Genomic DNA, 57,671 nt, shown 5'->3' with positions numbered 1-57,671 from the left:
GCTGAACTGATACGGATGGCCGTTGATGGTGACCCATCAACGGCCCCCTCAGACGCCGGGCGCTCGGCATGAATGGAGCATTCATGCCGCTGGTATGAGCGCCGGTCCCTCCCTCTCTCTACCCCCTGGCGCCCGGCCGCCCTCTCTGCCAACACAGTCGGCCGAGACACCTGCCCCGGGAAGGGAGACAGCCATGGCCCTGCGCGTCGCGGTCCAGATGGACCCGATCGAGAGCATCGACATCAATGCCGACAGCACCTTCGCCCTGATGCTGGAGGCGCAGGCACGCGGCCACCGGCTCTGGCACTACCATGTCCGCAACCTCGCCCTGCATGGCGGGCGGGTGACGGCGCTCGGCGAGCCGGTGACGGTCGAGCGGAAGCATGGGGCGCACTGGTCCTTCGGCCCGCGCGAGGAGATCGACCTCGGCGGCATGGATGTGGTGCTGATGCGCCAGGACCCGCCCTTCGACATGGCCTACATCACGGCCACCCATATCCTCGAGCACATCCACCCGAAGACGCTGGTGGTGAACGACCCGGCCAGCGTGCGCAACGCGCCGGAGAAGCTCTACGTCACGCATTTCCCCGAGCTGATGCCGGAGACGCTGGTCACCGCCGATCGCGGCCAGATCATGAAATTCCGGGAGAAGCACGGCGACATCATCATCAAGCCGCTCTTCGGCAATGGCGGCGCCGGCGTCTTCCACCTGAAGCCGGGCGATTCCAACCTCAACAGCCTGGTCGAGATGTTCACCGAGCGCTCGCGCGAGCCGCTGGTGATCCAGAAATACGTCCCCGCCGTCCGCCAGGGCGACAAGCGCATCATCCTGGTGGACGGCGTCGCGCTGGGCGCCATCAACCGCGTGCCCGCCGAGGGCGAGGCGCGCAGCAACATGCATGTCGGCGGTCGGCCGGAACGGACCACGCTGACCGAGCGTGAGCAGGAGATCTGCGCCCGGATCGGGCCGGAGCTGAAGCGGCGCGGCATGATCTTCGTCGGCATCGACGTGATCGGCGGCTACCTGACCGAGATCAACGTCACCTCCCCCACCGGGCTGCAGGAGATCGCCCGCTTCGACGGCGTGCATCTGGAAAAGGCGATCTGGGACGCTATCGAGGCGAAGCGGCGGGGCGGCTGACCGGCCGCCGGGCCGTATCCGGGCTGAGGGCTTTCCTCACTCCCGCGGCAGCGCCGCCTCGTATTCGGCGCGGAAGGTGGCGAGCGAGCTCGCCAGCACCGTCGCCGCGCCGTCCACCAGCCCGCAACGACCGCTGCCGGGCAGCATGTGGGAGAGGTTGGCCAGCGCCGCCAGGTCGCCGGGCCGGCCGGCGCCGGTGTCCAGCCGCTCCAGGATGCGCGCCACCTGATGCGTGCCGATCTTGCAGGGCGGGCACTGGCCGCAGGAGTTGTTGGCGAAGAAGGAGACGTATTCCGCCGTCTTGCGCAGGATGCTGGTCCCCTCCCCGACCACGATCATCGCCCCGGTGCCGAGGCGCGAGCCGCGCGCCCGCAGGCTGTCGAAGTCGAGCGCCACGTCGAGATCGGCCGCCATCAGCAGGGTGTTCGAGGGGCCGCCGGTGAAGACCGCCTTGAAGGGCCGCCCCGCCAGCATGCCGCCGCCATGGACGAAGACCAGCTCGCGCAGGCTGGTGCCCATGGGCAGCTCGTGCAGCCCCGGCCGCAGCACGTCGCCCGAGAGGGAATAGAGCTTGGTGCCCACCGCCTCGCCCAGGCCGAGGCCGCGATACCAGTCCGCCCCATGCCGCAGGATGTGCGGCACATGCGCCAGGGTCTCGACATTGTTCACCAGCGTCGGGGCGCCATGCACGCCCTGCTCCGCCGGGAAGGGCGGCTTCAGGCGCGGGAAGGGGAAGCCGCCCTCGACGCTGGCGACGGCGCCGCTCTCCTCGCCGCCGATATAGAGGCCCGAGCTTTCCACCACGCGGAGCGCGAGCGCCTGGCCGGTCGCGGCCGTGACCGCGGCGGCCAGCGGATGCGCCTCCCAGGCCGCCAGCGCGGCGCGGCAGGCCGCCACTGCCGCGGCCTCGCGCGGGTTGACGTAGAGCACGAGCTGCGACGCGTGCACCGCGAGGGCGGCGATCAGGGCGCCCTCGATCACCTGATGCGGCGTCTCCGCCAGCAGGAAGCGGTCCTTGAAGGTGCCGGGCTCGTCCTCATTGCCGTTGCAGAGGACCCAGCGCTCGGGGGCGGGCTGGGCGGCGACGGTCGCCCATTTGCGGTGGGTCGGGAAGCCGGCGCCGCCGAGGCCACGCAGCCCGGCCCGCTCCAGGGTCGGGACGATGCCGGCGGGATCCGCCAGAGCGCGGGCGAGGCCCTCGCCGCCGCCCCCTGCCAGCCAGGCCGCGAGGTCGGCGCCGGTGCGGCAGGCCGGATCGGTGAGCACCCTCATACCGAGCGTAGGAAGGTTTCACCTTCCTGCCCCTCAAACGCCGGGCACCGCTTCCAGCGGCTTGGCTTCGCGGCGTCGTGCGAACAGCACGTCTTCGGCATGACGCGCCATTTGGCGCGCCGCCTTACGGCGCGACCCGCGGCGCCCGTTCGGGCGCTCGGCCCTGTGGGCCGCAGGTCGGAACGTCGTGCGCCAGGTATCACGCGGCATGTCCCAGCAGGCCCTCGGCGGTCACGTTGCCATAGGGCGGGAAGAGCAGCGGCCCCTTGCGGCCGAGGTCGATCCCGGCGGCGAGCAGGTCGCGCCGCCAGCCGGCGAGGTGATTGAGACCGAGGTTGCGCGGCCGCTCGGCCCGGGCATCGGCGGCCGCGGCGGCGCCGGCGCGGCGGCCGAAGGCGACCAGCTCCAGCAGGGCATTGCCCATCATGCGGTTGCGGCCGTGCAGCCCGCCCGTCACCTCCCCCGCCGCCAGCAGCCCCGGCAGGGTGGTGCGCCCCGCCGGGTCGATGACCACGCCGCCATTCTGGTAGTGCAGCGTCGGCCGCACCAGGAAGGGCTCGCGCGCCGGGTCGAAGCCGGCGCGATGCGCGAGATGCGAGAGGGTCAGCAGCCGCTTGCCCAGGATGCCGGGCTGCTCGCGCTCCAGGCTCGGCGTATCCAGGAACAGGCCCGCCCCGCCGTCATGCGCCACGCCCCGCCCCTCCGCCAGCTCGCGCAGCATGGCCGAGGCAACCACGTCGCGCGGCGCCAGTTCGGCGACGAAGCGCTCGCCTCGGCCATTGACCAGCCGCGCCCCGGCGGAGCGGGCCGCCTCGCTGACCAGCGTCCCCTTCAAATGCGGCGGCCAGGCGATGCCGGTCGGATGGAATTGGAAGCTGTCCATCTCGCGGAGCCGGGCACCGGCGCGATAGGCCAGCACCAGCCCATCCGCCGTGGCGCCGTAATGGTTGGAGGTGGGGAAGCCCGCGAGGTGCAGCCGCCCCGCCCCGCCCGTCGCCAGCAGGGTGGCGCCGGACCGCACCAGCACCAGCCGCCCCTGGCCGAGATCCTGCAGCACCGCGCCGCCGCAGCGGCCGCGGTCGTCGGTCAGCAGCTCCAGCGCCGGATGCCGGTCCAGCACGGCGATGCCGGGGGTGAGCAGCACCGCCTCGCGCAGCGCCCGCATCATCTCGAGCCCGGTGAAGTCGCGGTAGGAGAGCAGCCGCGCCGCCGTCGCCCCGCCGGGCGTCTTGCGCAGCAGCGTGCCGCCCATGCGCTGCCGGTCGTCGCCGAGGTCGAAGCCCATGCCCTCGCGGATCAGCCAGCGGATGCAGTCCGGCCCGTCGCCCGCCAGCGCCGCGACCAGCGCCTTGTCGGCGGCGAAATGCCCGGCCCGCAGCGTGTCCTCGAAATGCCGCTGCAGGCTGTCCTCGGCGCCGATCGCGGCCTGGATGCCGCCCTCGGCCATGACGGTGTTGCCGTCGCCCATGCGCAGCTTGGTGGCGAGCAGCACCCGCGCCCCCGCCCGCGCCGCGGTCAGCGCCGCCACGCAGCCGGCGCCGCCGCCGCCGAGCACCAGGACATCGGCATCGAGGATCGGCGCGCCGGCGATGTCGATATCGTCGAGCAGGGAATCCGAGAGCAGCAGCCCGGCCAGCTCCGCCGGGCAGGCGGCGCCGGCGCTCGGCCCGGCCTGCAGCGTGACCATGCCGCCGGGGCGGTGATCGGGGTGGAAGCGCTGCAGCAGCTCCGGCACCGGCAGGTCGCAGCTGCGCTCGGGCGCCGGTGCGGCCGCCGCCCAGGCCATCAGGGCGGTGGCGAAGGGGATGCCGGCGACAGGCTCGGCGCTCATGCCGGCGGCCCGCCCGGCGGCTTGCCTGGTCCGGCCCCGGGCGCATCGGGGTCGATCGCCTGGCCGCCACGCTCGATCTCGTGCAGCCGCCGCATCAGGTCGGCGGGACGCAGGGTCAGGGCGGCGCCCATCCGGCGGGCGAACTGGCCAAGATGCGCCGGGTCGATATGCTCTGGGCAGGCGGCGACGCAGAGATTGCACATGACGCAGTGGTCGAAGAGCTCGGCCGCGGCGAAGACCTGGCCCTCGGCGGCCAGGTTGACCATCCGCTGCACCTCGATGCCCTTCGGGCAGGCGCGGTCGCAGCCGCTGCAATGGCGGCAATGCTTCGCCTCGGGAAAGACGCGGTCGATCTGCTCCGGGATGGACCAGCTGTCGCCGAGCGCGGCGAGGTCGTAGGCATGCGGCCGGCGGGCCGGGAAATGGTCGATGAAGGCGACCTGCATCCCCTCCTCCACCGGCACCTCGCAGGCCAGCGCGGTGCCGGCAATGCGCTCGCCCGGCCGGCGCACCAGCACCCGGCAGGCGCCACAGACCCCCTGGCCCAGGCAGCCGACATTCTCGGTGAGCGGCAGGCCGGCCGCGATCCAGGCCTGCAGCAGGGAGATGCCCGGCCGGGTCACTACCTCGTATCCATCGAGGACCAGCCGCAGGGGCTGGTCACCGGGCTCGCCTTCCATGCTCGCCTCGCCATGCTACGGGCCAGCGCCGGGGGTGCCACGCGGCGGCGGGCCGTGCTCCATCCTGGGGCCCATCTTGGGGCAGGGCCGCATCCGCACCAACGAGGCACTGGGTCCAGGCGTTCACCCGGTCGTTCCCGCCGCTCGGGCCAGGCGGGGCGTCCGACACGGCAGCCGGACAAAGAAAAGGGCCGATGCCGAGGCACCGACCCGAGGTTGTGTAAGGAATGGATGCCGCCAGCATGGCCCAGCCTCCCGCCTGCCGGCTGTGCGCCAGAGCACAGTCCGCACGGGAGGCGCGGTCGTCCGCCGGTTGCAAAGCCCATGGGCCGGGCCGGCTTGCCGGCCCCGCGACGCCTCGCCTATCGTTCCCGGCGGCCGCACCGACGAAACCGATAATCGAATGCGGGCGGCCCCTGCCCCACCCATTGCGGTACGACGGAGCCGGCCTGGCCGCGCCTTCGGCGACCAGGAGACGTCCCCATGCCCCGGCTCGGATTCGGTGCCTTCCTCGCCCCCCATCACCCCATCGGCGAGCACCCGATGCTGCAATTCCGCCGGGACCTCGATCTCGTCGAGCATCTCGACCGGCTCGGCTATGACGAGTTCTGGTGCGGTGAGCACCATTCGAGCGGCTGGGAGATGATCGCCTCGCCGGAGATGTTCCTCGCCGCGGCCGGCGAGCGGACCAAGCGCATCAAGCTGGCGACCGGCGTTGTCTCGCTCCCCTACCACCACCCCTTCAACGTGGCGCAGCGCATGGTGCAGCTCGACCACATGACCGGCGGGCGGGTGATCTTCGGCTCCGGCCCCGGCGCGCTGGCCTCCGACGCGCATACGCTCGGCATCGACCCCATGCTGCTGCGCGACCGGCAGGACGAGGCGATCGGCATCATCCGGCGCCTGTTCCAGGGCGAACGCATCTCCTACCGCGGTGACTGGTTCCAGCTCAACGACGCGGCGCTGCAACTGCTGCCGCTGCAGGAGGAGATGCCCTTCGCCGTCGCCTCGCAGATCAGCCCCTCGGGCATGACGCTCGCCGGCAAGCACGGCATCGGCATCATCTCCATCGGCTCGCTCTCGACCGAGGGGCTGAACGCGCTGCCGACGCAATGGGGCTTCGCCGAACAGGCTGCGCGCAAGCACGGCACCACGGTCGATCGGAAGAACTGGCGCGTCCTGCTGAGCTGGCACATCGCCGAGACGCGCGAGAAGGCGCGGGCCGAGGCGCGCGATGGGCTGATGCGGCACCACAACGAATACATCACCGGCACGCTGCAGCGGCCGGGCGCCAAGCCCTTCACGGATCCGGACGAGGCGGTTGAGAAGACCGCCTACGGGCCCGGCGCGGTCGCCACCATCGGCACGCCGGACGACCTCATCGCCCGCATCAAGGAGGTGCTGGCCCTCAGCGGCGGCTTCGGCACGGTGGTCGGCTTCGTGCATGACTGGGCGAACCCCGAGAACACCTTCCGCAGCTGGGACATGGTGGCCCGCTACGTGGTGCCGGAGATCAACGGCTATCTCGCCGGCCTGCGCCGGTCGCGGGAATTCGTCGCCGCCAACCGCGAGTATTTCGACCGGGCCCGCGAGGCGGTGATGGCCAAGATCACCGAGAACGAGTCGGCCGCCGCGGCGTTGAAGGCGACCAGGTCGCAGTATCTGGCGGCCTCGGCCAGCAACCTGCCGGATTTCGACAAGCAGCGGGGGTGAGGGAGCAGGGCCGGGGCGCTCAGCGCGCCTCGATGCCCTGCACGATGCGTTCCGCCATCTCCTCGAAGAACGGGTTCGAGGACATGCGGATCAGCCCGTCGAGCGGCACCCGCAGCGCGCCGCGCTCGCCACGCGGCGCGATGGTGCCGAAATGCACGCCGAAATCCTCGTCAGCCGGATCGGGCGCCATGCCGTAGAGCGAGTCGCCCTGCGGGAAGGGCAGCGCGACATGCGAGAGGGAATAGACCCCCTCCGGCCAGCGCGCCCGCAGCGGCCGGTCGCGCGTTTCCCTGGCGCCGGGCTCGGTCACCCGCGCCACCATGGCATCCTCGCCCTCGCCGGCATTCGTCACCGCGATAGTGCGGTAGCGCCGGACGGCCGGCGGCAGGATACGCCCGAGCGCCGCCTCGGAGGCGGTGCGGAACAGGATGCCGAGCATGCTGTTGCGGTTGATGTCGAACAGCACCAGCTCGCTGCCATTCGCCGGCAGCAGATCGTAGAGGCTGTTGACCACCGCCGGCGTGCTGACGGTGAAATCCAGCACTGACTGGAAGGTGAGCACCGGCGGCAGCCCCTCCAGCCGCCCCTCCCGCGCGCGGCGGTCGAGCTGCGCCTGCAGCGCCCGCGTCAGCCGCCAGGACTGGCGGGCGCCGTTCACCGGGAAGGAGTTGTACTTGAAGGGGTTGAACTCGGCGACGATGCCGAGCCACGCCGCCTTGGCGAAGGTCGGCAACAGCGCCGGCAGGCTGGCCAGCCCGGCGAAGCGGGCGAATTCCGTGATCCCGACCATCGGCGAGATCAGCACGACCCGATCCGGCCGGCCGAGCCGCGGATCGTCCAGCGCCTCCATCGCCTGCTTCATCGCCAGCGCGCCGCCATTGCTGAAGCCGACGACATGCAGCGGCCCGTCCGGCGCCCGCCGGCGCGCCTCGCGCACCGCGAGATGCGTGGCGGCCATCCAGTCCTCCCAGACCGCATCGCTCAGGCCGGCCGGCACGGTGCCATGGCCGGGCAGCCGGATGCCGACCGCGACGAAGCCGCGCGAGCGGTAGAGCCGGGCCAGGTGCCGCAGGCTGTAGGGCGAATCGGTCAGGCCGTGCAGCATCACCACGGCGCCGCGCGGAGGCCCCTCCGGCTCGAGCAGGTAGGACCGGTTCCAGTCCTGCCGGAAGCGCGGAGGATAGACCGGGCTGCCTTCGAAATAGCGGTTGAGCGGCGTGCGGTCCTCGGGCTCGAGCTGCTCCGTCACCTCGCGCCGCACGCTCTCGAAGAGCGTCGCCTCGGCGGCGAGGTAGCCGTCCCAGTCCATGCCCTCGATCCGCGCCGCCTGCAGGTCGGCGGGCACGAAGCGGTGCCAGACATGCAGCGCCGGGCCGGTCTCGGTCTGCCAGATGCGCAGGCCGAGCAGGCCGATGCCGATGCCGAGCAGCACGAACAGGCACCGGCGCAGCAGCCGTCTCGTGGGGACGCCCCTCAATGGCCTGGCCTCCGGACATCTCGCCCGGCCGATCCGGCGGGAGAGGAGTGGTGGTCGCATGGCGCGAGGATCGACCGGTCCAAGGTTCGATGCGACCCGGATTCTCGCCCGCGACGGCCGGGTCTCCCACGGCCGTCCTCAAAGCTTCACTGTACCGAAACGGCCACGCGGTCCAGGTCGCTGTCGTCACTGCGGCAGGACGAGGCGATGCGGCGGGTCGTTGTCACGGGCATGGGGATCATCTGCCCGCTGGGGGCTGGCCTGGAGGCGGTGTGGGAACGCCTGCTCGCCTCGCGATCCGGCATCGGCGCCGTCACCGCCTTCGACAGCCGGGGCCTGCCGAGCCGGGTCGCCGGCCAGGTGCCAGACGGAGCATTGGCGGGGGCGTTGGCCGGGGCGTTGGCTGGCCCGGACCCGTCCGGCCCGGGCGGGGACGGGCTGGCGCCGCAGGCCGAGGCGAATCGCGTCGGCCATTTCGCCATGGCGGCGGCGCGGGAGGCGATGGCGGATGCGGGCTGGCACTCGAACGGGCCGGAGGCGGAGGCGGCCGGCATCTGCATCGGGTCCGGCTGCGGCCGGCTGAAGGCGCTGCACGAGCATGCCCGGCACCATGGCGGCGAGTGCGCGGAACCGGCCGCGCTGCCCTTCTCACAGGCCGCGATGATCCATGAGCTGGCCTGCGAGCTGGCGCGGCGCTTCGACCTGCGCGGCCCGAGGCGCGCCGTATCCACCGCCTGCTCGAGCGGCGCGCATGCGATCGGCGATGCGGCGCGGATGATCGCGCTCGGCGATGCCGCGGTGATGCTGGCCGGCGGCGCCGAGGCGGCGATCTGCGAACTCGGCATGGCCGGCTTCGCTGCGGCGCGGGCCCTTTCCAGCAGCTTCAACGACCGGCCGGCCGCGGCCTCCCGCCCCTGGGATCGCGGACGGGACGGGTTCGTCATGGCGGAGGGGGCCGCGATGCTCCTGCTCGAGGAGTACGACCATGCGCGACGGCGGGGCGCGCGCATCCATGCCGAGCTCGCCGGCTATGGCATGTCGGGCGACGCGCATCACCCGACCGCCCCGGCCGAGGGCCATGCCGGCGCCTATCGCGCCATGGCGCATGCCCTGCGGCGCGGCGGCCTGACGCCGGCCGAGGTGCAATACGTCAACGCCCATGGCACCTCGACGCCGCTCGGCGACGACCTGGAGATCGAGGCGGTGGAACGGCTCTTCGGGGATGCCGCGGCGGGGCTGGCGATGTCGTCCACCAAATCGGCGACCGGCCACATGCTCGGCGCGGCGGGCGCGGCGGAGGCGATCTTCTCCATCCTCGCCCTGCGCGACGGCGCTGCGCCGCCGACGCTGAACCTCGACGAGCCAAGCCGGCGCACGGTGATCGACCGGGTCGCGCGGACGGCGCAGCGGCGGCCGATCCGCGCCGTCCTCTCCAACAGCTTCGGCTTCGGCGGCACCAATGCCAGCCTGCTGTTCCGGGCGGCGTGACCGGCGACGGCGCCGCCGGTCTGATTGCCGCCGCCCTGTGCTTCCCCTGCCGTCTCAGGAATGGAAGACGTAGTCGCCCTCGGCGAGGGTTCTGCCGGCGGCTGCGGTGGCGGCATCGAGCTTGATGGCGATGACGTCGACGCGGTTGACCTCCTCGGTGCCCGGCGTGGCGTAGACGGCGTAGTATTGCAGGCCGACGACCTTGGCGGAGCTGCCGACGTATTCGAGATGGGCGTCGGGGCCGTAGTTGAGGAACTCGATGATGTCGCCCTGGCCGCCGGAGCCGAGGCCCTTGAAGCCGATGATGGTGTCGCTGCCCTTGTCGGCGGTCCAGGTCGTGTCGTTGGGGGCGAAGCGGAAGACGTCGTGGCCGGTGCCGGCATAGAGCATGTCGTTGCCGCCGCCGCCGACGATGATGTCGCTGCCGGTGCCGCCGACGATGGTGTCGCTGCCGAGGCCGCCTTCCATGTAGTTGTTGCCGGCGCCGCCATAGAGCTTGTCGTTGCCGGTGGCGCCGTAGAGGGTGTCGTTGCCGAGGCCGCCATAGACGGTGTCGTTGCCGCCGAGGCCGTTGATCTTCAGGTTGTCGGCGCGAGTGCTGTAGTTGAGCAGGTCGTTGTTGTTGGTGCCGGTGATGGTGGTGGAGATGGGGGCCATTGTGGCTGCTCCGTCACGTTTCGGTGGAGCAACGTATCTGACTTTATCAACCTCTGCGCAAGTATCAAAAAGCGAGACTTGTGGGATTTTCGAGTGAAGTCCGGCCAGCGCCTCGATGGTTGCGACAGAGCGAGATCCCGGTCGTCTCTTCCGGCGAGACAGCCCTGTCCGCCATGGCCTCGGGGTGCAGCGCGGCGATGGGGAAACGATCAACCTCGGCGGCGATCGCGCGCGATGTCGAGAGCGGGTGGGTTGCCCGCTTGGAGCATGCCGCGCTCCCATGCGTTTACGCGGCATGCTCCAGCCTGTCGTGTTGCGGGCCGCTTCACGCGTTCAGATGAATCCATCTGAACGCGGTCTGCTCTATTCGGCGGCCTGCCGGGCCAGGGCCGGATAGTCGGTATAGCCCTTCGCATCGCCGCCATAGAGCGTCGCCGTGTCCAGCGCGTTCAGGGGCGCGCCGCGGCGCAGCCGCTCGACCAGGTCCGGGTTGGCGATGAAGGGCCGGCCGAAGGCGATCAGATCGGCCCGGTCCTCGCGCAGGGCCGCCTGCGCGAGCGCCAGGTCATAGCCGTTATTCGCCATGTAGGCGCCGCGGAAGGCGCGGCGCAGCGCCGCGAAGTCGAAGGGCAGGTTGTCGCGCGGCCCGCCGGTCGCCCCCTCCACCACATGCAGATAGGCGAGGCCGAAGCGGTTCACCTGCTCCGCCACATGGTCGAAGAGCGCCTGCGGATCGCTGTCGGCGATGTCGTTGGCCGGCGAGACGGGCGAGATGCGCAGCCCGACGCGGTCGCCGCCCCAGACCTCCGTCACCGCCGCCGTCACCTCGAGCAGGAAGCGGGCCCGGTTCTCGATGCTGCCGCCATAGCGGTCGGTCCGCCGGTTGGTCTTGTCGCGGAGGAACTGGTCGATCAGGTAGCCATTGGCGCCGTGGATCTCGACGCCGTCGAAGCCGGCCTGCCGGGCGTTCACCGCCGCCTGGCGGTAGTCGTCGACGATCCCGGCGATCTCATCGGTCTCGAGCGCGCGCGGCGTCTGGAAAGGCTGGAAGCCGCTCTCGGTGAAGGCCTGGCCCTCGGGACGGATGGCAGAGGGCGCCACCGGCAGCGCGCCGCCGGGCTGCAGGCTCGGATGCGAGATGCGGCCGACATGCCAGAGCTGCAGGACGATGCGGCCGCCCGCGGCATGCACCGCCTCGGTCACCTGGCGCCAGCCCGCCACCTGCGCCTCGTCATGGATGCCAGGCGTGAAGGCATAGCCCTGGCCCTGGGGCGAGACCTGCGTCGCCTCGGCGATGATCAACCCGGCCGAGGCGCGCTGAGCGTAGTATTCGGCGTTCAGCGGGCCCGGGATGCCCTTGCTGCCGGCGCGGCTGCGGGTGAGCGGCGCCATGACGACGCGGTTCGGCAGGGAAAGCGGCCCAAGCTGGAAGGGCTGGAAGAGATCTGCGGTCATCGGGGTGTCATTCCATGCTGCGGTGCCACAAGGGCATTGCCTGCAAGCTGGGTCGGCTGCGGCCGGCGGCCAATCCAGCCGGCCGCATGGCTGTCATTCAGGCGGTGAATGAAACCCCGTGCCGGAACGGTCGCCTAACGCCCGCAGGTCGGACTTGCCATCGGCCGCCTGCCGGATCGACACTCCCCCGGTCCAGGACAGCAGCTCCGGCGGCCAAGGCATCCGCCCGGCGCGCCGCCGCAACCCGGCGCGCCGTTCAGCAAAACGCGTAGGGGAGGACATCATGGGCAGCGCAACCCAGCAATTCGACGCCATCGTCATCGGCGCCGGCTTCTCCGGCATGCACATGCTGAAATCGCTCCGCGACCGGCTCGGGCTGAAGACCCGCGTCTACGAGGCGGGCGAGACGGTGGGCGGCACCTGGTACTGGAACCGCTATCCCGGCGCACGCTGCGATTCCGACAGCTACATCTATTGCTTCACCTGGGATCGGCAGCTCCTGCAGGAGTGGGAATGGTCCGAGCGCTATCCGGAACAGCCGGAGATCCTGCGCTATCTGGAGCATGTGGCGCAGCGCCACGACCTGAAGCGCGACATCCGCTTCAACACCCGCGTCACCGCCGGCAGCTTCGACGAGGCGACCGGGCGCTGGACCGTGCAGACCGATACGGGCGAGACCGCCTCGGCGCAGTGGCTGATCACCGCGGTCGGCACCCTCTCCGCCCGCAACATCCCCGAGGTGAAGGGCCTCGAGCGCTTCCGGGGCAAGTGGTACCACACCAGCAATTTCCCGAAGGGCGGCGTCGACTTCACCGGCAAGCGCGTGGCGGTGGTCGGCACCGGCGCGACGGCGGTGCAGGCGATCCCGATGATCGCGCAGCAGGCCAAGCAGCTCATCGTCTTTCAGCGGACCGCCAATTACTGCGTGCCGGCGCGCAACGGCAAGGTGGACCCGGAGGTGGTGCAGGCGCGCAAGGCGGAATACGACGCGATCGTCCGGCGCATCCGCGAATCCCCCTTCGGGCAGGAGCACTACGCGATCCCGAAATCGGTGCTGGAGACGTCGCCCGAGGAGCGGGAGCGCGAGTTCGACCGCATGTGGGACCAGGGCGGCTTCGCCTTCTGGATCGGCAACTACCAGGACATGCTGACCAGCCCGGAAGCGAACGAGATCTGTGCCGACTACCTGCGCCGGCGCATCCGCCGCACGGTGAAGGACCCGGCGGTCGCCGAGCGGCTGATCCCGAAGGGCTACTACTACGGCACCAAGCGCCAGCCGCTTGACACCAACTACTACGAGACCTTCAACAAGGACAACGTGCTGCTGGTGGACGCCAAGACCGACGGCGCCATCGAGGACATCACCGAAGGCGGCATCCGCGCCGGCGGCCGCGACTACGCGGTGGACATCATCGTCTTCGCCACCGGCTTCGATGCCATGACCGGCCCGCTGACCGCGCTGAACCTGCAGGGCCGCAGCGGCCACCGGCTGCAGGATGCCTGGGCGGATGGCCCGCAGACCTATCTCGGCATCGCCGTCGCCGGCTTCCCCAACCTCTTCACCATCACCGGCCCGCAGAGCCCCTCTGTGCTGACCAACATGCCGGTCGCCATCGAGCAGCATGTCGAGTGGATCACGGACTGCATCGACAGCATGCGGCAGGCCGGGAAGACGCGGATCGAGGCGCAGCCCGAGGCCCAGCGGGCCTGGGGCGAGCATGTGAACGAGGTGATCGGCCAGACGCTCTTCCCGACCGCCAATTCCTGGTACATGGGCGCCAACATCCCCGGCAAGCCGCGCGCCTTCCTGCCCTATCTCGGCCCCGAAGGCGTCGGCGGCTACCGTCGCCACTGCGATGCCGTGGCGGCCAGGGGCTATGAAGGCTTCGCATTGGCCTGACCGGGGAGCGCAGGCGCATGTCGAATAACGACTACTACTCGCAGGCACTCCATGGCCCCTACGAGACGGAGGAGATCGGCGACCTGGTGCTCGAGGAAGGCGGCACGCTGCGCGGCTGCCGCCTGGCCTACGCCACCTATGGCCAACTCAACGCGAAGCGGGACAACGCCATCCTGGTGCCGACCTGGTATTCCGGCACGCACAAGATCATCGAGCAGGTGCTGATCGGGCCGGGCCGGGCGCTCGACCCGGAGCGCTACTTCATCCTCGTCGTCAACCAGATCGGCAACGGCCTCTCCACATCGCCGCAGAACACGCCGGTGCCGGCCGGCGGGCCGTATTTCCCGAAGGTGCGCATCGGCGACGACGTCGTCGCGCAGCACCGGCTGGTCACCGGCAAATTCGGCCTGGAGCGCCTGGCGCTGGTGGTCGGCGGCTCGATGGGCGCGCAGCAGACCTATGAATGGGCGGTGCGCTATCCGGAGATGGTGCAACGCGCCGCCCCCATCGCCGGGACGGCGCGCAACACGTCGCACGACTTTCTCTTCACCGAGACGCTGGTCGAGGCCATCACCTCCGATCCCGGCTTCGCCAAGGGCTTCTACGCATCGGCGGAGGATGTGCGGGAGGGGCTGCTGCGGCATGCCCGGATCTGGGCGGTGATGGGCTGGAGCACCGAGTTCTACCAGCGGGAGCGGCACAAGCTGCTCGGCTTCTCCTCGCTGGACGACTTCATCCTCAACTTCATGTTCGCCTATTTCCGGGTGATGGACCCGAACAACCTGCTCTGCATGGCCTGGAAGTGGCAGCGCGGCGATGTCTCCCGCCTCGCCGGCGGCGACCTGCGGGCGGCGCTCGGGCGCATCCGGGCGCGCACCTGCATCATGCCGATGACGAGCGACATGTTCTTCCCGCCCGCCGATTGCCAGGCGGAGTGGCGGTTGATCCCGGGGGCCGAGTTCCACCCGATCGAGACGGTCGACGGGCATCTCGCGCTGTTCGGCGCCGATCCGGCGGCGCTGGCGCAGATCGACCGGCACCTGAAGGCGCTGCTCGCCGCGCCGCCGGGGGGATGAGAACTCCCCGCAAAACCGCTTCGCGGCTTTGCGGCCCCCCATGAGCGCCCTCCTGCTCAAGAGCCGTCACAGCCTGCCGCAGCCAAGCCGCGGCCGGACAACGGGCAGCGACGGTTCCGATAGGCGCTTCCGGCGCTGATCGCCGCAGGGGGGAAATCACCCTGAGGCGAGACTCTGCTCTGCAAGCAACGAGATAGAGCGCACCTCGCCGTTCCAGTCAGAGTGAATGCGCTTAAGGGCGCCGTCGCTCAGGCGATGGCGGCCGGGGGCGCGAGGCCCTGCTCCAGCGGCAGCGGCTCCTGGCCCAGCGCCTGCGCCACGGCGGGATGCACGATGCGCCCCGCCTGCACGTTCAGCCCCTGCGCCAGGCCGGGATTGTCGAGCAGCGCCCGCGGGAAGCCGCGGTTCGCCAGATGCAGGGTGAAGGGCAGCGTCGCGTTGTTCAGCGCCAGGGCGCTGGTGCGGGCGACGGCGCCCGGCATGTTGGTGACGCAGTAGTGTACCACGCCGTCCACCAGATAGGTGGGATCGGCATGGGTGGTGGGCCGGGAAGTCTCGAAGCAGCCGCCCTGGTCGATCGCCACATCCACCAGCACGCTGCCCGGCCGCATCCGCCCGACCATTGCCCGGCTCACCAACTTCGGCGCGGCAGCACCGGGGACGAGCACGGCGCCAATGACCAGATCCGCCTCGGTCACCGCCTGCTCCACCGACTCGGTGGTGGCGAAGAGCGTGGCGACCGCGCCGCCGAACTCGCGGTCGAGCGCATCCAGCACCCGCGGGTTGCGGTCGAGCACCGTCACCCGCGCCCGCATCCCGGCGGCGATCCGGGCGGCGTTGGAGCCGACCACGCCGCCGCCCAGCACCGCCACCCGCGCCGGCGGCACGCCCGGCACGCCGGAGAGCAGGATGCCGGCGCCGCCCGCCTCCTTCTCGAGGCAGCGGGCGCCAACCTGCACCGCCATGCGGCCGGCCACCTCGCTCATCGGCGCCAGCAGCGGCAACCCGCCCTGCGCATCCGTCACCGTCTCATAGGCGATGGCGGTGCAGCCACTGCGCATCAGCCCCTCGGCCTGCGCCGGATCGGGCGCGAGGTGCAGATAGGTGAAGAGGATCTGGCCGGGCCGCAGCAGCCGCCATTCCTCGGGCTGCGGCTCCTTCACCTTCACCACCAGCGCGGCGCGGGCGAAGATCGTCGCGGCATCGGGCGCGATGGTCGCCCCGGCGGCGAGATAGGCTTCGTCGGGGAAGCCGGTGCCGGCGCCGGCCTCGGTCTCGACCAGCACCGGATGCCCCTGCGCCACCAGTTCGCGCACCGAGGCCGGCGTCAGCCCGACCCGGTATTCGTGGATCTTGGTTTCCTTCGGGACGCCGACCTGCATCGTTTTTCCCTCGCGGCGCGCCCCGGCGCGATGGCGCCGGCGGGGCCGCATCCTCGCTGCTGCGACGCGCGGGCAAGAGGCCCGGTTTCGTCAACTCATCGCAGGACGCGGCTCAATCCACCGGCAGGAAGACGAAGACCACAGCGGCGACCAGGCAGGCCATGGCGGCGAGATAGGTCCAGCGCAACGGCTCGCCGAGGACGAGGACGCTGAATCCGGCGAAGACGGCCAGGGTGATCACCTCCTGCATCACCTTGAGCTGCTGGCCGCTATAGGCGCCGGTCGTGTAGCCGATGCGGTTGGCCGGCACGGCGAGGCAGTATTCCAGCAGCGCGATCCCCCAGGAGACGAGGATGGCCAGCCAGATCGGCCAGGATGGTCGCTTCAGGTGGCCATACCAGGCGAAGGTCATGACGATGTTGCTGCCGAAGAGCAGCAGGGGCGGCAGGATCAGGCTCTGGTGCATGCAGCCTTCTCGCCTCGCCCCGCCGCGAGGGCAAGCGCCGGCGGCGCCGGCCCGTCGCGGGGCAAGGGTGCCGTCAGGCCGCCCGCTTCTCGATGTTCGGCAGCAATGCGGTGAGGATGCCGAGGACCGGCAGATAGGCGCAGGCGATGTAGACCGACCGGATGCCGACATGATCCGCCAGTTCGCCCAGCACGGCGGCGCCGAGCCCGCCGAGGCCGAAGGAGAAGCCGAAGAAGATCCCGGCCACCAGCCCGATCCGGCCGGGCATCAGCTGCTGGGCATAGACCAGGATGGCCGGGAAGGCCGAGGACATGATCAGGCCGATGATGACGGTCAGGATCACGGTCGCGGTCAGGCCCACATAGGGCAGGACCAGCGTGAAGGGCAGGACGCCGAGGATCGAGAACCAGATCACCGGCAGGCGCCCCACCCGGTCGCTGACCATGCCGCCAAGCACCAGCCCGACCACGATCGAGACCAGGTAGATGAAGAGGTAGAGCTGCGCCGCCTGGATGGAGATGCCGAAGGTCTCGATGAGGTAGAAGGTGTAGTAGCTGTTCAGGCTGGCGGTGTAGACGTTCTTGGAGAAGATCAGCGTCACCAGGATGGCCACGGCGAACAGGACCTTGCCACGGGGCAGGGAGACGGCGCCGGCACCGGTCGACCGCTTCGGCCCGGCATTGCGCTGGTTGCGCGCATACCAGCCGCCGACGCGCGTGAGCATGGCCATCGCCAGTAGCGCGGCGGCCGAGAACCAGACGATGCTGTGCTGGCCATGTGGCACGACGATGAAGGCGGCCAGCAACGGGCCGATGGCCTGGCCGAAATTGCCACCCACCTGGAAGAGCGACTGCGCCATGCCGTAGCGCCCGCCCGAGGCCAGGCGCGCCACGCGCGACGCCTCCGGATGGAAGACGGAGGACCCCACCCCGATCAGCGCCGCGGCCAGGAGGATGACGGGATAGCTGGCCGCCTGCGACAGGGTCAGAAGCCCGATCAGGGTCGAGGCCATGCCAACCGGCAGCGAGTAGGGCGCCGGGCGCTTGTCGGTATAGAAGCCGACGACGGGCTGCAGCAGCGAGGCGGTGCACTGGAAGGCCAGGGTGATCAGCCCGATCTGGCTGAAGGACAGCGCGTAATTCTCCTTCAGGATCGGGTAGAGCGCCGGCACCAGCGACTGGACCATGTCATTCAGCAAATGACAGACGCTCAGCGTCAGCAGCATCGCAAATGCGGTCTCGCCGCCGGAGACGGCAGCGCTTTTTGACTTGGATGTAATTCCTGATCCACTTTCCGCGGCAAGCGTCTGGCGACTCATGATCTGCGATCTCGGCTATGTCGGCGTCGAGTATTACGCCAGTACGGCCGGCGCGCCATTGCCCATGCTCCCGGCAGGTCGCCTGCCGAGGCGGCGCGCCCGAACCATCCCGGGCTCCCGCCTCAGGCTGACCGATCCAGGCGCATCGCCTCCGGCGGCAGGCGGCGCAGCAGGTAGAGCATGATGCCCATGGCCGGCAGCGCCGCCGCCGTGGTCAGCAGGAAGAAGTCCGGCCAGCCGAGCGCCTCGGCGAGCCAGCCCGAGGTGGCGCCGAGCGTCCGCAGCGGCAGCGCGGCGAGGGAGGAGAGCAGCGCGTATTGCGTCGCGGTGAAGGCCCGGCTGGTCAGCAGGGACAGCCAGGTGAGGAAGGCCGCATCGGCCAGCCCGTCGGTGAAGCTCTCGATGCCCACCTGCGCCCAAAGCATCGGCATGTCGTGCCCGGCCGAGGCGAGGGCGACATACATCAGGTTCGACAGCATCTGCCCGAAGCCGGTCACCACCAGCGCCCGGCGCACGCCGAGCAGCCCGACCAGCCAGCCGCCCACCAGGGCGCCGCCGAGCGTGGCGACCATGCCGAAGACGGTGGCGACCGTCGCCACATCCTCCCGGCTGAAGCCGAGGGAGCGGTAGAAGGGTGTGGTCATGACGCCCGCCAGCGCCTCGCCCAGCTTGAACAGGGCGATGAAGAGCAGGATGGCGAGCCAGAGCGGCCGGCGGGTGAAGTCCAGGAAGGGGTCGAGCACCGAATGGCGCAGCCGCGCCCGCCAGCCGATGGCCGCCACCGGCCGCGGCGGCGGCTCCGGCCCCAGCAGCGTCGCCCCCAGGCCGACCAGCATCAGCGCCGCGCCGTAGAAGAAGGCGCCGCTCCAGCCGAAGGGCTCGACCAGCATCAGCGTGCCGGCGCCGCTCGCCAGCAGCGCCATCCGGTAGCCCCAGACATAGGCGGCGAGGCCGAAGGCCTGGCGTTCGTCATCCTCCCCCAGCACCTCGATGCGGTAGGCATCGACGACGATGTCCTGGCTGGCCGAGAGGAAGGCGACCAGGGCGGCGAGCAGCGAGGTCGTCACCGGGTCGATCGCCGGGTTGCTCAGCCCGACGGCGGCGATGGCGGCGACGAGGGTGAGCTGGATGGTGAGCAGCCAGCCGCGGCGCTGGCCGAGCAGCGGCGGCGGCAGCGCATCCAGCGCCGGGGACCAGAGGAATTTATAGGCATAGGCCAAGCCGATCAGCGCCGTCAGGCCGATGGCCGAGAGGGAGAGGTTGCTCTCCGCGAACCATTGCCGCAGCACCTGCCCGGCCACCAGCGGCAGGGGCACGCCGGCCGAGAAACCGAGGGCGAAGAGGAGAGGAAAGCGCCGGTCCCGCCACAGGGCGGCGGATCCGGCACGAACTGGAACGCCATCGGCCATGCACGCCCCGCTAGCAGAAGCCCCCCTGGCCGCCTACAGAGGATTGGGTCCGCACACCCCGAACCGGCGCAGCGTGACGTCCGCGCCGCAGGCCGGCGGGCTTCGCCCCGTTGCGATGCCATGCAAGGGTGTCGCAAGAATGACTCACAGCGGCTCGCCGGCACCGCTGCCTCGGTTCGGCGTCGGGAAGCACCATTCCTCGCCGCGCGGGGTGGTGACGTATTCCGGCCAGCGCAGATCAACCGGCGGGTCGAAGTCCGGCGGCAGCAGCGGGCCGACCCAGCCCGCGCCGCCGATGCCGCCGCCGGTCCGCTCGCGGAACTCGGCCTGCGCCGCCGCCAGCATGGCGGACTCCGTCGCCAGGTCGACCAGGGTCAGCGCCATGGTCTTCGCCGCGACGAAGAGGCCGGGATCGATCGCCGCGGGCAGGCCGCCGAGCGCGTTGTAGGCCCAGGTGGGATAGGCATAGCCCGGTTCGGGCGGCCGCAGCCGCGGCCGGGCGGCGAGCAGCCGCACGGTCGGCGCGTGCCAGCAGAACTCGACATAGTCATCGGCCGAAAGGTGCTTCTGCCAGGCGGGCAGGCCGGCCCGCAGCGCCGCCTCGTTCTCCTCCGGCGGGGTCAGCCGCGTCACGCTGGCGATGAAGGGGTCCGGCATCGGCTCCAGACCGAGCTCGCGCTGGATGGCGCGGCCGAATTCCAGCGCCGCCTCGCCATAGCGGGGCGCGCCCACCGCCTGCAAGTTCCTCCAGGTGAGCTCGGTCATCACCGTGTTCGGCAGGCCGACCCGGGTCTTCGTCACCCAGCGCACATGCGCCGTGCAGCCGGTGATGGCGGCGGCGTGCCGGGCATTCTGCGCCAGCACCCGCCAGATCTGCTCCTGGATGCCGAGGGAGGAGGAGCGCCAGGAATACTGGATCTGCGCGAAGCGCGGCGTCAGGTTGTCCGAGGTGGCGCCGGCATCGCCCAAGACGAACTCGTTCAGCGTCCAGGAGCCGGCATGCGGGAACATCGCCTCCTTGGTGTACTTCGTCGTGGTGTACATCAGGCACAGCGCATCCAGCGCGCCCGGGCAGCGCGCGACGGCATGCGCCGCATCGATCGGCATCAGCGAGGGATCGACCCACCGCTCCGGCGCCTCGGCCTCGAAGGTGATGACCGCGGACCAGTAGGCGCCGAACTGCGTCTCGGCGGTCACCGTGTTCAGCGGCCAGGGGTGCCAGACCACGGCAGCATCCAGCCCGTCGTAATAGCCCTTGGCGGCATGGATCGGCTTGGAGCCGCAGACCTTCTCTGCCGGCTCGCCGAACAGCACCAGCGCGCCGGGCACGCCATGCGCCTGCATCGCCGCCCGTGCGCCGAGGATGGCGGCGAGGGAGGCGGTGCCGAGCATGGAATGCGGATCGGTATGGCCGGCGGCATAGGGGTGCAGCCCCGCGCGCGGCGCCTGGCGGGGCACCACCTGCTGCGAGTTGCCCGGCACCGCGTCGTATTCCGCGAAGCCCGCCAGCACCGGCTTCCCCTCGCCCCAGCGGGCGACGAAGGCGGTCGGCATGCCGCCCGAGCCGGCCTCCACCGCGAATCCCTCGGCGCGCAGCAGCTCCACATAGTCGCGGGCCGAGCGGTATTCGCGCCAGGCCGGCTCGGCATGCGCCCAGATGCGGGCATTGAAGGCGGAGAGCCGCGCCTCGTTGGCGGCGATCCAGTCGAGCGCGGTCGCGCGGACGGCATCCTGGCCGGCCATGGTCAGGCGCGCCCCGCCGGGCAGGTCGCAGCGAGGGTGAGGCGGTCGCATCGGCGCATCGGGCGGTCTCCCGGGAGAGGGGGTTGGGCAGGGTGCGGGCTGCCGACCCATCCTCAGCCCGGCAGCTCCTCGAGCACCAGCTCGGCCGTGATGCAGACCGCATTGGCGCCCGGCGCCACCCGGCCGGCATGCACGCGGCCCCGCATGTCGGCGAGCGCGACGGCCACCGCGCCGCGGCCCCCCATCACGCCGCCGCCGGTGACCAGCAGCTCGGTGGCGATGTCCTCGGTGCCGCCGCCCTCGCGGAAGCGCGGCGCGACAAGGCTGCCGACCCCGCCGCGCAGCACCGCGCCGGCGAAGCCATGCGCCGCGCAGGCCTCCTCCAGCGCCGCGACCATGTCGGTGTTCGGCCGCAGCCGCAGCACCAGGGCGCGCCGCCCGCCCGCAGGGCCAGACAGGGGACCGGAGATGGCAACAGGCTGGAAGAGGCTGAAATTCGTCTCGGCATCCTCGCCGACCGCGAAGCCGGCGTCGGCCAGGCCCCAGGCCCGCGCCGTGACCGGAGCCTGGAGGATCGTCTCCTCGGGCAGCACATGGCCGGCGCGGCGGCCCTCGCCCTCTTCCCAGATCGCATGGCAGTGCAGCCATGCCGCGCCGTCGCGCGTGCCGAAGGTCACGCAGGCCCGCTCCAGCCGGGCGCCGCCCGCCGGCGCATGCGGGGCGCTGTACCAGGCCGCGTGGCGCGCATCGGGCGCGTGGGCCGGCAGCACATAGGCGAAGGGATCGCAGCGGCCGCCCCGCAGCTCCAGCACGGCGCTGGAGAAGCCGGCCCGCAGGAGCGGCGCCGCCACCGCCTGCAGCAGGCTCGCCCCCGGCGGCAGGATCAGATCGAGCGCCTGGCTCCGGGCGGGCAGGCAGAGCAGCCGGGGCTGCAGCGCCAGCCCGGGCTGCGCCAGGAATGGCGCGCGCGACAGGGGGGATGGCTGGGTCATGATACGGTTCCTCCCCGTCCGCGGCCCCTTCTTCGGCCCCCTCCGGGGCGTGCAAAATACCGCCTCGCCGCCTTGCACGACATGGTCTAAGACCCGCCGCACCGGCAGTCCACGCCATGGCCGGGGGAGCACGCCAGCGGGAGCATCCAGCTCGGGCCGGCGGACCGAAGAGCCTCCCCCACCGAATGCACTTGGGGGAAACACCAGATGGTCCGTCTCGATCGCCGCAGCCTGCTCGGTGCCTCGGCTGTGCTGGCAGCGCCTGGGCTGCTCGCGCACCCGGCCCATGCGGCCGAGTTCACCTACAAATACGCGAACAACCTGCCCGACGCCCATCCCATGAATGTCCGCGCCAAGGAGGCGGCGGCGCGGATCAAGGAGGAGACCGGCGGCAAGGTCGAGATCCAGATCTTCCCGAACAACCAGCTCGGCTCGGACACCGACATGCTGAGCCAGGTACGCTCGGGCGCCATCGAGTTCTTCACCCTCTCCGGCCTGATCCTCGCTACCCTGGTGCCGCCCGCCTCGATCAACGGCCTCGGCTTCGCCTTCCCCGATTACGATGCGGTCTGGCGGGCGATGGACGGCCCGCTCGGCGCCCATATCCGCGCCCAGATCGGCAAGGCCGGCCTCGTCGTCATGGACAAGATCTGGGACAACGGCTTCCGCCAGATCACCACCTCAACCAAGCCGATCGCCTCGCCCGAGGACCTGCGCGGCTTCAAGATCCGGGTGCCGGTGAGCCCGCTCTGGACCTCGCTCTTCCAGGCCTTCGGCGCGGCGCCGACCAGCATCAATTTCTCCGAGGTCTATTCCGCCCTGCAGACCCGGGTCGTCGACGGGCAGGAGAACCCGCTGGCCATCATCTCCACCGCGAAGCTGTACGAGGTGCAGAAATACTGCTCCCTCACCAACCACATGTGGGATGGCTTCTGGATGCTCGGGAACCGCCGGTCCTGGGTGGCGCTGCCGAAGGACGCGCAGGAGGCGGTGGCGAAGAACTGGAACGCCGCCGCGGTGGCGGAGCGGGCGGATGTGGCGAAGCTGAATGCCGGCCTGAAGGCCGAGCTGGAGAAGCAGGGCCTCGCCTTCAACCAGCCCGAGACCGGCCCCTTCCGCGAGGCGCTGAAGAAGGCGGGCTTCTATGCGCAGTGGAAGCAGCGCTACGGCGACGAGGCCTGGGCGATCCTGGAGCAATCGACCGGCGCGCTGACCTGACGCCATGCAGGCGGCGGAGGAGATGACGCCGGCGGCACCGTCCGGCCTGCGGCGGCGGCTCGGCCAGGCCGAGGCCGGGCTCGGCCTGGCGGTGGAGGCCGCGGCCGGCCTGCTGGTCGCGGTCGAGACGGTGGTTCTGCTGGCCGGCGTCATGGCCCGCTACGTCTTCCACAACTCGCTGGTCTGGTCGGACGAGCTCGCCTCCATCCTCTTCCTCTGGCTCGCCATGCTCGGCGCGGTGGTCGCCTTCCGGCGCGGCGAGCACATGCGCATGACGGCGCTGGCGACGCGCGCCCCGCCGGCCCTGCGCGGGATGCTGGAGGCGCTCGCCGTCGCGGCGCCGATCCTCTTCCTGCTGCTCCTGCTGCATCCGGCGATCGACTACGCCGTCGAGGAGAGCTTCATCACCACCCCGGCGCTCGAGATCCCGGGAAGCTGGCGCGCCGCCGCCCTGCCGACCGGCCTCGGCCTGATGCTGCTGATGGCGGTCTCGCGCCTGCTGCGCCTCGGCGGCGCCGGCCGGGTGCTCGGCGCCCTGGCGCTGGTCCTGGCTGTCGCCGGCGGGTTCTGGCTGGCTGGCCCGGTGCTCGCGCCGCTCGGCAACCTCAACCTGCTGATCTTCTTTGTCGGGCTGGTGGCGGCGACGGTGCTCGCCGGGGTGCCTATCGCCTTCTGCTTCGGCCTTGCCACCTTCGGCTACCTGGCGCTGACCACGCGGGTGCCGATCATGGTGGTGGTCGGGCGGATGGATGAGGGCATGTCGCACCTCATCCTGCTCGCCGTGCCGCTCTTCATCTTCCTCGGCAGCCTGATCGAGATGACGGGCATGGCGCGGGCGATGATCCGCTTCCTGGCGAACCTGCTCGGCCATGTGCGTGGCGGCCTCTCCTATGTGCTGATCGGGGCGATGTACCTCGTCTCCGGCATCTCGGGGGCCAAGGCGGCCGACATGGCGGCCGTCGCGCCGGTGCTCTTCCCCGAGATGCGCGAGCGCGGCGCCAAGCCGGGTGACCTGGTGGCGCTGCTGGCGGCGACCGGCGCGCAGACCGAGACCATCCCGCCCTCCCTCGTGCTGATCACCATCGGCTCGGTCACCGGCGTCTCGATCGGCGCGCTCTTCACCGGCGGGCTGCTGCCGGGGGCGGTGCTTGCCCTGGTGCTCGGCCTCGTCGTGCGCTGGCGGCACCGCGGCGGGGGCGCGGCCCGCGCCGCCATGCCGCCGGCCGGGGAGATCCTGCGCAGCTTCGTCATCGCCCTGCCGGCGCTTGCCCTGCCCTTCCTGATCCGCGCCGCGGTCATCGAGGGCGTGGCGACGGCGACCGAGGTCTCGACCATCGGCATCGCCTACGGCGCGCTCGCCGGCTTGCTGATCTACCGTCAGTTCGACTGGCGCCGGCTGGGGCCAATCCTGGTCGAGACCGCCTCGCTCTCGGGCGCCATCCTGCTGATCATCGGCGCCGCGACCGGCATGGCCTGGGCGCTGACGCAATCGGGCTTCTCGCGCGACCTGGCCACCGCCATGGCGGCGCTGCCGGGCGGGCAGGCCAGCTTCCTCGCCGTCTCCATCCTCGCCTTCGTCATCCTCGGCAGCGTGCTGGAGGGCATCCCGGCCATCGTGCTGTTCGGGCCGCTGCTCTTCCCCATCGCCCGGACCATGGGGGTGCACGAGGTGCACTACGCCATGGTGGTGATCCTCGCCATGGGCATCGGCCTCTTCGCGCCGCCCTTCGGCGTCGGCTACTACGCCGCCTGCGCCATCAGCCGCATCCACCCGGACGAGGGCATGCGGCCGATCTGGGGCTACATGCTGGCGCTGCTCATCGGCACCATCGTCATCGCCGCGGTGCCCTGGATCTCGATCGGCTTCCTCTGATTCCGATGCCCCTCAAACGCCGGGCGCATCAGCCCGGCGGGATCTCAGCGGCCAGCACCTGGCCGGATTCGCTCTCGGTGATCAGCAGCGTCGTGCCGTCCGGGGCGAAGCAGCAATTGGTCGGCATCCGCCCATGCCCGGTGCAATCCAGCTGGAACAGCACCTGGCCATGGGCGTCGAGGCCCCAGACCTGGCCATGGCCGGGATTGGCGATGAAGAGCCGGTCCTTGGCATCCACTGCCATGCCGTCCGGGCCGCTGGTGCCGGGGGGCAGGCGGGCGAAGCAATTCGCCTTCCCCACCTGAGCGTCGGGCCGCAGGGCGAAGCGCCAGACCTCGCAGCTCCGCGTCATCGCCACGTAGCAATGCGTCCCGGCGCGATTGAGCGCGATGCCGTTGGGACTCGGGCCGTTGCCGATCAGCCGATCCAGCCGGCCATCGGGCCAGAGGCGGAAGACCCGGCCGCTCGGGTCCTGCAGCCCGGTCTGTCCCTGGTCGGTGAAGAGGATGGCGCCGGCGGCGTCCACCACCAGGTCGTTCAGCCCCCGGAACCCCTCGGACAGAACCGTCTCCAGCACCGGCGCGACGGCGCCCGTCGCCGGATCGAGGCTCAGCAGCCCATGGCGGTAGTCGGTGATCAGCAGCGCGCCGGCATGCGCGCCCTGGGCCGGCCCGCGAGCCATGCCGTTCGGCCAGCCCTCATACTCGGCGACCAGGTCCCAGGCCTGTGGGCCGACGCGGAAGATGCGGCCGTTCGGGATGTCGGTGACGAGGAAATGACCTGCGGCATCGAAGCAAGGCCCCTCGAGGAAGCTGTCGATCGCGGCCCCGCCCCGATTCGCATCCGACCAGGCGGTGCGGCGCGGGCGGCGATGCGCCTCGGGCAGGCGCGCGAAGGTGCGGACCGGCAGCGGCCGCGGCGGGCTGAACCACATGCCCGCAGCCTGCCGCCGGAGGCCGGAGCCGGCAAGACGGAGGGTTGAGCGGCGGTGGGCGGCATGCCATGGCAGCGGCCCCGGCTTGCGCTACCGGCCCGGATGGCCCACCTGCCAAAGCCGACTTAGCTGGTGCAGTATGCGCCGCCTCATCGCCGGATGCCCCATTGCATGCGTCTCCTTCCGCTCGCCCTGATGCTTCTTCTGCTTGCCGAGGCGCCGGCCCTCGCGCAGTTCGGCCCGCAGGGGCCGCCTGCGGTTGGCGTCATGACGGCGGAGAAGAAGCCGGTCACCGAGAGTTCGGAGTTCACCGGCCGGATCGAGGCGGTGAACCGGGTCGAGGTGCGGGCCCGCGTCACCGGCTTCCTGCAGGAACGCGCCTTCACCGAGGGGCAGGAGGTCAAGGCCGGCGACGTGCTGTTCCGCATCGAGAAGCCGCCCTTCGAGGCGGCGGTGCAGCAGGCGCAGGCGAATGTCGCCTCGGCCCAGGCGCAGCTCGAGAATGCCCGCATCGCCCTGGTCCGGGCCAAGGATCTCCGCCAGACCGGCTACGGCCCGCAGGTGACGCTCGACAACGCCCAGGCCCAGGAGCGGACGGCGAATGCCCAGCTCCTCGCAGCCCAGGCGCAATTGCGCACGGCGGAGATCAACCTGGGGTATACTGACATCATCTCGCCCATCGACGGCAAGATCGGTCGCGCCACCTACACGCCGGGCAACGTCGTCTCGCCGCAGCTGACCGATCCGCTGGCGGTGATCGTCAGCCAGGACCCGATGCGCGTGGTCTTCACGGTCAGCGCCCGCGCCGCGGTCGAGCTGCGCAACCGCTACGAGCCGCGCGGCGGCGTGAATGCCGTGGTGATCCGCATCCGCACCACCGATGGGCGGCTCTACCCCGAGAAGGGACGCGTCGAGTTCATCGACACCCAGATCGACCGCACCACCGACAGCCTGCTGATCCGCGCCCTGATCCCCAACCCCCGGCGCCAGGAGGTGGCGGCCGGCGGCGCGGGCGACCGCGAGCTGATCGACGGCCAGTTCGTCAACGTCTTCGTCGAGGGCGCCGAGCCGGTGCAGGCCATCGTCCTGCCCCGCGCCGCGGTGCTGCAGGACCAGGGCGGCAACTACGTCATGATCGTGGATGCCGACAAGAAGGCGCAGCGCCGCGCGGTGCGGCTCGGTCAGTCGATCGACGCGCAAGTGGTGATCGAGGATGGGTTGCAGGGCGGCGAGACGGTGATCGCCGAAGGGCTGCAGCGCGTCCGCCCGGGCCAGGAAGTGAATGCGGCGCCCGTCGGCCAACCGCCCGGCGGCGCGCCAGGAGGTCGCCCCGCCGGGGCTCCGGCCGCTGCACCCGCCGGCCGGCAGGGCTGAACCGCGATGATCTCTGGTGTTTTCGTCGACCGGCCGCGGCTGGCGATCGTCATCGCCATCGTGACGACCCTGGCCGGCGCCCTCGCGCTGCTGCGCATCCCGGTTGCGCAGTTCCCGGACATCGTCCCGCCCCAGGTTTCCGTGCAGGCCACCTATCCGGGCGCCTCGGCCGCGGTCGTGGAGGCGACCGTCGGGCAGATCATCGAAAGCGCCGTCAACGGCGTCGAGAACATGATCTACATGCGCTCGAACAGCGCCAATGATGGCACCTACCAGCTCAGCGTCAGCTTCGCCCTCGGCACCAACGCCGACATCAACACCGTCAACGTCAACAACCGCATCCAGGCCAATCTCGCACGCCTGCCGCAGGAGGTGCAGCGCTCCGGGCTGATCGTGCGCAAGCAGTCCTCCTCGGTGCTGCAATTCGTCGCGCTGACCTCAACCAACCCGGACCACAACCCGATCTACCTGTCGAACTACGCCACGATCAACATGATCGACACCATGGCGCGGGTGCCGGGCGTCGGTCAGGTGAACCTGTTCGGCAGGCTCGACTACTCGATGCGGATTTGGTTCGAGATCGACCGGCTGACCAACCTGAACCTGACGCCGCAGGACCTGATCACCGCGATCCAGAGCCAGAACGTCCAGGCGGCGGTCGGCCGCATCGGCGGCCAGCCGATGCCCGACACGCAGCAGATCCAGATGAACATCCAGACGCTCGGGCGCCTGATCACCCCCGAGCAGTTCGGCAACATCATCCTCCGGGCCAATCCGGACGGATCGGCGCTGCGCATCCGCGATGTCGCGCGGGTCGAGCTGGGCGCCCAGAGCATGGATACGGTGTCGCGGCTCAACGGCCAGCCGGCCGTGACGATGGGCGTCTACCTGTCGCCGGGCGCGAACGCCGTGACGGTCGCGAACGCGATGAACAAGACGCTCGACCAGCTGGGCACGCGCTTCCCGGAAGGGTTGAGGGCCCAGGTGCTCTATGACAGCACCACCTTCGTGGTCGACACGATCCACGAGGTGATCAAGACGCTGCTCGAGGCCTTCATCCTCGTCGTCATCGTCGTCTACCTCTTCCTCGGCTCGCTGCGGGCGACGCTGATCCCGACCATCGCCGTGCCGGTCAGCCTGATCGGCTCCTTCGCCATCCTGCTGGCCATCGGCTACAGCGCCAACACCATCTCGCTCCTCGGCATGGTGCTGGCCATCGGCATCGTCGTCGACGACGCCATCGTGGTGGTGGAGAATGTCGAGCGGGTGATGGAGGAACACCCGGACTGGACGCCGAACCAGGCCGTCAAGCAGGCGATGAACGAGATCACGGCGCCGATCATCGCCATCACCCTGGTGCTGCTCTCGGTCTTCGTCCCAATCGCCTTCATCCCGGGCCTCTCGGGCGTGCTGTTCCGGCAGTTCGCGGTGACCATCTCGGCGGCGATGGTGATCTCGGCCATCAACGCGCTGACCCTCTCGCCGGCCCTCTGCGTGCTGTTCCTCCGGCATACCGGGCCGAAGCGCGGGCCGATCAAGTACGTGCTGCGCGGCATCGACAAGGTGCGGGACGGCTATGCGGCGGTGGTGCGGCGGATCGTGCGCATCTCGGTCGTCTCCCTCGCCATCACGGCCGCCATCGCCTTCGGCATCTTCGCCATCGGCTCCAAGACGCCGCAGGGCTTCCTGCCGCAGGAGGACCAGGGCACCTTCTTCGTGCAGGTGCAGCTGCCGCAGGCCGCCTCGCTCTCCCGCACCCGCGCGGCGGTCGAGCAGGTGGAGGGCATCCTCAAGCAGATCCCGGCAGTGGAGAACGTGCTCTCGATCGTCGGCTTCAGCCTGATCGACCAGGGCGCCCAGTCCAACTCCGCCTTCATGGTGGCGCGGCTGAAGCCCTTCGATCAGCGGACCAGCCCGGGCGATTCGGTCTTCGCCTCCATCGGCCGGGTCTTCGGCGCCGGCGCGGCGGTGCGTACCGCCAATGTCGTCGCCTTCAACCTGCCGCCGATCATCGGCCTCGGCACCGGCGGCGGCTTCGAGTACCAGCTGCAGGACCTGCAGGGCCGCGACCCGGCGGAGCTCGGCAGCGCCATGCTCGGGCTGATCGTCGCCGCCAACCAGGACCCGCGGCTGCAGCAGGTCTTCTCGACCTTCTCCGCCTCCACGCCCTCGCTCTATCTCGATGTGGACCGGGACAAGGCGCAGGCGCTCGGCGTGCCGATCAGCTCCATCTTCCAGGCGCTGCAGGCCTCGCTCGGCGGTTATTACGTCAACGACCTCAACCTGTTCGGCCGCACCTGGCAGGTGAACATCCAGGCCGAGGCGAAGGACCGCGACGACATCTCCGACATCTGGCGCATCCGTGTGCGCAGCAGCAAGGGCGACATGGTGCCGCTGCGCGCCCTGGCCGATGTCCGGATCGTGGTCGGGCCGCAGACCATCAGCCGGTACAACAACTACCGCGCGGTGCTGATCAACGGCTCGCCGCGCGCCGGCATCTCCTCGGGCGACGCGCTGGCCGCGATGGAGCAGCTTTCGCGGCAGGTGCTGCCGGCGGGCTACAGCTTCGAATGGACCGGCACCGCCTATCAGGAGAAGCTGGCGGCCGGGCAGACCATCTACGTGGTCGCGCTTGCCGTGCTCTTCGCCTACCTCTTCCTCGTCGCGCTCTATGAGAGTTGGACCATCCCGGTCCCGGTGCTGATGTCCGTCGTGGTCGGCGGCCTCGGCTCCTTCCTGGCGATCCTGATCGCCGGCCTCAGCCTCGACGTCTATGCCCAGATCGGGCTGGTCGTGCTGATCGCGCTGGCGGCCAAGAACGGCATCCTGATCATCGAATTCGCCAAGGAGGCGCGCGAGCGCGGGATGTCGATCCGGGACGCGGCGATCGAAGGGTCGCGGCTGAGGTTCCGCGCCGTCATGATGACCTCGATCGCCTTCTGCCTCGGCCTGCTGCCGCTGGTGACGGCGACCGGCGCGGCCATGCTCTCGCGCCGGGCGGTGGGCACGCCGGTCTTCGGCGGCATGCTCGCCGCCTCCATCGTCGGCATCTTCATGATCCCGATGCTCTACGTGACCTTCCAATGGACACGCGAGAAGGTGAAATCCTGGTTCGGCGTGCATCCGCCCGGTGGGCCCGGCGCCGGCGGCCATGGGGATGGGCCGAAGCCCGGCGGCCACGCCCCCACGGCCGCGGGATAAGGGCGGTGCGGCGGGCCCTGCTGCTCCTCGCGCTCGGCCTGGCAGCGCCCGCCCCGGCGCTGGCGCAGTCGCTCTTGCTGCGCGGCACCGATGGGCGGGAGGTCACGCTGACCGCCGCGGAGATCGCCGCCATGCCGCACGAGGCGCGGCGGCTGGAGGCGCCCGGCCATCCCGCCGCGAGCTTCGAGGGCGTGCCGCTCGGCGCCCTGCTCGCCCAGCTGGGCGCGCCGCAGGGCCAGGCGCTGCGCGGGCCGGCGCTCGCCCTCGTCGTCGTCGCCCGCAGCCGGGACGGCTATGTCGTGAGCCTTTCCCTGGCCGAGACCGACCCGACGCTGCGGCCGGGCGGCGTGTTGCTCGCCGATCGCCGCGCGGACGGGCCGCTCGGGCCGGAGGAGGGCCCCTTCCGCCTCGTCGTCCCCGGCGAGCTGCGGCCGGCCCGCTCGGCCAGGATGATCGAGCGCATCGAGCTGCGGGACCTGCGCGACCCATCATGAGACACCCCCTTTCCATCCGCCCCGGCGGTGGCAGATGATGGGGGCAAGCTTCGGATCGGGAGAGGGACGATGGCCAAATTCGGGCTGAGCCAGCCGCTGCGTCGGATCGAGGATCCGCGCCTGCTCAAGGGCGGCGGCCGCTACACGGACGATATCGCGGCGAAATTGGGCGCGGCGCATGGCGTGGTCCTGCGCAGCCCGCATGCCGCGGCGAGGATCCTGTCGATCGACACCGCGCCGGCGCTCGCCGTCCCGGGCGTGCTCGCCGTCATCACCGCCAGGGAGTGGAAGGAAGAGGGGCTCGGCGAGATCCCTTGCGTCATCCCGCTGAAGAACTCCGACGGCTCGCCGCGGGCCGAGACGCCGCGCGGCGCGCTGGCCGAGGACCGGGTGCGCTATGTCGGCGATCCCGTCGCCTTCGTCGTGGCCGAGACGCCGCAGGCCGCCCGCGACGGCGCCGAGGCGGTGATGGTCGATTACGACCTGCTCCCCTCCGCCACCGACCTCGCCACGGCGCATGAGCCGGGCGCGCCGCTGGTCTGGGACGGTGTTGCGAACAACATCGTCTTCGACTGGGACACCGGCGACAAGGACAAGGCCGAGGCGCTGATGCAGCAGGCCGCGCATGTCACGCGGCTGACGGTGGTGAACAACCGTGTGGTCGTCGCCAGCATGGAAGGGCGCGCCGCCACCGCCGAATACGATGCGGCGAGCGAGAAATTCACCCTCACCTGCGGCACCCAGGGCTCCTGGCTGGTGAAGGACCTGCTCGCCGCCAATGTCTTCCACGTGCCGCCGGAGAAGATCCGGGTCGTCACGCCCGATGTCGGCGGCGGCTTCGGCATGAAGCTCTACCTCTATGCCGAATACGCCCTGGTCTGCATGGCGGCGCGGCGGCTGAAGCGGGCGGTGCGCTGGGCCGCCGACCGGACCGAGGCCTTCCAGTCCGACACGCATGGCCGCGACAACATCACCCTCGGCGAGCTGGCGCTCGACAAGGATGGCAGGTTCCTCGCCCTGCGGACGCGCAACTACGCCAATATGGGCGCCTATCTCAACACCTTCGCACCCATGATCCCGACCATGGCCGGCACCAAGGTGCTGGCCAGCGTCTATAACTTCCAGGCCATCCATGCCCGGGTCATCGGCGTGCTGACCAATACCGTCCCGGTCGATGCCTATCGCGGCGCCGGCCGGCCGGAGAGCAATTACGTGGTGGAGCGGCTGATCGACGCCGCGGCGCGCGAGCTCGGCATCGACCGGGTCGAGATCCGCAAGCGCAACATGGTGACGCAGAGCGCCATGCCCTACACCTCGGCCATGGGCCAGCGCTACGACAGCGGCGAGTTCCCGCGCGTGCTGGATGCGGCGCTCGAGAAGATCGACTGGGCCGGCTTCCCGGCCCGCCGCGCCGCCTCGGAGGCCAAGGGCAAGCGGCGCGGCATCGGCCTCGCCTACTACCTGGAGGCGACCGGCGGCGGCCCGACGGAGCGTGCCGAGGTGCGCTTCGCCAATGACGGCTTCGCCGAGGTGCTGGTCGGCACGCAATCAACCGGCCAGGGCCATGAGACCGCCTATGCCATGCTCACCTCGAACGAGCTCGGCATCCCGATCGAGAAGATCCGCATCGTCCAGGGCGATTCCGACGAGATCCCGACCGGCGGCGGCACCGGCGGCGCCCGCTCGCTCTATTCCGAGGGGCAGGCGATCCTGCTCACCACCGCGACGGTGATCGAGAAGGGCAAGCAGGCCGCCTCCGAGCATCTCGAGGCCGCGGTGGCGGATATCGAGTTCACCCCCGGCCAGGGGCGCTTCACCGTGGTCGGCACGGATCGCGGCGTCGGCATCCTCGACCTCGCCCGCATCCAGAAGGAACGCGCGGCGAAGGGCGAGCCGGCGACGCTGCTCGACGCCGCCGAGGTGGCGGACATCAAGTTCCACACCTTCCCCAATGGCTGCCACATCGCCGAGGTGGAGGTGGAGCCCGATACCGGCCTCATCACCGTGCAGCGCTACATCGTCGTCGACGATGTCGGGCATGCCATCAACCCGCTGATCGTGCGCGGCCAGGTGCATGGCGGCGTGGCCCAGGGCATCGGCCAGGCGGTGCATGAGCGCACCGCCTACGACAAGGAGAGCGGCCAGCTCCTCTCCGCCTCCTTCATGGACTACGCCCTGCCGCGGGCGGAGGACCTGCCGGATATCGAGGTCGAGCTGATCGAGGTGCCCTGCGAGACCAACCCGCTCGGCGTGAAGGGGGCCGGCGAGGCGGGCGCGGTCGGCTCGCCGCCGGCGCTGATGAATGCGCTGGTGGATGCGCTCGCCACCGTTGGCGTGCAGCATATCGACATGCCGGCGACGCCGGAGGCGGTGTGGAAGGCGATTGCCGGCGCGAAGATGGCGGCCTGATACTTTATGCCCCACGAAGCCGCTTGTGCGGCTCCGTGGGGCCCCGTTCAGCGCTTCTGGTCCGAGGGACGTCACAGCCTGCCGCGGCGAAGCCGCGGCAGGGCAACGGGCAGCGACAGGATGGACTGGCCCTGCCCGACCTATCCCTGCCGCGCCAGCAGCGCCCGCGCCATGCGGTCGAACTCGGCGACGGTGAGCGTCTCCGCCCGCCGCTGCCCCTCGATCCCCGCTGCCTGCAGCAGCCCCTCGGCATCGCCGAGACTCTTCAACGCGCCGCGCAGCATCTTGCGCCTCTGGCCGAAGGCGGCGGCGGTCAGCCGCTCCATGCTGCGGAACAGTGCCGGGCCGGGATCCTCGGCATGCGGCACGAAGCCGACCACCGCCGACCACACCTTGGGCGGCGGGCTGAAGGCGCCGGGCGGCAGGCGCAGCAGCAGGTCGCAGCGGCAGCGCCACTGCGCCAGCACCGCCAGCCGCCCATAGGCCTTGGTGTCCGGCGCGGCGCAGATGCGCTCGGCGACCTCCTGCTGGAACATCAGCGCCATGCCCTCGAGCGCCGCGGCGCCTCGGAGCCAACCAACGAGCAGCGGCGTCGCCACGTTGTAGGGCAGGTTGGCGATGATTTTCCTGGGAGCCGGCAACAGGCTCGCCGGGTCGATGGCCAGCGCATCGGCCTCGATCACCCGCAGCCGACCCGGGAAGGCCGCTTCCAGCTCGGCCAGCGCGGCGACGGCGCGCCGGTCCAGCTCCACCGCCGTCACCATCGCGGCGGGCGAGGCGAGCAGCGCCCGGGTCAGGCCGCCGGGCCCCGGCCCCACCTCCAGCACCTGCCGCCCGGCGAGGTCGCCGGCCAGCGCCGCGATGCGCCGGCAGAGCGCCTCGTCGAGCAGGAAATGCTGGCCGAGCGACTTCCGGGCATCCAGCCCGTGCCGGGCGATGGTCTCCCGCAGGGAGGGGAGCGCGGCGCCGCTCACGCGCGGAGGCCGCCTGGGATCAGTGCCGCATCTCGATCTGCGCCCGCCGCTTGAGGTCGCGCTGCAGCTGGCGGGACAGGTTCTCGATCCGGTCGCGCAGGATCTGCTGCTTCACCTCCTCCGGCGTCACCTCGGCGAGGTTCCGCATGTCGCGCGAGCAGACCATCATCACGATCACCCCGTCGGGCGTCAGGATGGGCTGGGAGGCCTTGCCGGGCGTCAGGCCCGCCAGCAGCGCCTTCAGCGGCGGCGGGTTCACCGTCTCCAGCCGGATCAGGCCGGGATCGATCGGCCGCTCGCCGGCGCCGCCGCTGCGCCCGGCCGCCTCCACCGCGTCGCAGCTTCTCGCATTGGCCGCGAGGCGCTGCGCCTTCTCGACCTGGTCGCGCTGCTGCTGCGTCGGGTTGTTGGGATCGAGCGTGCCGCTGAAGGGGAAGAAGGCCTGGCGCATGCTGATCATGGTCGCCATGTCCCGCCCCGTCTCGCGCTTCTGCCGGAGCGCGATGATCTGGTAGCCGCCGGGCACGCGGATCGGGTTGCTGATGGCGCCGGGCGGCATGCGCTCGAGCACCGAGGCGACCTCAGGGTCCACTTCCTCCTTGCGCACCCAGCCGAGATCGCCGCCCTGCAGCGCCGTCTGCGCCTGGCTGAACTGGGTGGCGGCGATCGGGAAGGGCGTGCCGCGGCGCAGCTGGCCGATGACATCCTCGACGAAGCGCCGCACCTGCGGCTCGTTCGCCGGATCGTCCACCGGCACGAAGATCTCCGAGACCAGGAATTCCGGCTGGCCGACCCGGGCCTTGGCGTTGCGCACCGCCTCCTCCACCTCGGCCTGGGAGGGCTCGGCATTCGGGCCGAGCTGCTGGCGGATCAGCCGCGCCCAGCCGATCTGGGTGCGGATCTGGTCGTAGAGCACGCGCGGCGCCACGCCGACCTGGGCGAGCTGCTGGCGCAGCGCCCCCGGCGGCAGGTTGTTGCGCTTTTCCAGCTCGCTGACCGCATCCGCCACATCGGCATCGGTCACCGGGATGCGGCGGCGCTGCACCTCCTGCAGCCGCAGCCGCTCATCGACCAGCAGCCGCGTGACCTGCGGCGTGAGCCGGTCCAGCGTCTCGGGCGCGACGGCGATGCCGGCATTCAGCGCGAAGAGCCGGGCACGGCCGATCACATCGGCCCGGCTGACCACCTCCCCGTTCACCACCGCCACGATGCGGTTGGTCTGGGCGGCCGCCTGGGATTTCCCTGGCAGCTGCGCCGCGGCGTGCTGCGCGAGGGCCGGACCGGCCAGCAGCGCGGCGAGCGGCAGGGCAAGGAGGGGAAGACGCGGCATGGTCCCGCTCTCTACCCGGCGCCGGGCGGCAGGGCCATACCCTACAGCATGCCCTGCGCCATGCCCTGCGCCTCTGGGCCAGGCGCCCCTGGGCCAGGCGCCTCGAACCAAGCGGCGAAGGCGGCGAAGGTGCCGGCGGCGCCTTCCAGCATCGCCGCCCGGCGGCCGGGATCGGCCCCGCAGCGCTCGAGCGCGGCGCAGCATTCGCGCCACAGCACCGCATGCCGCGCCCCATGCCCGAGCAGGAAGCGCCGCCCCGCCTCGCCCGGCGGCAGCAGCCCGTCCAGCGCCCGGGCAAGCTGCCGCCCGCCGAGGGTGGAGCCCTCGGTCACGTAGAGGCAGCCGAGCGCCCGGGCGGCGCTGTCGAGCACCGGCAGCGGCGCCAGGCCCGGCACCGATCCCGCCCCCCCGGCCGCGGCGCCGAGCGTCGCCAGATCGGCCTCGATCAGCCAGGCCCGTCGCCGCTCGGCGAGGTGGATGCCCCAGGGAGCGAGGTCCGGCGCCCGGGCGAGCGTCGCCTCGGCGCCCCGATGGAAGCCGAGGAAGCGCCGCAGCAGCGCGGCATAGCCCGCCCGGTCGAGCCGCCCGGCGGCGAGGGCGGCCAGCGCCGGCAGGCCGTGCAGCCGCTCATGGATCGCGCCCGTCGCGGCCTGCAGCGCCGCCCGGGTCGGGCCGGGGCTCATGCCGGCCTGCATCGATGTTGACGCATCGATGCCCTCATGCGCCGGCGCTGCCCTCGGCCGCTTGGCGTCGCCGCATCGGTGGCGGCGCCGGCTGCAAGCCAGGGTTTTTGCAGGCCGGCATCACCGTCGCCCGAACAGCGATTCGAGCTCGGCCGGGCCGAGGCGGAGGAAGGTCGGGCGGCCATGGCTGCAGGTGGCGGCGCGCGGCGTCGCCTCCATCTGCCGCAGCAGCGCCGCCATCTCGTCCGGGGCCAGCCGCCGCCCGGCACGCACCGAGCCATGGCAGGCCAGCCGGGCGATGGCCGCGTCCAGCCGCCGCTCCAGGGCGAGCGCCTCGCCGCTCTCGGCCAGCTCCTCGGCCAGGTCGCGCAGCAACGGCGCCGGGTCGGCGGCGCCGAGCAGCGCCGGCAGGGCGCGGACCAGCACCGCGCCGGGGCCGAAGCCCTCGATCTCCAGGCCGAGCCGCGCCAGCCCCTCGGCGAAGCCGAGCAGCCGCGCCGCATCCGCCGGCGGCAGGTCGACCACCGCCGGCAGCAGCAGCGGCTGCGCCCGCACGCCGCCCTCGACGAGCTGCGTCCGCAACGCCTCATGCGTCAGCCGCTCATGCGCCGCGTGCTGGTCGACCAGGATCAGCGCCCCGTCCGGCGCCTCGGCCAGGATGTAGGTCTCGAGAAGCTGCGCCAGCGGCCGGCCAAGCGGATGGTCCGCCGGGGCGGAGGCAGGCGGCGGCGCGGCGGCCGGGCGGGGCGGGGCGAAGCCGAGCGGCAGGGTGGCGATGGGCGACGGCGCCGGTTCCGGCGGGGCTAGGCCGAGCTGCGTCTCGTCGAAGCCGCGCCCAGAGGCGAGCATGGCCGGGGCGGCGGGCAGCGGCGCCGGGCCGCGCGGCCGCCAGCCGCTCCAGCCGCCGGGCGAGGGCCGGTACTGGGTCAGCGCCGGCGCCGGCACGGCCACCCCCGCCCCGGCGGCGAGGCTGCGCCGCAGCGCCGCGATCAGCATGCCCCGCACCCCGGCCTCCTCGCGGAAACGCAGCTCGGTCTTCATCGGGTGGACGTTCACATCCACTGCCTCGGGCGGCAGGTCGAGGAAGAGGGCGGCGACCGGATGCCGGCCGGCGGCGATCAGGTCGCGATAGGCGACGCGCAGCGCCAGGCGCAGCAGCGGGTCGCGCACCGGCCGGCGGTTCACCACCAGATGCTGCTCGGTGCCCGTCGCGCGGGTATAGGCCGGCTGGGCGGCGAGGCCGGCCAGCGTCATGCCGCCCGCCTCGGCCGCGACCGGCAGGGCGGCGGCGGCGAAATCCGCGCCGAGCAGGGCGTGGATGCGCGCCTCCTGCGCCTGCACCGGCAGGGCGAGCACCTCCCGGCCGTCATGGCTGACGCGGAACCCCACCTGCGGCCAGGCCAGCGCCAGGCGTCGCACCATCTCGATGGCCGCCTCGGCCTCGCTGCGCGGGCTCTTCAGGAATTTCCGCCGCGCCGGCACCACCCGGAACAGGTCGCGCATCTCCACCCGCGTGCCCGGCGCGCCGGCGGCGGGCAGGACGGCGCCCTTGCGCCCGGCCTCGACAGTGAGCGCATGCGCGTCGCCGGCGCGCGGCCGGCTGGTGATGGTGAGCTGCGCGACGGCGCCGATGGAGGGCAGCGCCTCGCCGCGGAAGCCGAGGGTGGCGATGCGGAACAGCATCGCCTCCTCCGGCAGCTTGGAGGTGGCATGCCGCTCGACGCAGAGGGCGAGGTCCTCCGGCCCCATGCCGGCGCCGTCATCCTCGACCAGGATGCGCTCGATCCCGCCGCCCTCGAGGGTGACGGCGATGCGGGTGGCGCCGGCATCGAGCGCGTTCTCCACCAGCTCCTTCACCACCGCGGCCGGCCGCTCCACCACCTCGCCGGCGGCGATGCGGTTGGCGGTGGTCTCGGGCAGGAGGCGGATGGCCTGGCGCATGCGAATCGGCATGAGCCTAGCATGCGGGTCCGGCTTTGCCCCCTGCCCGTTGCCCTGCCATGGCTTCGCCGCGGCAGGCTGTGATGCGCCCCGGGTCAGAAGGGATTCACCGGGGCCGCCGCGAAGACGCGCAGCGGCTTCGTGGGGAACTCAACTCCAGGCCGCGTGGAGCGCCCGCAGCAGCCCCTCGGTCGAGCCGTCATGCGCCCCGGGCTTCGCCGTCCCGGCTTCGAGCTCCGGCAGCAGCACCCCGGCGAGCTGCTTGCCCAGCTCGACGCCCCACTGGTCGAAGGCGTTGATGTCCCAGAGCGCGCCGAGGCAGAAGACTTTGTGCTCGTAGAGGGCGACGAGTTGGCCGAGGGTGAAGGGGTCGAGATGCGGCAGCACCAGCGTCGCGCTCGGCCGGTCGCCGGGGAAGACCCGGTGCGGCAGCAGCCGGGCGATCTCGGCCGGCGCCGTCCCGGAAGCCGCCATCTCCTGCTCGACCTGGGCGGCGGTCTTGCCGCGCATCAGCGCCTCGGCCTGGGCGAGGCCGTTGGCCAGCAGCTTGCGGTGGCTGTCGGCATGGGGGTGGTCGGGGCGGGCGACGAGGATGATGTCGCAGGGCACCGGCGTGGTGCCCTGGTGGATGAGTTGCATGAAGCTGTGCTGGGCATTGGTGCCGGGCTCGCCGAAGACCACCGCCCCGGTCTGCCGCCCGACCGGCGCCCCCTCCAGCGTCACCCGCTTGCCGAGGCTCTCCATCTCGAGCTGCTGCAGATGCGCCGGCAGCCGCGCCAGCCGCTCATCATAGGGCAGCACCGCGCGGGTCGGGTAGCCGAGCCCGTCGACATGCCAGATCTCGGCCAGCGCCAGCAGCACCGGCAGGTTCTCCGCCAGCGGGGCAGCGAGGAAATGCTCGTCCATCGCCCGGGCGCCGGCAAGCAGGCGGGCGAAGCCCTCCCAGCCGAGGGCGAGGGCGACCGAGAGGCCGATCGCCGACCAGAGCGAGAAGCGGCCGCCCACCCAGTCGCGGAAGGGGAAGACCCGCTCGGGCGCGATGCCGAAGCCGGCGGTCGCCTTCAGATTGGTCGACAGCGCCGCGAAATGCTGCTTCGCCCCCTCCTCGCCCAGCGCGCCGCGAAGCCAGTCGCGCACCAGCGCGGCATTGGTCATGGTCTCCTGCGTCGTGAAGGTCTTGGAGGCGACCAGGACCAGGGTGCGGGCCGGGTCGAGCTGCGGCCGCATCGCCTCCCAGGCATGCGCATCGACATTGGCGAGGTAATGCGCCCGGAGCGGCGCCGCCGGGGTCCAGAGGGCGCGGGTCACCATGGCCGGGCCGAGATCGGAGCCGCCGATGCCGATATTGACCACATCGGTGAAGCGCTCGCCGGTCGCGCCCCGCAGCGTCCCGCCATGCACCGCGGCGCAGAAGTCGCGCATGCGGCCGAGCACCGCCTCGACCTCGGCCGCGGCATCCTCGCCCTCGGCGCGGAAGCCGGCGCTGCGCGGCGCCCGCAGCGCCATGTGCAGCACGGCGCGGCGCTCGGTGGTGTTGATCGCCTCGCCGCGCGCCATGGCGTCGCGCTTCCCGGCCAGCCCCGCCGCCTCGGCGAGCGCCAGCAGCACCGCCAGCACCTCGGCGCTGAGCGCGGTCTTGGAGAGGTCGAGGAGCAGCCCGTCGGCCCGGCGGGAGAAGCGGTCGAAGCGGCCCGGATCGGCGGCGAAGAGCGGCCGGATGGCATGCGGCGCGCTGCCATCGGGGCGCGGCTCCCGCGCCAGCCGCTCGATCGCCGCCCAGGCCGCCGTCACCCGATCCGTCGCCGTCATGTCGTGAACCCCCATGCTTCTGCTGGCATAGAGCAGATCGCGGCGGCGCATGCACGCCCCGGCATGCGATCCTTGGGGTCAGGCCCGCGAAGGCGCGCAGCGACGTCGTGGGGACATCTAAAGTCCGACCGGCTGCCCCGCCACCACCACGGCCAGGGCCTCGGGTTGCAGCACGCGCGCCGCCACCTGCTTCAGGCGCTCCACCGGGATGGCCCGCAGCCGCGCCGCCCGCCCAGCCAGCCAATCGAGCGGCCGGCCGTTCTGCCGCAGCACCAGCAGCGATTCCGCGACCCGCCGGCTATCGGTGAACTGCAGCGGCAGGGAGCCGGTGAGATAGGCGACGGCATCCTCCCGCTCGGCTTCGGTCGGGCCCTCGGCGGCCATGCGGGCCCATTCCTCGCGGGTGACGGAGAGCGTCTCGGCGACCCGGGCATTCTCGGTGGCGACCGAGCCGACGATCGTGCCGCGGCGGAACATCACGTCCAGCCCGGCGCCGATGCCATAGGCGAGGCCACGCTGCTCGCGCACAGAATGCATGAGGCGGGAGGCGAAGCCGCCGCCGGCCAGGATGCGCAGCACCACCTGCAGCGCCTCCCAGTCCGGATCCTCGGCCGCCAGCCCCGCCTGGCCGAAGACCACGGCGGATTGCGGCGAGGAGACCGGCAGCACCGCCTGGCCGAAAGCGTTGAAGGGCGGCAGCGGCGCCACCGCGGGCGGCGCCCCGGCCGGCAGCCCGTCGAAGAGGCGGGCGAGGACGCCCTTCAGCGCCTCGGGCGTGATCGCCCCGGCGGCGCAGACCAGCAGCCCGTCGCGGTGCAGCTGGCGGGAGAGCGCGGCGCGGATCGCCTCGGTCGGCACGGCGGCCAGGCTCTCGGCGGTGCCGCCGGAGGGCCGGCCGGCGGGATGGCCAGGAAAGGCGCGGGCCCAGAAGCCGCGCCCGGCCTGGCCGCGCGGCGTCTCCAGGCTGCGGCGGGCGGCGGCGGCAGCGCGGGCGCGGACCCGCTCGACCGCATCGGCATCCAGCCGCGGCTCGACCATGGCGAGCCGGCCGAGCCGCACCGCATCCGGCAGGGCATCGGCCAGGGCGCGGAAGCCGCCTTCGAAATTGTCCCGCTCGACCCCGAAATTCAGGCTGATCGCCTCGTCGCGCAGGGCATCACCGAATTCGACGGCACGCAGCGGGCCGGCGCCCTCGGTCAGCAGGGCGGCGGCCATGGCGGCCGTGCCCTCCTGCCCGTCCGGGTCGAGCGCGGCGCCGCCACGCCAGGACCAGGAGAGGGCCACCACCGGCACGGCATGGTCCTCGACCAGCCAAGCGGAGATTCCCTCCGCCTCGACCCGTTGGATGGGCAGCGAGAAGGCGGCCGGCGCGTCCGGCCGCGGCAGCGGGGCGTCCTGCAGCGGCGCGCCGCCACCCTCCGCGGCGCCTTCCGCGGCGAAGACCGGCCGCGGCCGGATAGCGCTCATATCCGGCGCTCCGGCGCCGCCACGCCCTCGGGCAGCAGCCAACCGGTCGTCGTCGGCGCCTGGCCGAGCACGGCGCGCGCCGCCTCGGTCACCTGCGGCAGGGTCACGGCGCGGAGGTGCCGCGGCCAGAACTCCACCACCTCGAGCGGCAGGCCGGAGGCCAGCGTCGAGCCCAGCATGCGCGGGGCGGCGCCGATGCCATCGAGCGCCAGCAGCGCGCCGGCGGTGAGCTGGCGCTGCGTGCGGGCGAGCTCGATCTCGGTCGGGCCGTCCTGCAGCAGCCGCGCCACCACCTCGTCGATCGCCGCCTCCACCTTCTCCGGCGTCACGCCCGACCGCGGCAGGGCGGAGATCAGGAAGGAGGTGGCGCCGACGGAATCGCTGTCATAGGACGCGCTGGCGCCGACGCAGAGCGCGGTCTCGACCAGCGCCTGATGCAGCCGGCTGCCCGGGCCGCCGCCGAGGAGATGCGCCAGCGCCTCGAGCGCCCAGGCCTGGTTGCGGTCGCCCCAGGTGAGGCTGGGCGCCATGGCGGCACGCAGGAAGCTCGCCTCCCGCACGCCGGGATCGTTGCGCACGAGGCGCGGCTCCGCCGCGGCAGCTGCCGGCGGAGCGCGGTCGCGCGGGGTGACGGCGCGGCTCGGCACGCCGCCATAGTATTCCTCGGCCAGGGCCCGCACCCGCTCGGGGCGTGCATCGCCGGTGACGACCAGCACCGCATTCCCGGGGGCGTAACGGCGATCGTAGAATTCGAGCAGGTCGCCGCGGCTGATGGCGCGGATCTCGTCCTCCCAGCCGATGATCGGCCGGCCCCGCCAGTGCTGCCGGCCCCAGAGGGCGGCCTCGAATTCCTCCCAGAAGCGGGCTCGCGGATTGCTGTCGGTGCGCTGGCGCCGTTCCTCCAGCACCACAGCGCGTTCCGGCTCCACCGTCTCGGGCGGCAGCAGCGGCCCGGCGAAGCGGTCCGCCTCCATGCGCATGACCAGCGGCAGGCGCGAGGCCTCGACGGTCTGGTGGTAGGCGGTGACGTCGCGTGAGGTGAAGGCGTTGTCCTGCCCGCCCTCCCGCGCGACGACCAGGGAGAGCTGGCCGGGCGGCACGTTGCGGCTGCCCTTGAACATCATGTGCTCAAGGAAATGCGCGGCGCCGCTGCGCCCGGCCGGGTCCTCGCCGGCGCCGGCCGCATAGAAGAGGTAGTGGCCGACCACCGGCACCCGCCGGCTCTCGGCATGCACCACCCGCAGCCCGTTCGGCAGGGTCCAGGTGGTTGCCCCGAAGAGTGGCCGGTCGCCAGCAAGCTTCGCTTGGTCTTCCGGCGCCGGTTGCACCGGCGGCGCGGCGTGCCCCGCTCCGGCGGGCAGGCTGAGAGCCACCGGCAGGGTGGCGGCCGAGGCGATGGCGCTGCGGCGGGTCACGGGCGACATACCCTAGCATGTGGGACGAAGCCCGCCCGGCGCAAATCCGCCATGCGGCCCACCCCGCCGGCGCTCAGAAGATGCTCTCGAAAAGCCGGGTGACCGGGTTGCCGCTGGTGGCGCGCTGGATGATGGGCGTCTCGCCCTCCGTCGCCTCGCGCCCAAGGGCGGCATTCTCCCGCAGCCGCTGGGATTCCCGCCGGGCATCGAGGGCGGTCCCCGGTGGCTCCGGCTCCTTCCAGAAGATCAGCCGGTCGGCCAGGCTGCGATCGGGCTGGTCGAGCTTGAGGCTTTCCTCGTCGACACGGCGCCGGATGTCCTGCCCGACCGGCCGGCCGGCCTGGGAGAGCAGCGCCTCCTCGCCCGAGCTCTGCCGCGCCGGGCCGGTGTTCGGGGCGAGGGCCGCGCCGGGCGCGAGGGTGGTTTCCGCCGCGAGGCGCGGCGAGAGCTCCTGCGGCCGCGAGGCGCCGGGGCGGGGCACCGGCAGGTCGCCGAGCGAGGGCGGCATGGACAGGGGCGCGCGGGTCGTCACCTGGAACTCGTCCGGCGCGTCGCGGGTGAAGCCGAAGGTGCGGGCCGTATTCGCGCCGCAGCCCGGCAGCAGGCCGAGCGCGACCAGCGCGGAAAGGGCGGGCAGGAAACGGAGACGCGGGCTCATGACGCGAGCTGTGTAGACCAGAACGCTGCGGGCAGGAACGGGCCATCGCGCGTTTTCGCCGGCGGGAGCGGCATGGGGGGCGGGACGGCGCGGATCGAAGGCGCCGGCATGGAAAAGGCGCGGCCCAGGGGGCCGCGCCTTGGCAGAGGTCTGCGCCGGGAAGAGGAAGGCGGGGGCGGAGCCTTGCGGCGCGCCCCCGACCCGCTCAGGCCCAGTCGTCGTGGGTGGCGATCGCCTTGTAGGTGTCGTAGGCGGCCTTGTGCTCGCCATTCGGCCCGACCAGGCCGAACCAGTTCTCCGAGTCGCCGCTGTTGCCGCCGCGATCCTGGTAGGAATAGTACATGATCGGCCCGACCCAGGACTCCTGGTGCGCCAGATCGACCGCCTCGCGCAGCGCCTGCGCCTGCTGATCCTGCGAAACCGAGTTGTAGCCCTTCGTCGGCGAGCCGAACTCGGTCACCCAGACCTGCGTGCCGCCATCCCCGTTCGCCACCATGGTGCCGCGGATGCCGTCTTCCATGATCTGCCAACCGTTCCAGGAGTTGGAGCTGCTCGGCATCTCCGGCCAAGTGTAGGCGTGGAAGCCGACCGCATCCATGGAGTTGGCGGCGCCCTGCGCGTACATGCCCTTGAGGAAGTCCACCGCGCCGATATGGCCGTTCGCCGTCTCCGGGGCCGGCGAGAGGCCGCCCGAGATGACCGTGTCGCCCGAGCTGACGCTCTTGATGGCCGAATAGGCGGCCTTCTGCAGGCTCATGTAGTCGCTGACGCTCATCTTCAGGTTCGGCTCGTTGCCGAGTTCCCAGTAATTCACCGAGTCACCGAAATGCTCGGCGGCGGCCTTGGCGAACTTCGCATAGCCGTCGGCGTCGATGCCGCCCCAGCGCGGGGAGAAGGACAGCTCCGCCACCACCTTCAGCCCGTGCTCCTTGGCGGCGGAGACCATCCGGTCGAGTTCGGACCAGTCGTAACCGCCGTTGCGGTTCGGCTGGACGGTGTCCCACCAGAAATTGGTGCGGATCCAGTTCGCCCCGAGGTTCTGGTAATCCGACATCTCGGCGTTCATTGCCGAGGCGCCCGGATTCACCAGCTCGCCGAGCGGGGTGGAAAAGCCCAGCTGACCAGAGATTTCGGCCATGAATTGATCCCCTCGTTACTTGAAATGCCTGCGTGACACCTGGCGGTTGGCAATCGGCCGCAGACCGTCACCCACGCGGCGAGATTCGCCACGCGCGCAGATCGCCAGGACCCGCCGGAGACCGGCGGGACGCAGTTCGGTTAGCCGGCGGCCCCGGTGTCGCCGAGCGACATCGGGCCTCGCACGGAGGACTGGACGAGGCAGCTCACCCGGACTGGCGAGCAGCTGGCCGGCGGCACCGGAAAACGGCTGACGCTGGCGCTTGCAGTCATGAAGGCACGACCATTCAATGTCAACGCATGAAATTGCTCAAGCACGATATTTATTGATACAGGCCTGATCTGCGCTCTGATGCGTCAGTGTTTATGTTTATGACATTTATTACTATTATCATGCCCGCATCAGTAGTGCGGTATCGAGAAATTTTCTAAACTGCAATCTTGCAATTCGACAAAGCACCGGCACCGCGCCAGCGAGGCCGGTGGCATACCATTACTAGTTCATTATAAAAATGAATGTAGTGGTTGGATGGGCACGGTCCTTTCTCGCCATCCACCGCACAGGCCTTGCTATTACTGTAGTTTTCGCCGAGGGAATAAATATCTTCAGTTGAAGATCATGCAGCCTCTACCCAGCGGCCATGGGTGCCTGCCCGGCAGCCGGCGCATGAGGCCCTGGGACCGCGGCGATGCCGCTTCAGAGCGCGCCAAATATGTCGATATTGGAACAAAAGGGGCCGCATCGGCCGCGCCATGCCCTTCGGGAAGCGGTCTCAGGTCTCCGGGCGTCCCGGCGTTCTACCCCCGCGGCCTGCTCGGCAGGCAGGGCCGCGCGAGGCCCGGGCAGGCAACGCCAGGCGGCGCCAGGGCACCCCGCGCCTTCCCACCCTCATGCCCTGCCGAGCGCCCCGATGCGCGACCGCATCAGGGCCGCCTGGACCGGCCGAGGAACTGGTTCGCCGGAATTAGCCGCCGCGGGCCTGCTGCACCGCCGCCTTCGCCGCATTGACCATCAGGCCGACCTCGTTGCTGATCGTCACCAGCTTGAAGCCCATCTTGATCATGCGGTTCGCATAGGCGGCGCTGCCGTTGTGCAGGCCGGCGGCGATGCCCCGCTTGCTCGTCTCAGTCAGCAGCTTCTCGTAGATCTTCAGGATGAAGGGGTCGTCGACGTCGAGCTTCGGCTCGAGCCCGTAGGAGAAGCTGAGGTCCGAGGGGCCGACATAGATGCCGTCGATCCCGGGGACGTCGAGGATCGCCTCGATGTTCTCAATCGCCTGCTTGGTCTCGATCATCGGGATGACGAGGATGTTCTCGTTGGCGGTCTTCTGGTAGCCGCCCGCCTCGCCATAGACGCCGGCCCGGATCGGGCCGTTGCTGCGCGTGCCCTGCGGCGGGTACTTGCTGTACTGCACGAGGTTGGCGGCCTCCTGCGGCGTGTTCACCATCGGGCAGATCACGCCATAAGCGCCGGCATCGAGCACCTTGCCGATGATGCCGGGCTCGTTCCAGGGCACGCGGACCATCGGGGTCACCGGGGCGCGCGCCATGCCCTGGAAGCAGGCGACGCAGGAGAGGTAGTCCTGCACGCCGTGCTGCATGTCGACCGTCACGCTGTCCCAGCCGGCCTGGGCGTACATCTCCGCGCTGAAGGCGTTGGGAATGGCGAGCCAGCCGTTCACCACGGCCTTGCCGGCCTTCCACGCTTCCTTCACCTGGTTCGCCATCGCGTTCGTCTCCTCTCTGCCGCGCCGCCACCCTGCCACTGGTCCGGCATCGGGCCGGGGCCGTTCGGCGCGATGCCGGACCAGCCCATGCCGGGCCGCCGCTCCACTACCCGGGCGCCGGTCGGCGCGGGCCGGCGGAGGCTAGACCAGATCGTCCGGGGCCGAAACCTGGGGTGGTGCCCTGCCCGCACGGCCCGGGGCATGTTGCTGGCCAGCCGGGACCGCGGCATGTCCCGCATCATGGCGCTCAGGGCCGGGTCACGCCTCCGCAACGCAGCGTCGTGGCGCGCCGCGCCCGGCCCCGGCGTCGGGCGGCGGCTCCGTGCGAGCGCGGACCCGATCCGCCGCGTCCCGGCGCGGCGCGCAGGCTGGAAGGGCTTTACGCCTTCGCGCTGGCCGCGAGATGGCGCGCCATCAAACTCATCCATTCATCGGTGATGACGCCTTCCTTGACGGCGACGAACATCGGCGCGACCTCGATCCTCTCCCAGGCCCCGTTCTTCACATAGGGCTCCTCCCGCACCCAGGCATCCAGCGCGGCCCGGTCGGGGAAGCTGGCGATGACGATCGAGCAGGTCATGCGGCCGTCCTCCGCCAGCATGCTGCCGGCAAAATGGATCTTCCCCTCGCCGACGGCCAGCTTCATGCGCTCGAAATGCGGCGTGCGCGCTGCCTGCCGGCGCGCCGCCGCCTGCCCGTCGAGCTTGTCGTATGCAACGATGGCGTAGGTGTTCATGGCGAAGTCCCTCTCGATCGGTAAGCGGTTTTCCCTGGGCCACTGCATCCGCGGCCGACATCCCGGGGCGCGCCGGGAGGCGGCCGCGCCCCCGAACACTTTTTCACATTTGGGTCTCGACCAGCATCGCGGAATGCGCCTTGATGAGGGGCAGCACCTCCGAGGCCGGCCGCGCGGCGCTGAACAGGAAGCCCTGGGCTTCCTTGCAGCCCGCCGCGGCCAGCCATTCCAGCTGCCGCGTCGTCTCGACACCTTCGGCCGTGGTCTTGATGCCGAGCTTCCGGCAGAGCTCCAGGATCGCATGGACGATCGCGGTGCTGCCTGGCTCGCTGCCCAGCTCCCGGATGAAGGACTTGTCGATCTTCACTTTCCTAAACGGGAATTTGCGGAGATAGCTCAGCGAGGAATACCCGGTCCCGAAATCGTCCATGGAAATCGTGACGCCGTATTCCTGCAGGTCATGCAGGGTATTGAGGATCTCGTCGCTCTCCTGCAGGAGCAAGGTCTCGGTGATCTCCAGCTCCAGCCGTTCCGGGGCGAGCCCGGAGCGATCCAGGGCGGCGAGCACCAGGTTCTTGATGCCGCGATTGGCGAACTGCGCCGGCGAGAGGTTGACCGCTACCTTGATGTCCGCCGGCCATCGCGCGGCTTCCATGCAGGCGCGCGCCAGGACGACCTCGCCGATCTGGCCGATCATGCCCAGCTCTTCCACCGCGGCGATGAAGCTGTCCGGGCCGACCACGCCGCGTGCCGGATGGCTCCAGCGGAGCAGCGCCTCGAAGCTGCAGATTCGCCTGGTCTCCATGTCGATCAGCGGCTGGTAGAAGACCTCGAACTCGTCCTTCACGATGGCCCGCCGGAGATCATGCTCCAGCGCGTGCCGGGCCTGCATGCGAATGTTCATGTCAGGCTCGAAGAGACGATAGGTTCCCCGGCCTTCGGTCTTCGCCCGATACAGGGCGAGATCGGCGCTGCGAAGAAGCTGGTCGGGATCGGTGCCGTCCCGCGGCGAGATGGCGATGCCGACGCTGGTGCCGACCACCAGGCGATGGCCCTCGATCTCATAGGGCCTGCTGACTTCGGCGATGATCCGCTGGGCAAGGACCGTCGCATCGCCCGGCTGGTCGAGCGATGTCTGGACGATGGCGAACTCGTCCCCGCCGACGCGGGCCACCATGTCGTTCTTGCGCGTGCAATCGAGGATGCGCCTCGTCACCGCCCTTAGCAGCTCGTCGCCCACGGGGTGGCCCAGCGTGTCGTTCACCTGTTTGAAACGGTCGAGGTCGAGGCAGAAAATCGCGCTCGCATCGCCTCGCTTCGCGCTGGCCACGGCCTCGTCCAGGCGCTCGCGCAGCATGATCCGGTTCGGCAGATCGGTGAGCGCGTCGTGCCGCGCCATATGCGCCAGCCGCAACTCCGCGACATGCTTGGCTGTGACGTCCTGCGTCACGCCGCTCATGCGCACCGCCTGACCCATGGCGTCCCGCTCGGCGCGGCCCTGCATCCTGAGCCAGCGGACGCTGCCATCGCTCTGGACGATGCGGAACTCGATGTCGTAACCGGCACCGCCATTGCCGCTCAGCGCCCTCTCGACGGCCGTGACGTAGCTGGGCACGTCTTCCGGATGCATCGCCTCCATGGCGGCCCGAGCCGTGGGAAGCGAGCCGGGCGCCTTCTGGTACAAAGCCTCGTAGCCGGGCGAGAGGTGCAGGGCATCCGTCGCCAGATCCCAATCCCAGGTCCCCATGCCAACGGCCGCGATGGCGCGCGCAAAGCGCGCCTCGCTCTCGCCAAGGGCTGCCTGCGCCGAGCGCTGCTCATGGATATCGTGGATCGTGCCGACCCATTCCGAAATTTCGTTGCGGTTCGGCTCGTAGACGGGCACGCCGCGCACCCGGACCCACCGCCAGCTTCCGTAGGTCAGCAGCCGGATCTCCACGTCAATCGCGTTGTCCGCCGCGGCGGCCACCCAGTTCGGCGCGACGAGGGCGCGGTCCTGCGGATGGACGACCATCAGCCACCGATCGTCCTGCAGCGTCTCGAGTGGCAGCGTGGTCAGGGCTTCCCAGCCAGGCGCCTCAATGACGCTGCCTTCGACGGTCGCATGCCAGGTGACGATCGCGCCGGCCTTCGCGAGCGCGCTGAACCGCCTCTCGCTGATCGCCAGCTCGCGCATCGCCTGCTTCATCGGCGTGATATCGGTGCGGATGCCCACCGTGCCGCCATCGGGCATCGAACGTTCAGTGATGAGCAGCCAACGATCATTCGGCAGCAGGCGCTCCATGGAGGGGTGATCGCCGCGGTGCCATTCGACCATCTCCCGCGTGAAGGCCTCCAGGTCATCGCCCGCCTGCGGATACTGCCCGCGCTTGGCGCCCTCCCTGATGATGTGCTCGAACGTCGCGCCCGGCTCGATGATCGGCGCGCTGACGGAATAGAGATCCAGGAAGCGGCTGTTGCAGACGACGAGTCGATCCTGCGCGTCGAACATGACGAACCCGTCGGACATGGATTCGATGGCGCTTTCCAGCGTCGCGCGCCCACGCTGGCGTTCCTTCTCGGTCCGTTCCCGCTGCTGGATGAGGAGGACGATCACCGCTGCCAGCGCGACCACGACCACGGACGAGCCCAATGCGACAGCGATCAACTGATCCCGATCCCGCCCCCAATCGGCAAACCCCGTATCCGGGTCGAGCGTGACCGCGATGGAGATGCCGCGATACAGGGTCGGGCGGGAGGCGATGACGGGCGCCGACGATCCGATGCGGAACGCACCGCTCCTGCCCGCGCCCTCAGCCGGGAAGACGCCGGATGCGACAGCGGGTCGGTTCATCCCCTCCTCGTCATGCGGCAGGCTCACCAGGAGCTGGCTGCCGGCGCGCGTCACGGCCACCCGCAACCCGGTCACCTCGGCGGCAGGGGTCAACAGGGTGACGACGAGCGGGATGGGCACCTCCGCCACCGCGAACAGGGTGCCTATGCTCCGTATCCGGACGGGCCGAACGAAGAGGAGCGCCCATTCGCCGGTGGCTGGATTCAGCACCGGGCCGATGATCTCCAACGCCGCGCGCTTCGAGGTCAGGGCGAGAGCGGCCGGCGCGATCGGCATCGGCCTGTCCTTCGAGGCGGGCTGCGCGCTGGCCCAGGCGACGCCATTCGGCTCGATCAGCAGCAGGTCCCGGAAGTTCAGGTTCTGGAAGGAGATGCTGCGGAGGATCTTCGAGACCTCATCGGGCTCGAGTTCCCGGCCCTGCGACAGCTGCGTCAGCAGGTCCGGGAGGCTGGCGAGGGTGCCGTCGATCTGCAGGAAAAGCCGGTTGACGGTGCTCTCGACAACGGAGGCGGACCGCTGCACCAAGCCCTCGGCCGCATCGCGAGCGGTCCGGTGCATACGGTCGAGCAGCAGGCCGGTCCCGACGCCGATGGCGAGAAGCAGCGATGCGGCAATCAGCGCCGCGGCGCGGCGTGGGGTGCGGAGGAGCATGCGGCGGCTATCGCGCGCTCGCCGTGACGCCGAGATGCGGCGCGACGAGGCGGTTCCATTCCTGGGCGCATTCCTTGCCGCAGCGCTGGACCCAGTTCGGCACGACGACCTTGTTGAGCAACCCGATCCGCCGCGCGTCGTCCTTCCAGCTGTCTTCGACGAGGGTCATGTGCCCGAGGCGGCCGGTCCGGCAGGTCGGCCGGCCGAGGTTGCAATCCAGGCCCTCCTGCCGCTCGCGGTCCGCCGCATCCCAGATCTCGTCCTGCAGCCTGACGAGCCCTTCGCGGAGCTGCCCCTGTTGGGCGGCGGGGAGGGCGTTCCAGACGGTCTGGTTCGCCACGAAGATGCTGACGCCCCAACTGACGCCGAGGTTGGAGATATGGGTCGACACCTCGTGCAGCCCGATCGAGTTGCCGGACCGGGCGCCGGTGATCGCGCAATCGACCACGCCGGACCGCATGGCGGGGACGATTTCGGCAAAGGGGATGACGACGGGAATGCCGCCAAGCGCGGCGACGAGTTCGGACTGCCCGACGGAGGAAGTGCGGATCCGGCGCTTCGCGAGGTCGAAAAGCCCGCTGAAGGCCTGCCGGCAGAAGACCACCTGCGGGGGATAGGTATAGATGGCCAGGAGGGTCAGCCCGTACCGTTCCTGCAGCAACGTCTCGAGCCTCGGCCGCCACAGGCTGACGACGCGCCGGAGGGCATCCATGTCCGGGCTCAGCAAGGGTAGGTCGATTGCATTCAGCTCCGGCTCGTCCGCGGCAGCCAGGCCGAGCAGGACATTCCCGAAGGACACGACGCCGAGGCGGAGAAGCTGGAGCATTTCCTGGCCGCGGATGCCGCTTCGGTCGAAGGGCACGATCTGCGCGTGGACCAGCCCGCCGGTCAGTTCCGGAACCCGGACGGACCAGAACGGCGCCTCATGCTGATCGTACTGCATCACGCCGGCTAGGCCGCCCACGACGTCGATTTCAGCGGGCGCCTCGGCTTCGCCGGGACGGATTCCGGCGCAGGCCAGGATCAGCACGACGCAGACGATGAGGCGCGACAGCCTCAACGGAGCGGGAAAGGTTGCGCGCCATCTGGTTCGGGAAGCAACGAGCATCGGATCGGCCTTGGGCACACCCCTCGCCAGGATCCATATACAACCTTTGATATCTAATTCATCATTGAAAATTCCACATTATGGTAGTATGAGATCGTAATGAGTGGTGAAGGTTGTGCTCGCCGCACAGCTCGCGCCACTCTTAGGATGTTGACTTCGACTCCATGAGGCACACCTTGAACGCGCTCACCAAAGAACAAATCCAGGTTGAAAACCAGGATACGCCGCTTGTTCGAGCGCTCTTTCCAAGTGATGCACGGTGCCTTGCGGTGCTCTGGCAGGAAATGCAGATGCATTACGGCAAACCTGTCACTGAACAGGTTGCCTTGGAAGCCGCCAGGCTTGCATGCGAGAACGTGCAGCTCGGAGATTTCGGCCCTCGGATCCTTGTCGCCGCGTCAGAGGACGGCAGGATCCTGGGGTCGATCGTGTTGAATGTCAGCTTTCCGGCCAACGAACTTACCCGGGCGCTCTATATCAGGGATCTCTACGTTTCCTCGGGGGCTCGCCGGCTGGGTATTGCGAAAGCGCTGCTTCGGGCTGCATCGGCGCTTGCCCTAGATCAGGGCTTTTCAGCGCTCGATTGGACGACGGATGCTGGCAACGTCAATGCTCGTCGTCTCTACAGCAGCCAGGGCGCCAAGCTTCTGGAGCGGGTGTATTACCGCCTCGATGAGGATGGCCTGAAGGATATTGTTATTTCTTAATATTTCGAAATCAAATGGATCCTGATGCGCTTTGCGCTGTCCCATTATTCGACGGTGTATGGCAGCCGATCCAGTGTGCTTACGCGTATCTCATGCTAAGATCTCGTGAAAATTGAGTTGGCCTGTCGAGCATGCCGCCTTCAGCATCATCATCTGCCGAGCTATCCGAGTGGCGTGCAAGGCGGATACTAAGCTCGACCACATTTCTGCTGCTCGTGGCCATTTTGCTCTTTGGAGCGTCTTGGCCGGTTGTCAAGCTTGCGATGGTCACGACATCGGCGAGCCCGCTCTGGCTTGCGGCCGTCCGGTCCTGCCTGGCCTGCGTGACGCTCATCATCTTTCGTGGCGGCCGCCTTGTCCGCCCGTCCCGTCAGGACATGCCGGCGCTCCTCGCCGTCGGCGTGCTACAGCTGACGATCTTCTTCCTCCTCTGCCATCTTTCGCTCAGGTTCGTGCCCGCCGGTCAGACGGCGATCTTGTCGAATGCCGCACTGATCTGGGTGGTACCGCTCGCTGCCTTGCTGCGACAGAAGGAGCCATTGCTGCGCTGGTGCGCCGCTGCCGTGACCCTCGCCGGCGTCGTTGTCATCGTCCAGCCTTGGACCATCGAGTGGGATGACTTCAACAAAATATCGTCTTACGCAGCGCTGCTGATAGCGGCATTCGCCTGGGCTTGCACCATCGTTATAACACGCCTGAGATCACCACGACTGAATTTCGTCGATCTGCTGCCTTGGTCGTTTGCCATTTCAGCCGCAATTCTTGTTTTCATAGCATTCGTCTTCGACACATCGGTCAGGGTTCCCTTGCAGGCCTGGCCCGCCGCCATATTCAACGGGATGGTGGTTGCGCCCCTGGGCACGCTCTGCCTGCTTGAGATTTCCCGGCGGCTTTCCTCCATGGTTTCGGCGATTTCGTTCATGGCTATACCGCTCACCGGCGTCGTTCTGGGAAAGCTGATGCTCGGCGAAGTCATAAATGCGGAACTTATGATTGGCGGATTGCTGATTGCGTCTGGAATCGTGGTTGCATCCCGGAGTTAGGATAGGCGCCGCATCGCAACGCATTTTCCGGTTCGTTCAGCAGGCCAGGACCGGCGGCGGGGCGCTGACCGTTGCCAGCAGCTGGCGGGCGGCCACGCATCGGCATAGGCACCGCAGGCGGCCGCCGAAGGGTCCTTTCGGGCTCGCCGAGCACGCAGCGTCGCGGGTGTGACCGCAGACAGGCATGGCGCTGCGCTGTGCCATAGTCAGGAGAGACAGCTTGTGACGAAACCGACTGGAGTGGGCGAAGGGATTCGAACCCTCGACCCCAACCTTGGCAAGGTTGTAAAACTCAAGCGTTCTCAGTGACTTAACTAGGCAAAGCTGCGCAAAACTAGTCACGCGAACTCAAGGAGTTCGCAAAAAGTGCGTGCGAGTTGCGTGCTATCCGGTCGCGGTGAGGGCCAGCTTCGGCTGACGCTCGCCTCGCGTCACACCGCTAGCTGAAAAAAGGAAGGCCGCGCGCCCTGGCGGGGGCAGCGCGGCCGAAAAAAGCGTGCGTAGTGGACGCGAGATAGGGCGTTTTGCAAGCCAGCGCAAGGCGGTTTGCAGCCCTCCGACTGACGCTCAAGCGAGCGTCAGCCACCACCCCGTAGTCCTGCGGCCCTATCAGGCCGCAGTCATCGCAGATACCCGCGCGGCGTACCTCACCGGCGCTCGGGCCCCCTTGCTGGTGCTCCCCTGTGGCGCCGGGAAGACGGTCATCTTCTCTGCCATCGCCCACGCCGCAGCCGCTCGAGGCCGGCGGATCCTGGTGCTCGCCCATCGCCGGGAGCTGATCCGGCAGGCCAGTGCCAAGCTGTCCGCGGCGGGTGTTCGGCATGGGGTCATCGCGCCTGGCCACCCCAGCACCGAGGACCTCGTCCAGGTTGCGTCGGTCCAGACGCTTGCGGCTCGGCTTGGCGATCCACGCTACCCAGCGCCAGACCTGATCATCATCGACGAGGCCCACCACGCCGTTGCCGGCCAGTGGGCCCGCATCATCAGGGCCTATCCACAGGCCAACCTGCTGGGCGTGACCGCGACGCCTGAGCGTCTGGACGGCAAAGGTCTTGGTGTCGGCAGTGGCGGGCCATTTGACGCCATCGTTCTCGGGCCATCCACAGCCGAGTTGGTGGAAGGCGGATACCTCGTTCCCACGCGGACGTTCGCCCCTTCGGATAGCCCGGATCTGTCCCGCATCGGCACACGGGCCGGCGACTTTGACGTAACCGGCCTTGCCGCGGTCATGGGCGACCGAACTCTCGTTGGAGACGCGGTCGCGCATTACGGTCGGCTCGCCCCGGGCCTGGCCGCTGTCGTCTTCTGTGTGTCGGTCCAACACGCTTCGGACGTCGCCGAGACCTTTCGTGGAGCGGGCTGGCGGGCCGTTGCTATCAGCGGCGATACACCGGCCGTCGAGCGAGATGCCGCTCTGGGAGGTCTGGCATCCGGTGCCGTACAGGTCCTCTGCACCTGCGACCTGATCAGCGAGGGGCTGGACGTCCCGGCGATCGGCGCCGCCATCCTGCTGCGTCCCACCAAATCGCTGAGCCTCCACGTCCAGCAGGTCGGGCGCGGCATGCGCCCTGCAGCGGGCAAGCGGCACCTCATCGTCCTCGACCATGCTGGCAATTCGCGCCGCCATGGATTGCCAGACGATCCGCATGAGTGGCGTCTCGAAGGCAGGCCGAAGCGAGCTGGCGCTGCTCCGATCCGGACCTGTCCGGAGTGCGGTCATCTCCATGGCCTCGCTGCCGCCGTATGTCCGGCATGTGGGCACGCCTACGAAATCCAGCGCCCTACGCTCCGCACGGTCTCCGGCGAACTCCGTGAGATCGGCATGCGCACCCGGAGGCTTGAGCGTCTCCGCACGCTACCTCTGCGCCGGTTGCTCAATGAGGCCCAGACCGAGGCCGATCTCCGTGAGATAGCAGTTGCTCGCGGCTATCGGCGCGGCTGGGTTCGCCACGTTCTGCGCGAGTGGCGTGCATGAGCGCCCGCTTCGACAGGGAGGCGGGCGAAAGGCTGGATGCCTTGAAGGCGATCCTGACGGATCGCTTTGGGGAGCTGGCAGAGGCGCTTCTGGGCGAACCGAACCCCGACACTCGCCGGAAGCGCGAATGGCGCTGGGGCAGCAAGGGCAGCCGCGCAGCCATCGTCAGTGGGCCGAGGAAAGGCGCCTACTATTCGCACGAAGCGAACAAGGGCGGCGGACCCCTCGACCTCATTATGGACGCGATGGGCTGCGGTCTGCCGGCGGCCATCGCGTTCGCAGAGAACTGGCTCGGCATTGTCGGCGATCGGGAACGGGCCAGGGAACAGGCTGAACGAGCCCGCCAGAACCGAGCTCGTCGGCAGACAGAGCGCGCCGCTACCGAAGCCGCCGAGCGTACCGCCAGGGTTCAGGCTGCGCAGCGCATTGCAACAGCGGCCGAGCCGATCACCGAGGGTGATCCCGCCTGGCTATACCTGACTCGCCGGCGCCGCATTCCTGGGCCAGCGGTGCTGCGCGCTACCCAATCCCGAGCAGCGCTGTACCACCGGGCACGAGGCGCTGTGGTTTTCGTCGCCACCAATGCGGCCGGCGAGGTCCGCGGGGTGCAGCTTGTCCACGTCACCGAGGCTGGTGACAAGCGCGAGGACAGTGCCACGGGGCTGGTGAAGGTCAGCCGCGGCGACTTTGACGGGGCCGTGGTCCGGCTTCCCGGCGAAGGGGCGCCGCTGCTGCTGGCCGAGGGGCCGGAAACCGGCCTGTCCGTCTGGGCCGCCACCGGCCACGAAACCTGGATCGCACTCGGCAGCATCAGCAAGGCCGCGCCGCCGTCTGATCGGCTGCTGTGTATCTGCGGCGACGATGACCCGAGGGATGCCCCGGCCGCCAAGGCGCTGCGCCGCGCCGTTGGCAAATGGCGGACCGAGGGGCGGAACGTGGTCGTTTCCTACCCCTGGGCGACGCGGCGCTACGACCGGAGCGACTTCAACGATGCGCTGGGAGCCGAGGGCCTGGGAGCGGTCCGCGCTCGGATCGTGGCGACCATTGCCCCGGCCAAGCCCGAGGCCGCCGATAGCGTCCCGATCGCAGAGGCCCGCGCCAAGCTGGGCCGCGCCGTGGCGGACTTCTTCCGCGAGGCCCGCGCCTATCGTCCGAGCGACGAAGCGGAAGACGCGCCCCCGCCCATCGTCCATGCGATCGGGGTTGGGGTCGGGGTTGGCAAGAGTGCCTGCGCCCGCTTCCGCGCCGCCGAGCTGCTGGCCGAGCTTCGGGAAAGGGGCGACACCCGCACTGGCATTCTGGCCGTGCCAACGCTCAAGCTGGGCGACGAACAGGCGGCGGAGTTTGAAAGGCTCCCGGCTGCCCACGCGGCGGGGCTGCGCGCTGCCGTGTGGCGTGGCCGGACGGCCATTGACCCGGACGCGGAACCTGGGGAGGACGGCCAGCCGCAGCGCATGTGCCGCGACCTCGATGCGGTCAACTTGGCGCGGTCGGTTGGCGCTGATCCCGACACGCAGGTTTGCCGCAACAGCCGCACGGGCGCCAAATGCCCGCTATTCGATGCTTGTGCCTATCAGGCTCAGAAACAGAAAACGGCCGATCTCTGGTTTATCGGTAAGCGTCAGCCATCAGTGGCCTTGAGATGCCCGGGCTTGCCTGCCGAGATAGCGGGCATGACGGACGAAGCTGACGTGGCGGAACCGCTCGGAGCGGGTTCTTATGACGGTCGGAAGGGCACGATGCGAGCGCGCCCGGATCGGGGCGTTCGGGTTGAGGTGCGGCCGGTGCGGCGGCGCGAGTGGCCGGACGAGGACAAGTTGCGGATCGTGCGCGAGAGCCTGCAGCCTGGTGCGGTGGTTCAGACGGTAGCCGACCGGAACGGGGCGAGCACGGGACAGATCTACACCTGGCGCAAGGAGATGCTGGCGGCGGCGGTGTCGGGGTTCGTGCCGGTGGCGGTGGTGCCGGAGGTGC

Annotated in this window: 42 protein-coding genes (1 of these 42 running past the window's edge); 16 read left to right on the top strand and 26 right to left on the bottom strand. The window is 70.4% G+C overall.

The window, feature by feature from the left end; translation table 11 throughout:
- A protein-coding gene (locus HJG45_RS09230; protein ID WP_171611843.1) for a SirB1 family protein crosses the window boundary here: on the top strand, nt 1–10 show its end. It extends 842 nt beyond the left edge of the window; 10 of the gene's 852 nt are visible here — the last part of the coding sequence; its start codon lies beyond the left edge, outside the window; the stop codon is at nt 8–10.
- Nucleotides 11–193: 183 nt separating this feature from the next.
- Nucleotides 194–1,141: a glutathione synthase gene (gshB, locus tag HJG45_RS09225; RefSeq protein WP_171611842.1), complete on the top strand. Its 948-nt coding sequence runs from the start codon at nt 194–196 to the stop codon at nt 1,139–1,141.
- 36 nt (nt 1,142–1,177) lie between these two features.
- Here the strand turns inward: gshB and HJG45_RS09220 are convergent, their stop codons facing one another.
- The 3 genes from HJG45_RS09220 to HJG45_RS09210 all read right to left on the bottom strand — a co-directional run bounded on the left by HJG45_RS09220 (nt 1,178) and on the right by HJG45_RS09210 (nt 4,924).
- Nucleotides 1,178–2,413, bottom strand: coding sequence for an NADH-quinone oxidoreductase subunit F (locus HJG45_RS09220; protein ID WP_171611841.1), 1,236 nt, complete (start codon nt 2,411–2,413; stop codon nt 1,178–1,180).
- A 199-nt stretch (nt 2,414–2,612) separates the two neighbouring features.
- The gene (locus HJG45_RS09215) at nt 2,613–4,244 is read right to left on the bottom strand and encodes an FAD-binding protein (protein ID WP_171611840.1); all 1,632 of its coding nucleotides are present in this window, start codon (nt 4,242–4,244) and stop codon (nt 2,613–2,615) included.
- Complete coding sequence (locus tag HJG45_RS09210; RefSeq protein ID WP_171611839.1) at nt 4,241–4,924, bottom strand: 4Fe-4S dicluster domain-containing protein; 684 nt, start codon at nt 4,922–4,924, stop codon at nt 4,241–4,243. Before HJG45_RS09210 ends, HJG45_RS09215 begins: the two co-directional genes overlap by 4 nt.
- 483 nt (nt 4,925–5,407) lie before the next feature.
- Here HJG45_RS09210 and HJG45_RS09205 point away from each other — a divergent pair, with 483 nt between their 5' ends.
- The gene (locus HJG45_RS09205) at nt 5,408–6,637 is read left to right on the top strand and encodes an LLM class flavin-dependent oxidoreductase (RefSeq protein ID WP_171611838.1); all 1,230 of its coding nucleotides are present in this window, start codon (nt 5,408–5,410) and stop codon (nt 6,635–6,637) included.
- 19 nt (nt 6,638–6,656) lie between these two features.
- Here HJG45_RS09205 and HJG45_RS09200 read toward each other — a convergent pair whose 3' ends face one another.
- Nucleotides 6,657–8,114 (bottom strand): carboxylesterase, encoded by a 1,458-nt coding sequence (locus tag HJG45_RS09200; protein WP_254452408.1) that lies wholly within the window; start codon nt 8,112–8,114, stop codon nt 6,657–6,659.
- Nucleotides 8,115–8,321: 207 nt separating this feature from the next.
- Between HJG45_RS09200 and HJG45_RS09195 the strand changes: the two genes are divergently transcribed.
- On the top strand, nt 8,322–9,602 hold the full coding sequence (locus tag HJG45_RS09195; protein ID WP_171611836.1) for a beta-ketoacyl-ACP synthase II: 1,281 nt from the start codon (nt 8,322–8,324) through the stop codon (nt 9,600–9,602).
- Nucleotides 9,603–9,656: 54 nt separating this feature from the next.
- On the opposite strand, the gene HJG45_RS09190 is transcribed toward HJG45_RS09195, so the two are convergent.
- Both HJG45_RS09190 and HJG45_RS09185 read right to left on the bottom strand, forming a co-directional pair.
- Nucleotides 9,657–10,259, bottom strand: coding sequence for a calcium-binding protein (locus tag HJG45_RS09190; protein ID WP_254452407.1), 603 nt, complete (start codon nt 10,257–10,259; stop codon nt 9,657–9,659).
- Between the two features lie 363 nt (nt 10,260–10,622).
- Nucleotides 10,623–11,714 carry an alkene reductase gene (locus HJG45_RS09185; RefSeq protein WP_171611834.1) on the bottom strand — a complete coding sequence of 364 codons (1,092 nt, stop codon included), beginning with the start codon at nt 11,712–11,714 and terminating at the stop codon, nt 10,623–10,625.
- Nucleotides 11,715–11,997: 283 nt separating this feature from the next.
- On the opposite strand from HJG45_RS09185, the gene HJG45_RS09180 reads away from it, so the two are divergent.
- A complete protein-coding gene (locus HJG45_RS09180; protein ID WP_174890433.1) occupies nt 11,998–13,614 on the top strand; it encodes an NAD(P)/FAD-dependent oxidoreductase in 1,617 nt (538 codons plus the stop codon).
- Nucleotides 13,615–13,631: 17 nt separating this feature from the next.
- A complete protein-coding gene (locus HJG45_RS09175; RefSeq protein WP_171611833.1) occupies nt 13,632–14,690 on the top strand; it encodes an alpha/beta fold hydrolase in 1,059 nt (352 codons plus the stop codon).
- A gap of 248 nt (nt 14,691–14,938) precedes the next feature.
- Here the strand turns inward: HJG45_RS09175 and ald are convergent, their stop codons facing one another.
- From ald to HJG45_RS09145, 6 genes are all read right to left on the bottom strand, one after another.
- Nucleotides 14,939–16,072 (bottom strand): alanine dehydrogenase, encoded by a 1,134-nt coding sequence (gene ald / locus HJG45_RS09170; RefSeq protein ID WP_171611832.1) that lies wholly within the window; start codon nt 16,070–16,072, stop codon nt 14,939–14,941.
- A 112-nt stretch (nt 16,073–16,184) separates the two neighbouring features.
- Entirely contained in the window at nt 16,185–16,538 is a 354-nt protein-coding gene (locus tag HJG45_RS09165; RefSeq protein WP_171611831.1) for a DMT family protein, read from the bottom strand.
- 73 nt (nt 16,539–16,611) lie between these two features.
- Complete coding sequence (locus tag HJG45_RS09160; protein ID WP_254452406.1) at nt 16,612–17,763, bottom strand: MFS transporter; 1,152 nt, start codon at nt 17,761–17,763, stop codon at nt 16,612–16,614.
- Nucleotides 17,764–17,978: 215 nt separating this feature from the next.
- Nucleotides 17,979–19,265, bottom strand: a complete 1,287-nt coding sequence (locus tag HJG45_RS09155) for an AmpG family muropeptide MFS transporter (RefSeq protein ID WP_171611829.1) — start codon at nt 19,263–19,265, stop codon at nt 17,979–17,981.
- A 144-nt stretch (nt 19,266–19,409) separates the two neighbouring features.
- Complete coding sequence (locus HJG45_RS09150) at nt 19,410–21,059, bottom strand: amidohydrolase (protein WP_254452405.1); 1,650 nt, start codon at nt 21,057–21,059, stop codon at nt 19,410–19,412.
- 62 nt (nt 21,060–21,121) lie between these two features.
- Nucleotides 21,122–22,000 carry a PCC domain-containing protein gene (locus HJG45_RS09145; protein WP_171611828.1) on the bottom strand — a complete coding sequence of 293 codons (879 nt, stop codon included), beginning with the start codon at nt 21,998–22,000 and terminating at the stop codon, nt 21,122–21,124.
- A gap of 207 nt (nt 22,001–22,207) precedes the next feature.
- On the opposite strand from HJG45_RS09145, the gene HJG45_RS09140 reads away from it, so the two are divergent.
- Both HJG45_RS09140 and HJG45_RS09135 read left to right on the top strand, forming a co-directional pair.
- On the top strand, nt 22,208–23,218 hold the full coding sequence (locus HJG45_RS09140) for a TRAP transporter substrate-binding protein (protein ID WP_171611827.1): 1,011 nt from the start codon (nt 22,208–22,210) through the stop codon (nt 23,216–23,218).
- Nucleotides 23,219–23,222: 4 nt separating this feature from the next.
- Complete coding sequence (locus HJG45_RS09135) at nt 23,223–25,091, top strand: TRAP transporter large permease subunit (protein WP_171611826.1); 1,869 nt, start codon at nt 23,223–23,225, stop codon at nt 25,089–25,091.
- A gap of 28 nt (nt 25,092–25,119) precedes the next feature.
- Here HJG45_RS09135 and HJG45_RS09130 read toward each other — a convergent pair whose 3' ends face one another.
- Complete coding sequence (locus HJG45_RS09130) at nt 25,120–26,025, bottom strand: SMP-30/gluconolactonase/LRE family protein (protein ID WP_171611825.1); 906 nt, start codon at nt 26,023–26,025, stop codon at nt 25,120–25,122.
- A 171-nt stretch (nt 26,026–26,196) separates the two neighbouring features.
- Here HJG45_RS09130 and HJG45_RS09125 point away from each other — a divergent pair, with 171 nt between their 5' ends.
- The 4 genes from HJG45_RS09125 (at nt 26,197) to HJG45_RS09110 (ending at nt 33,503) form a co-directional block, all read left to right on the top strand.
- Nucleotides 26,197–27,399, top strand: coding sequence for an efflux RND transporter periplasmic adaptor subunit (locus HJG45_RS09125; RefSeq protein ID WP_254452404.1), 1,203 nt, complete (start codon nt 26,197–26,199; stop codon nt 27,397–27,399).
- Between the two features lie 6 nt (nt 27,400–27,405).
- Nucleotides 27,406–30,600 (top strand): efflux RND transporter permease subunit, encoded by a 3,195-nt coding sequence (locus tag HJG45_RS09120; RefSeq protein WP_171611823.1) that lies wholly within the window; start codon nt 27,406–27,408, stop codon nt 30,598–30,600.
- 5 nt (nt 30,601–30,605) lie between these two features.
- The gene (locus tag HJG45_RS09115) at nt 30,606–31,094 is read left to right on the top strand and encodes a molybdopterin-dependent oxidoreductase (RefSeq protein WP_171611822.1); all 489 of its coding nucleotides are present in this window, start codon (nt 30,606–30,608) and stop codon (nt 31,092–31,094) included.
- Nucleotides 31,095–31,163: 69 nt separating this feature from the next.
- On the top strand, nt 31,164–33,503 hold the full coding sequence (locus tag HJG45_RS09110; protein WP_171611821.1) for a xanthine dehydrogenase family protein molybdopterin-binding subunit: 2,340 nt from the start codon (nt 31,164–31,166) through the stop codon (nt 33,501–33,503).
- 140 nt (nt 33,504–33,643) lie between these two features.
- Here HJG45_RS09110 and rsmA read toward each other — a convergent pair whose 3' ends face one another.
- From rsmA to HJG45_RS09045, 13 genes are all read right to left on the bottom strand, one after another.
- Nucleotides 33,644–34,477: a 16S rRNA (adenine(1518)-N(6)/adenine(1519)-N(6))-dimethyltransferase RsmA gene (gene rsmA, locus HJG45_RS09105; protein ID WP_171611820.1), complete on the bottom strand. Its 834-nt coding sequence runs from the start codon at nt 34,475–34,477 to the stop codon at nt 33,644–33,646.
- Between the two features lie 19 nt (nt 34,478–34,496).
- On the bottom strand, nt 34,497–35,807 hold the full coding sequence (locus tag HJG45_RS09100; protein WP_171611819.1) for a peptidylprolyl isomerase: 1,311 nt from the start codon (nt 35,805–35,807) through the stop codon (nt 34,497–34,499).
- A gap of 41 nt (nt 35,808–35,848) precedes the next feature.
- Nucleotides 35,849–36,490, bottom strand: a complete 642-nt coding sequence (locus HJG45_RS09095; protein WP_171611818.1) for a biliverdin-producing heme oxygenase — start codon at nt 36,488–36,490, stop codon at nt 35,849–35,851.
- A 120-nt stretch (nt 36,491–36,610) separates the two neighbouring features.
- A complete protein-coding gene (gene mutL / locus HJG45_RS09090) occupies nt 36,611–38,443 on the bottom strand; it encodes a DNA mismatch repair endonuclease MutL (protein ID WP_171611817.1) in 1,833 nt (610 codons plus the stop codon).
- A gap of 138 nt (nt 38,444–38,581) precedes the next feature.
- Complete coding sequence (pgi, locus tag HJG45_RS09085) at nt 38,582–40,240, bottom strand: glucose-6-phosphate isomerase (protein WP_171611816.1); 1,659 nt, start codon at nt 40,238–40,240, stop codon at nt 38,582–38,584.
- Nucleotides 40,241–40,357: 117 nt separating this feature from the next.
- Nucleotides 40,358–41,707: a pitrilysin family protein gene (locus HJG45_RS09080; RefSeq protein ID WP_171611815.1), complete on the bottom strand. Its 1,350-nt coding sequence runs from the start codon at nt 41,705–41,707 to the stop codon at nt 40,358–40,360.
- Nucleotides 41,704–43,131, bottom strand: a complete 1,428-nt coding sequence (locus HJG45_RS09075; protein ID WP_171611814.1) for a pitrilysin family protein — start codon at nt 43,129–43,131, stop codon at nt 41,704–41,706. Before HJG45_RS09075 ends, HJG45_RS09080 begins: the two co-directional genes overlap by 4 nt.
- A 64-nt stretch (nt 43,132–43,195) precedes the next feature.
- Nucleotides 43,196–43,780, bottom strand: a complete 585-nt coding sequence (locus HJG45_RS09070; RefSeq protein WP_171611813.1) for a DUF3035 domain-containing protein — start codon at nt 43,778–43,780, stop codon at nt 43,196–43,198.
- Nucleotides 43,781–43,985: 205 nt separating this feature from the next.
- Nucleotides 43,986–44,918 (bottom strand): glycosyl hydrolase, encoded by a 933-nt coding sequence (locus HJG45_RS09065; protein WP_171611812.1) that lies wholly within the window; start codon nt 44,916–44,918, stop codon nt 43,986–43,988.
- Nucleotides 44,919–45,882: 964 nt separating this feature from the next.
- Nucleotides 45,883–46,644, bottom strand: a complete 762-nt coding sequence (locus HJG45_RS09060) for an HpcH/HpaI aldolase/citrate lyase family protein (RefSeq protein WP_171611811.1) — start codon at nt 46,642–46,644, stop codon at nt 45,883–45,885.
- Nucleotides 46,645–47,023: 379 nt separating this feature from the next.
- Nucleotides 47,024–47,380, bottom strand: coding sequence for a YciI family protein (locus HJG45_RS09055; protein WP_171611810.1), 357 nt, complete (start codon nt 47,378–47,380; stop codon nt 47,024–47,026).
- 103 nt (nt 47,381–47,483) lie between these two features.
- Nucleotides 47,484–50,864 carry an EAL domain-containing protein gene (locus tag HJG45_RS09050; RefSeq protein ID WP_171611809.1) on the bottom strand — a complete coding sequence of 1,127 codons (3,381 nt, stop codon included), beginning with the start codon at nt 50,862–50,864 and terminating at the stop codon, nt 47,484–47,486.
- A 7-nt stretch (nt 50,865–50,871) separates the two neighbouring features.
- Nucleotides 50,872–51,990, bottom strand: coding sequence for a TRAP transporter substrate-binding protein (locus tag HJG45_RS09045; protein WP_171611808.1), 1,119 nt, complete (start codon nt 51,988–51,990; stop codon nt 50,872–50,874).
- A gap of 158 nt (nt 51,991–52,148) precedes the next feature.
- Between HJG45_RS09045 and HJG45_RS09040 the strand changes: the two genes are divergently transcribed.
- The 4 genes from HJG45_RS09040 to HJG45_RS09025 all read left to right on the top strand — a co-directional run.
- Nucleotides 52,149–52,679 (top strand): GNAT family N-acetyltransferase, encoded by a 531-nt coding sequence (locus tag HJG45_RS09040; protein ID WP_171611807.1) that lies wholly within the window; start codon nt 52,149–52,151, stop codon nt 52,677–52,679.
- 131 nt (nt 52,680–52,810) lie between these two features.
- Entirely contained in the window at nt 52,811–53,722 is a 912-nt protein-coding gene (locus HJG45_RS09035; RefSeq protein WP_254452403.1) for a DMT family transporter, read from the top strand.
- A 598-nt stretch (nt 53,723–54,320) separates the two neighbouring features.
- A complete protein-coding gene (locus HJG45_RS09030; RefSeq protein ID WP_171612131.1) occupies nt 54,321–55,697 on the top strand; it encodes a DEAD/DEAH box helicase family protein in 1,377 nt (458 codons plus the stop codon).
- The coding region (locus HJG45_RS09025) for a transposase (protein ID WP_171611805.1) at nt 55,694–57,671 on the top strand (1,978 nt) is incomplete at its 3' end. The genes HJG45_RS09030 and HJG45_RS09025, both read left to right, overlap by 4 nt.

The organism is Roseicella sp. DB1501 (assembly GCF_013112485.1).
Classification (GTDB): domain Bacteria; phylum Pseudomonadota; class Alphaproteobacteria; order Acetobacterales; family Acetobacteraceae; genus Paracraurococcus.
This window is presented reverse-complemented; position numbering and strand designations above follow the sequence as displayed.

Bases quoted from the DNA above. Each gene is read 5' to 3' on its own strand.
- HJG45_RS09205 (WP_171611838.1), top strand. From the start codon at position 5,408: ATGCCCCGGCTCGGATTCGGTGCCTTCCTCGCCCCCCATCACCCCATC.
- ald (WP_171611832.1), bottom strand. From the start codon at position 16,072: ATGCAGGTCGGCGTCCCGAAGGAAACCAAGATCCACGAATACCGGGTC.
- HJG45_RS09175 (WP_171611833.1), top strand. From the start codon at position 13,632: ATGTCGAATAACGACTACTACTCGCAGGCACTCCATGGCCCCTACGAG.
- mutL (WP_171611817.1), bottom strand. From the start codon at position 38,443: ATGCCGATTCGCATGCGCCAGGCCATCCGCCTCCTGCCCGAGACCACC.
- HJG45_RS09050 (WP_171611809.1), bottom strand. From the start codon at position 50,864: ATGCTCCTCCGCACCCCACGCCGCGCCGCGGCGCTGATTGCCGCATCG.
- HJG45_RS09195 (WP_171611836.1), top strand. From the start codon at position 8,322: ATGCGGCGGGTCGTTGTCACGGGCATGGGGATCATCTGCCCGCTGGGG.
- HJG45_RS09135 (WP_171611826.1), top strand. From the start codon at position 23,223: ATGCAGGCGGCGGAGGAGATGACGCCGGCGGCACCGTCCGGCCTGCGG.
- HJG45_RS09080 (WP_171611815.1), bottom strand. From the start codon at position 41,707: ATGAGCGCTATCCGGCCGCGGCCGGTCTTCGCCGCGGAAGGCGCCGCG.
- HJG45_RS09055 (WP_171611810.1), bottom strand. From the start codon at position 47,380: ATGAACACCTACGCCATCGTTGCATACGACAAGCTCGACGGGCAGGCG.
- HJG45_RS09095 (WP_171611818.1), bottom strand. From the start codon at position 36,490: ATGAGCCCCGGCCCGACCCGGGCGGCGCTGCAGGCCGCGACGGGCGCG.
- HJG45_RS09070 (WP_171611813.1), bottom strand. From the start codon at position 43,780: ATGAGCCCGCGTCTCCGTTTCCTGCCCGCCCTTTCCGCGCTGGTCGCG.
- HJG45_RS09190 (WP_254452407.1), bottom strand. From the start codon at position 10,259: ATGGCCCCCATCTCCACCACCATCACCGGCACCAACAACAACGACCTG.
- pgi (WP_171611816.1), bottom strand. From the start codon at position 40,240: ATGACGGCGACGGATCGGGTGACGGCGGCCTGGGCGGCGATCGAGCGG.
- HJG45_RS09220 (WP_171611841.1), bottom strand. From the start codon at position 2,413: ATGAGGGTGCTCACCGATCCGGCCTGCCGCACCGGCGCCGACCTCGCG.
- HJG45_RS09125 (WP_254452404.1), top strand. From the start codon at position 26,197: ATGCGTCTCCTTCCGCTCGCCCTGATGCTTCTTCTGCTTGCCGAGGCG.
- HJG45_RS09160 (WP_254452406.1), bottom strand. From the start codon at position 17,763: ATGCTGCTGACGCTGAGCGTCTGTCATTTGCTGAATGACATGGTCCAG.
- HJG45_RS09130 (WP_171611825.1), bottom strand. From the start codon at position 26,025: ATGTGGTTCAGCCCGCCGCGGCCGCTGCCGGTCCGCACCTTCGCGCGC.
- gshB (WP_171611842.1), top strand. From the start codon at position 194: ATGGCCCTGCGCGTCGCGGTCCAGATGGACCCGATCGAGAGCATCGAC.
- HJG45_RS09185 (WP_171611834.1), bottom strand. From the start codon at position 11,714: ATGACCGCAGATCTCTTCCAGCCCTTCCAGCTTGGGCCGCTTTCCCTG.
- HJG45_RS09035 (WP_254452403.1), top strand. From the start codon at position 52,811: ATGCCGCCTTCAGCATCATCATCTGCCGAGCTATCCGAGTGGCGTGCA.
- HJG45_RS09155 (WP_171611829.1), bottom strand. From the start codon at position 19,265: ATGGCCGATGGCGTTCCAGTTCGTGCCGGATCCGCCGCCCTGTGGCGG.
- HJG45_RS09145 (WP_171611828.1), bottom strand. From the start codon at position 22,000: ATGACCCAGCCATCCCCCCTGTCGCGCGCGCCATTCCTGGCGCAGCCC.
- HJG45_RS09065 (WP_171611812.1), bottom strand. From the start codon at position 44,918: ATGGCCGAAATCTCTGGTCAGCTGGGCTTTTCCACCCCGCTCGGCGAG.
- HJG45_RS09150 (WP_254452405.1), bottom strand. From the start codon at position 21,059: ATGCGACCGCCTCACCCTCGCTGCGACCTGCCCGGCGGGGCGCGCCTG.
- HJG45_RS09060 (WP_171611811.1), bottom strand. From the start codon at position 46,644: ATGGCGAACCAGGTGAAGGAAGCGTGGAAGGCCGGCAAGGCCGTGGTG.
- HJG45_RS09140 (WP_171611827.1), top strand. From the start codon at position 22,208: ATGGTCCGTCTCGATCGCCGCAGCCTGCTCGGTGCCTCGGCTGTGCTG.
- HJG45_RS09100 (WP_171611819.1), bottom strand. From the start codon at position 35,807: ATGCCGCGTCTTCCCCTCCTTGCCCTGCCGCTCGCCGCGCTGCTGGCC.
- HJG45_RS09120 (WP_171611823.1), top strand. From the start codon at position 27,406: ATGATCTCTGGTGTTTTCGTCGACCGGCCGCGGCTGGCGATCGTCATC.
- HJG45_RS09165 (WP_171611831.1), bottom strand. From the start codon at position 16,538: ATGCACCAGAGCCTGATCCTGCCGCCCCTGCTGCTCTTCGGCAGCAAC.
- HJG45_RS09110 (WP_171611821.1), top strand. From the start codon at position 31,164: ATGGCCAAATTCGGGCTGAGCCAGCCGCTGCGTCGGATCGAGGATCCG.
- HJG45_RS09210 (WP_171611839.1), bottom strand. From the start codon at position 4,924: ATGGAAGGCGAGCCCGGTGACCAGCCCCTGCGGCTGGTCCTCGATGGA.
- HJG45_RS09215 (WP_171611840.1), bottom strand. From the start codon at position 4,244: ATGAGCGCCGAGCCTGTCGCCGGCATCCCCTTCGCCACCGCCCTGATG.
- HJG45_RS09180 (WP_174890433.1), top strand. From the start codon at position 11,998: ATGGGCAGCGCAACCCAGCAATTCGACGCCATCGTCATCGGCGCCGGC.
- HJG45_RS09075 (WP_171611814.1), bottom strand. From the start codon at position 43,131: ATGTCGCCCGTGACCCGCCGCAGCGCCATCGCCTCGGCCGCCACCCTG.